This window comes from Streptomyces sp. NPDC107546 (assembly GCF_055639175.1).
On record NZ_JBVKBA010000013.1, the window covers coordinates 100,949 to 158,619 of the forward strand.

The window sequence follows — 57,671 nt, forward strand, 5'->3', positions numbered from 1 at the left end:
AGGGCTCGGTGGGCGTGCAGGGCTCGACCGGTGCGCAGGGGCCGATCGGGACTCAGGGTTCGACGGGGTCACAGGGCCCCCAGGGTTTCCAGGGCTCGGTGGGCGTGCAGGGCTCGACCGGTGCGCAGGGGCCGATCGGGACTCAGGGTTCGACGGGGTCACAGGGCCCCCAGGGTTTCCAGGGCTCCACGGGTCCACAGGGTTCTACGGGTGCTCAGGGGGCTACCGGAGCACAGGGTTCGACGGGATCGCAGGGTCCGCAGGGCTTCCAGGGGGCAATCGGCGCTCAGGGCTCTACAGGAGCGCAGGGCTCGACGGGGGTGCAGGGCGCCACGGGCGCGCAGGGTTCGACGGGGGTGCAGGGCCCGCAGGGCTTCCAGGGCTCCACCGGCGCTCAGGGCACCACCGGAGCGCAGGGCTCCACGGGAGTCCAGGGGGCCACGGGTCCACAGGGCACCGCAGGCCCGCAGGGCACGAGTGGCGCCCAGGGCTCCACGGGCGCGCAGGGTTCGACGGGGTCCCAGGGTCCTCAGGGCTTCCAGGGGGCAATCGGCGCTCAGGGCGCTACGGGGGCGCAGGGGGCTACCGGGACCCAGGGATCCACCGGTGCGCAGGGTCTGCAGGGTTTCCAGGGCTCCACCGGGGCACAGGGGTCCATCGGGACTCAGGGGACGACGGGCGCGCAGGGCCCGCAGGGAACTCAGGGAGCGCAGGGCACCCAGGGTGCCCAGGGCGCCGGTTCCACCGGGGCTCAGAGTGTCGTGGTCACCAATACGCTTGCCGGCGCGCAATCGGCCACGACGTTCAACCAGGTCAACTGCCCGGCCAACATGTACGCGACGGGCGGAGGTTCGTACAACGTCAACTCCACGAGCGGAGCCGCCGTTAACTTCCAGGGATTGGCCCGCCCGATCGGCTCACCTGCCACCGGCTGGCAGTCACAGGTGGGATCCGGCGTCACCAACACCACCAACAACATCGTGTACGTGATCTGCAGGCCATGAGGGAACGACGGGAACACACCATGTGCGGGTGGCACGAGGCGGGAGGCGGGGGCAAACCCCCGTAGAGACCGGCGCGTTGGCCGGATGGGAAGGGCGGTGGTGATCCGCGAGGCTCCCCGGTATGAAACCGACCAGCAGCACAAGAGCCGTATGGACCGCCGTGTCCGCCGCCCTTCTCTGTCTCGCCGCCCCGTTGACCGCCTCCGCCTCCGCCGGGGCCCCCTCCTTGAACTGGACCAGGTGCGAGGGCGGCGGCCTCGATCCCCGGCAGCGGTGTGCGTCCGTCGAGGTGCCGATGGACTACGCCGATCCCGGTGGCCGGAAGATCGACGTCGTCGTCTCCCGCATCCCCAGTGAGAAGCCGTCCGCCCGCCGCGGCGTACTGCTGCTGATCCCCGGCGGACCCGGCGGCTCCAGTCTCGGCGACCCCTCGGGCAAGGGGCAGAAGCTGCCGCAGGACGTGCGGGACTCCTACGACCTGGTCGGTTTCGCCCCGCGCGGGCTCGCGCCCTCCACCTCCGTCAGCTGCGGCCTCGACCATGGCGACCTCGCCCTGTCGAAGCTGCGGCCCTGGCCCGCCCCGGACGGGTCGGTCACCGGGAACGTGGCCACGGCCCGGCGGGTGGCGGACGCCTGCGCACGCAACGGCGGTGAACTGATCCGGCACATCAGCACGGTCGACGAGGCTCGCGACATCGACGGCATCCGCGCCGCGCTCGGCGAGCGCAGGCTCTCCGCGTGGGGTGTCTCGTACGGTACGTACGTCGGCGCCGTCTACAGCCAGTTGTTCCCGCAGCGCACCGACCGTGTCGTGCTCGACAGCAACGACGACCCCGACCCCGCCAGGGTCTCCCGTGCCTGGCTCGCCGCATACGAGACCGGCGTCGAGGACACCTTCCCCGAGTTCGCCAAGTGGGCCTCGGCGCCCGGCAACCCGGATCGGGTGGCCACGACGGCGGCAGCGGTGCGACCGCTGTTCCTGCGTCTGGCCGCAACGCTCGACCGTGCACCGATTCCCTGGCCCGGTGCCAACCCCGAGGAGCTGAACGGCAACGTGCTGCGCCAGACGATGCTCGACAGCCTCTACGCGCCCGGTCGTTTCCCAGCCCTGGCGAAGCTGATGCTGGCCGCCCGGAACGGGACCGTGCCGCCCGCCCCGACGGCGCAGCCCGAACCGGTGCTGCAGAACGTCACCGCCGTCAGCGCCGCGACCATGTGCAACGACGTGGCCTGGCCCAGGTCGGCGGCCGCGTACCGCAACGGTGTCGCCGTCAGCCGCCGCGATCACCCGCTGACCGCCGGCATGCCCAGGAACGTGATGGTCTGCGCCGCCTGGCCGTACCCGCCGCAGCAGGCGCCGGTACGGATCACTGCGCGGGGGCCGTCCGGCATCCTGCTCGTGCAGAACGCCCACGACGTCGCAACCCCGCTGAGCGGCGCACTGAAGCTCCGGCAGGCGTTCGGGGCGCGTGCCGTCATGGTGACCGTCGACTCCACCGGCCACGGCGCCTACCTGGCCAACGGCAACGCCTGCGGCGACCGCGTCGTCTCACGCTTCCTGGCGACCGGAGAGCGGCCAGGCCGGGACGTCCGCTGCGGCACCGCACGCCGACCGGGGGTCTGACGGCGGACGGTACGGGCCCCATGGCCAGGGGCCGTACCGCGCGGGGGGCCGTACCGATCCGTGGCCCGTACGTGTGATCTTTGACGGTCGCCACGGCGGGATTCTCCCCAACCGGCACCGCCGGGCACCCGGCAACGGAGCCCGGCGGGAACGTATCGGCCGCCTGGCACGTAACCTAGGGAGGAGTACCACCGCTCTCACGAAGGACTGAACGACACTGGGCAAGCGACAGCCCGAAGGCCCGCCGCCCGCACCCGCGGTGCAGCGCATTCGACTGCGCTACACCAAGCGCGGCCGCCTCCGGTTCACCAGCCACCGTGACTTCCAGCGCGCCTTCGAGCGTGCGTTGCGCCGTGCCGAGGTGCCGATGGCGTACTCGGCGGGGTTCACGCCGCATCCGAAGGTGTCGTACGCCAATGCCGCACCCACCGGCACGGGCAGTGAGGCGGAGTACCTGGAGATCGCGCTCACCGAGGCGCGCGACCCGGAGCGGCTGCGCGTCCTCCTCGACGAGTCGTTGCCCACCGGGCTGGACATCGTCGAGGCGGTCGAGGCCCGCACGTCGGGGCTCGCCGACCGGCTGACGGCCTCCGTCTGGGAGCTGCGGCTGGACGGTGTGGAACCGGCGGAGGCGGAGCGAGCTGTCGCGGCCTTCAACGCGGCCGAGAGTGTCGAGGTCCAGCGCCTGACCAAGAACGGCATGCGCACCTTCGACGCCCGTCCCGCCGTCGCGAGCCTGGAGCGCGTGGAAGCGCACTGTTCGCAGGCTGATGGGCCGAGCGGCCAGCCCTGTGCGATACTGCGGCTGGTTGTTCGGCACGTGACGCCTGCCGTACGACCCGACGACGTCCTGTCCGGTCTCCGCGCCGTGGCCGACCTGGCGCCGCCGGTCCCCGCAGCGGTGACCAGGCTGGCGCAGGGGCTGTTCGATGTAGAGACCGGCACGGTGACCGACCCGCTCGCGCCCGACCGCGAGGCAGTAGCGACCGAGCCGCATCCGGCCGCCGCCACTGCCGCCGCGACGGCGTCGGCGTAAGGAAGGTCCCGCGCAGGGACGTACGTCGTAGCGCCGCCCTCGTACTCGGGAGCCACCTGGGTCGGGCAGCGCACCGACCAGAAGACTTTCGCCAGGCCGTGCACAACAAGGGGTACGGAACCGGCGAGACAGGACACAGAGAGCTCCCGTGCGGCGCCCGCGCCCCGGACGGCGGCACCGCGCACAGCGCGAGCCGCGGACGTCAACGGCGATCCTTGCCGGACCAGGCGCGGCGCCCGGGAGCCTGACGGGAGAAACGCCCGCATGCTCGAACCGACCGAACCCACCGAGGGTTCCGAGAACAACACCCCCAGCGACACCCTGCCGCCGCGCCGCCGGCGCCGCGTCGCCTCGCGCCCGGCGGGCCCGCCGAGCGCCGACGCCGTGACCGGCGAGGTCACAGCGCCCGACCCCGCGAACGGGACCGGGCCGGCCATACCGGCGAAGGCGGAGTCCCCGACCGCTGGGACAGAAGAGATCGAGGAGACCGGGGCGGTGGCCGAGGCCGCCGTTTCCGGTGCCGCCCAAGCCGAGCCCGCCTCCGCGGAGGCGCCCGCTCCGGCTCGTGCGCGTCGGCGTGCCACGCGCCGTGCGTCGGCGCCCACCGGGTCGCCCTCTGCCGCGGAGGCCGTGGAGGTCGTCGTGCCCGCCGGTGGTGACACCGCCGAGTCGCCCGCGGCCCCCGCGGCCGAGGAGGAGTCGGTCGCCGCGGAGGCGCCCGCTGCGGCTCGCCCGCGTCGGCGTGCCACGCGCCGTGCGGAGGCGCCCGTCGGGTCGCCTGCGGCGGCCGAGACCGCCGAGGTCGTCGTACCCGCCGGTGGGGACGGTGGCGAGGCCACCGAGGAGACGCCTGTGCCCGCGGAGCCGGTGGCCGCGGAGGCGCCCGCTCCGGCTCGTGCGCGTCGGCGTGCCACGCGCCGTGCGTCGGCGCCCACCGGAGCGCCCGCTCCCACCGAGGCAGCGGAGCAGGAGGCGGCCCCCGAGGCCCGGACGAAGGCGGCCGAGCAGGCCCCCACCGAGGAGCCCCAGGCCCCCGCCGCCGAAGAGCCGACTCCGCGCCGCACCCGTCGCCGTGCCACTCGTCGGGTGTCCGCGTCGGCCGTCGCGCCCGAGGGCGCCGCCGATGAGGCCCCGCAGGCGGAGGTCGCCGGGACGGCCGGCGCGAGCGAGAAGGCCGAGGCCGTCGAGGAAGGCGCCCACGCCCCCGCCTCCGCGCCCACCCCCGCCGCCGCTGCCGAAGCCGAGCCGGTCGCCGAGGAGGCCGCCCCGCGTCGTCGCCGTCGCGTCGTCCGCAAGGCCGCCGGCGGTTTCTCCGAGCCCGCGCAGCCCGCCTCCACCGCCGACGAGGAGTCCGAGGCCGCACAGCGGCCCGCACGACCCGCCGTGGCCGTGTTCCAGGCGCCGGTGTTCACCGAGCCGATGTTCCAGACCCCGGAGCGGGCCGCCGCTGCCGCCGCCGAGGCGGCGGAGCAGGAGGAGGCCGCCGAGGAGGAGACCGCCGGTGCGCGCCGCCGCCGTCGCCGCCGGGGCGGTGACGAGGAGCCCGTGGCCGTGACGCCCGAGACCACCGACGAGGACGAGGTCAAGGAGGCGGAGGAGGCGGAGGAGTCCGACGAGGGCGAGGAGGCCGAGGAGACCGGTTCGCGCCGGCGCCGCCGCCGTGGTGGCCGTCGTCGTCGCCGTGGCGAGTCCGCCGACGAGGGCGAGTCCGCGGAGGGCGAGGAGACCGAGGAACTCGCCGCCGAGCAGGCCGCGCAGGACGCCGAGGACACCGCCGAGCAGGTCGAGGAGGACGACGAGGAGGCCCAGGAGCACGCCGAGGACACGGCGGCCTCCAGCAGCACCAGCCGGCGCCGTCGCCGGCGCCGCCGCCGGGCCGGTGACGTGCTCGTCGACAACGAGCCGACGTCCGGCGACCCGGAGCGCACGGTCGTCAAGGTCCGCGAGCCGCGCAAGTCCGCCGAGCCGTCCGACGAGGTGCAGTCCATCAAGGGCTCGACCCGCCTGGAGGCGAAGAAGCAGCGCCGCCGGGAGGGCCGCGAGCAGGGCCGCCGCCGCGTCCCGATCATCACCGAGGCCGAGTTCCTGGCCCGCCGAGAGGCCGTCGAGCGTGTGATGGTCGTCCGGCAGAACGGCGAGCGCACGCAGATCGGCGTCCTCGAGGACGGTGTGCTCGTCGAGCACTACGTCAACAAGGAGCAGTCGACCTCGTACGTCGGCAACGTCTACCTGGGCAAGGTCCAGAACGTGCTGCCGTCGATGGAGGCCGCCTTCATCGACATCGGCAAGGGCCGCAACGCGGTGCTCTACGCCGGTGAGGTCAACTTCGAGGCGCTGGGCATGGCCGGCGGCCCGCGCCGCATCGAGTCCGCCCTGAAGTCCGGCCAGTCGGTCCTCGTCCAGGTGACCAAGGACCCGATCGGCCACAAGGGCGCCCGCCTGACCAGCCAGGTCTCCCTGCCGGGTCGTTACCTCGTGTACGTCCCCGAGGGCTCGATGACCGGCATCAGCCGCAAGCTGCCCGACACCGAGCGGGCCCGGCTGAAGACCATCCTCAAGAAGATCGTCCCCGAGGACGCGGGCGTCATCGTGCGCACCGCCGCCGAGGGCGCGAGCGAGGACGAGCTGCGCCGGGACGTCGAGCGGCTGCAGGCGCAGTGGGAGGACATCCAGAAGAAGTCGAAGAACGGCAACGCGCCGACGCTGCTGTACGGCGAGCCGGACATGACCGTCCGCGTCGTGCGCGACATCTTCAACGAGGACTTCTCCAAGGTCATCGTCAGCGGTGACGACGCCTGGCAGACGATCCACGGATACGTCTCGCACGTCGCGCCGGACCTCGCGCCGCGCCTGCAGAGGTGGACCAGCGAGGTCGACGTCTTCGCCACGTACCGGATCGACGAGCAGCTCGCCAAGGCGCTGGACCGCAAGGTGTGGCTGCCGAGCGGCGGTTCGCTGGTGATCGACCGAACCGAGGCGATGGTCGTCATCGACGTCAACACCGGCAAGTTCACCGGTCAGGGCGGCAACCTCGAGGAAACCGTCACCAGGAACAACCTGGAGGCGGCCGAGGAGATCGTCCGCCAGCTGCGGCTGCGCGACCTCGGCGGCATCATCGTGATCGACTTCATCGACATGGTGCTGGAGTCCAACCGGGACCTGGTGCTGCGGCGCCTGCTGGAGTGCCTGGGCCGGGACCGCACGAAGCACCAGGTCGCCGAGGTGACCTCGCTGGGCCTGGTCCAGATGACCCGGAAGCGGGTCGGACAGGGCCTGCTGGAGTCGTTCTCCGAGACCTGCGTGCACTGCAACGGCCGTGGCGTGATCGTCCACATGGACCAGGCGGCCGCGGCCGGCGGCGGCAAGCGCAGGAAGCGCGGCCGGGGCGGCGCCGAGGCCGAGCCCGAGACGCACGAGGCCGTGACCGCCGAGGTCGAGGAGGCCGCCGAGGTCCCCGAGGAGGCGGAGGTCGCGGTTCCGGCGGCGCTGTCGGAGTCGGCCGTGACGGAGTCGCTGATGGACTCGGTCGCGCCGGACGAGGAGCTGTACAGCAGCGTCGCCGAGGCGGAGGCCGCCGCGTCCCGGGGCCGTTCGCGGCGCCGGGTGAGCCGGCGGGCGCCGGCTCCCGCGGGTGCCCCGCGGACCGAGGAGCGGGCGCCGAAGTCCCGTACGGACGAGCGCGCACCGAAGTCGCGGTCGGAGGCGGAGGCGGAGCCGATGGCGGCCGAGGACCCGGTCGTCGAGGCGCCCGCGCCCGTCGAGGAGGAGGCCGCGCCCAAGGGCCGTACGCGCCGTCGGGCGACCCGCAAGGTGTCGGCGCCGGCCGGTTCGCCCGCCGAGGCCGTGGTGACGGTCCCGGAGGCCGCGCCGCAGCCCGCCGAGCAGCCGGAAGCCCAGGCCCCGGCCGAGCCTGTGGCCGAGCAGGACGCCGAGCCGGCCGAGGCGCCCGTGGAGAGCGCGGCCCCGGCCCGTCCGCGCCGCCGTGCCGTCCGCAAGGCCACGGCGCCGACGTCGTCGCAGGAGACGGCGGTCGTGGTCGTCCCGGCGGCGGCGGAGGCCCCGGCGGAGCAGACCGAGGCCCCGGCGGAGGCCGAGCCCGAGACGGTGGCGCCCGCCAAGAAGGCGGCCCGCAAGACCGCCAAGAAGGCCACGGCGAAGAAGGCCGCCACCAAGAAGACGGCTGCCAAGAAGACGGCCGCGAAGAAGACCGCCGCGAAGAAGACGACCGCCAAGAAGGCGGCGGCCAAGAAGACGGCGGCCAAGAAGACGGCGGCGGCCGAGCAGTCGGCGCAGCCGACCGTTTCGGTCACCACGGAGGACTGACCCTCCGACGCGACGGCACCGTCACGACGGCGGCCCGCCCGGATCTCTCCGGGCGGGCCGCCGTCGTGTGCAGGAGTGGCGAACAGGACCCGGTTTGACCCTTCCCGACCCGGCCCCGTAACCTTGACCGTCGGCGTGTCCCCTGATGCGCCACATCCCCGTAAACCTCTTCCTCCCGGGCACGGGCCGCCAAGGCCGTCCGGGAGAGGTCGTCCCCGCGTGCAACGCAGGGCGGCTGGCCTGCGGGGGTGCCGTTTACCCGAGCGAGAGAGTGAGTTCCGCGTGTACGCCATCGTGCGCAGCGGTGGTCGCCAGCACAAGGTTGCTGTCGGCGACATCGTTGAGGTTGACAAGATTTCCACTGCCAAGGTTGGCGACACGGTCGAGCTCTCGACCCTGCTCGTGGTCGACGGCGACTCCGTGACCAGCGACCCGTGGGTGCTGGCCGGCATCAAGGTCCAGGCCGAGGTCGTGGACCACCACAAGGGCCAGAAGATCGACATTCTGCGCTACAAGAACAAGACCGGTTACCGCCGTCGCCAGGGCCACCGCCAGCAGTACACGGCGATCAAGGTCACCGAGATCCCCACGGCTGCGAAGTAAGGGACTGAGAACAGATGGCACACAAGAAGGGCGCATCGTCCACCCGGAACGGTCGCGACTCCAACGCCCAGCGGCTCGGCGTGAAGCGCTTCGGCGGTCAGGTCGTCTCCGCGGGTGAGATCCTGGTCCGTCAGCGCGGCACCCACTTCCACCCGGGCGCGGGCGTCGGCCGTGGCGGCGACGACACGCTGTTCGCGCTGCAGGCCGGTGCGGTGCAGTTCGGCACCCACCGTGGCCGCAAGGTCGTGAACATCGTTCCGGTCGCCTGAGTCTCCTGATTCACGGCTTGGACCGAACGTTTAGCGAGGCGGACCTCACTTCCCGGTCGGGAAGGCGGGTCCGCCTTTCGCTTGTTGTACAGCACACCACTCATACGTTTTCTGGAGGCACTGAACCATGACCACCTTCGTGGACCGCGTCGAACTCCATGTCGCCGCGGGTAACGGAGGCCACGGCTGTGCCTCCGTGCATCGTGAGAAGTTCAAGCCGCTCGGCGGCCCCGACGGCGGCAACGGCGGACGTGGCGGCGACGTGATCCTCACCGTCGACCAGTCGGTGACCACGCTGCTCGACTACCACCACTCCCCGCACCGCAAGGCCACCAACGGCAAGCCCGGCGAGGGCGGCTTCCGCTCCGGCAAGGACGGCCAGGACCTGGTCCTGCCCGTTCCGAACGGCACCGTCGTCCTCGACAAGGCGGGCAACGTACTGGCCGACCTGGTCGGCCACGGCACCTCGTACATCGCCGCCCAGGGCGGCCGCGGCGGCCTCGGCAACGCGGCGCTGGCCTCCGCCCGCCGCAAGGCGCCCGGCTTCGCGCTGCTCGGCGAGCCCGGCGATGTGCACGACATCGTGCTGGAGCTGAAGACCGTCGCGGACGTGGCCCTCGTCGGCTACCCGAGCGCGGGCAAGTCCTCGCTGATCTCCGTGCTGTCCGCCGCCAAGCCGAAGATCGCCGACTACCCGTTCACCACCCTCGTCCCGAACCTGGGCGTGGTCACGGCGGGCTCGACCGTCTACACCATCGCCGACGTCCCCGGGCTCATCCCGGGCGCCAGCCAGGGCAAGGGGCTGGGCCTGGAGTTCCTGCGGCACGTCGAGCGGTGCAGCGTCCTCGTGCACGTGTTGGACACGGCCACGCTGGAGTCCGACCGCGACCCCGTCTCCGACCTCGACATCATCGAGGAGGAGCTGAAGCAGTACGGCGGCCTCGACAACCGGCCCCGCATCGTCGTCCTCAACAAGATCGACGTCCCCGACGGCAAGGACCTCGCCGAGATGGTGCGGCCCGACCTCCAGGCCCGCGGCTACCGCGTCTTCGAGGTGTCCGCGGTGGCGCACACCGGGCTGAAGGAGTTGTCGTACGCCGTCGCCGACCTGGTCGCGCAGGCGCGCGCCGCCAAGCCGAAGGAGGAGGCGACCCGGATCGTCATCCGGCCGCAGGCCGTCGACGACGCGGGCTTCACCGTCACGCGCGAGGCGGACGGGCTCTTCCGCGTGCGCGGCGAGAAGCCGGAGCGCTGGGTGCGCCAGACCGAGTTCAACAACGACGAGGCCGTGGGCTACCTCGCCGACCGGCTGAACCGCCTCGGCGTCGAGGAACAGCTGATGAAGGCGGGCGCGAAGTCCGGGGACGGCGTCGCCATCGGACCCGAGGACAACGCGGTCGTCTTCGACTGGGAGCCGTCGGTGACGGCGGGCGCGGAGATGCTCGGACGGCGTGGCGAGGACCACCGGTTCGAGGGTGTACGGCCTGCCGCGCAGCGGCGCAAGGAACGGCAGGCCGAACACGACGAGGCGCAGCAGGACTTCGACGACTTCGAGCCGTTCTGACAGCCGCGGGCAGCGGGCTCGGCCCCTGACTGCCCGCGGGGCTGCCCTGCCCTTCTTCTTCGGGTCGAGGCGGGTGTGCCGGGGGTGGGCTGGCGTGACGTCTCGGTGACCCGACGCGAGCTCCGGTCACCGTCCGCTTCCTGGACCGGTGCGCGGCACCCGTGCGTCTTCGCGTAGATTGCCGGACGGGAGCGGATATAAGCGCGCGAGGGGAAGAACAGCAGGTGGCAGGCGCAAGGCAGGCCGTGGAAGAGGCCCACAGGATCGTCGTCAAGGTGGGCTCCTCCTCGCTGACCACAGCCGCGGGCGGGCTCGACGCCGACCGCGTCGACGCCCTCGTCGACGTGCTCGCCAAGCACCGAAAGCAGGGGGTGCCCCGAAGCGCCTCCGGTGAGGGCGGTGGTGGGAGACGGGCGGGCGGGGGGGAGAGGGAGGTCGTCCTTGTCTCCTCCGGCGCCATCGCCGCCGGCCTCGCGCCTCTCGGTCTGCGCCGTCGCCCCCGCGACCTGGCCCGCCAGCAGGCCGCCGCCAGCGTCGGCCAGGGCCTCCTGGTCGCCCGCTACACGGCCTCCTTCGCCCGCTACGGCATCCGCGTCGGCCAGATCCTCCTGACCGGCGACGACACCAGCCGTCGCGCCCACCACCGCAACGCCTCCCGCACCCTCGACAAGCTTCTCGCGATGGGCGCGCTGCCGGTCGTCAACGAGAACGACACCGTCGCCACCGACGAGATCCGCTTCGGCGACAACGACCGCCTCGCCGCGCTCGTCGCCCACCTCGTGCACGCCGACCTGCTGGTCCTGCTGTCGGACGTGGACGGCGTCTACGACGGGGACCCCAGCAGGCCCGGTACCTCGCGGATAGCGGAGGTGCGGGGCCCGCAGGACCTGGCGCACGTGGAGATCGGCAGCGCGGGCAAGGCCGGCGTCGGCACCGGCGGCATGGTCACCAAGGTGGAGGCGGCCCGCATCGCGGCGGCGGCCGGCATCCCCGTGGTGCTCACCTCCGCCGTGCACGCCGCCGACGCCCTCGCGGGCCGTGACACCGGCACCTTCTTCCACCCCACCGGCAAGCGCTCCGCCGACCGGCTGCTGTGGCTGCAGCACGCCTCCGCCCCGCAGGGCGCCCTCACCCTCGACGACGGAGCCGTGCGCGCCGTCGTGGAGGGCCGCAAGTCGCTGCTGCCCGCCGGCATCGCCGCGGTCGAGGGCGACTTCAGCGCGGGCGACCCCGTCGAACTGCGTGACAGCGAGGGGCGGGCGGTCGCGCGCGGGCTCGTCAACTTCGACGCCAAGGAGATCCCCCGGCTGATCGGCCGCTCGACCAGGGAACTGGCGCGCGAACTGGGCCCCGCCTACGAACGCGAGGTCATCCACCGGGACGACCTGGTCGTCCTGCACCCGTGAAGCCGTAAGCCCGCGTTCCGCGCGTCCGCGAGAGGCCGAAAGTCCCGCCCCGCGGGCCGGTCCGGTGAGGGACGTTCCGCAAAACCGCCCCACGGGCCCGCGCGGCCTGCTCCACTGGGTCTCTGGGACCGGTCGCCCGGCCGGGTCCCTGGCACCCATTCCGCACGAGCACCGCGTAAGGAGGCCGTCGTGAGACGAGTGCGCCCGGGGGCGGCGTCCCGCGGTGGTGGCACCTCCGGAGCCTCCCGGGGCGGCGGCCCGCGCAAGGCCGACGAGCAGCGCGCGCTGACCAGCGTCCCGGCCGGGGAGGCGTACCAGGAGCCCGCCGACGCTCACCAGGAGCCCGCGGAGACGCCCCGGCTGTGGCACGTCACGCTCAGCGTCTCGGGCGAGGAGGCACCGCTGAAGGAGGTGCGGCGCTCCCTCGAACAGCTGGCCAACGACCACCCCTTCCTGCTGACCAGCCGCTACGCGTGCGACCACGCCGAGATCCGCTATTGGGAGGAGGCCCGCGACCTGCACGACGCCGCCGCGGTCGCGCTGCGCCTGTGGGGCGAGCACCGGCAGAGCGCGGGGCTGCCGCCCTGGGAGATCGTCGGCCTGGAAGTCGTCGACCGCGACACCTACCACCAGCGGGTCACCGAGGGATACGGGCCGCCACCGGCCACACCGGTCGGAGTTCACCCGTTTTGAGTGTGTCTCGGTGTGTGGGACGAGCCCTGAACGGGGATGTCCGGCGCACTACCCTTCCCTCATGACCACGCTCTCGCCGTACGACTCCATGTCCCCGGTGGCCCAGGCCGCCTACCGCGCCAAGGCCGCCGCAGCCGATCTCGCGCCGCTGCCGCGCGCCGAGAAGGACGACGCGCTGCTCGCCATTGCGGACGCGCTGGAGGTCCGCACGAGCGAGATCGTCGAGGCCAACGCCAGGGACATCGCCAAGGCCCGCGAGGCCGGCACCAGCGAGGCCATCATCGACCGGCTCACGCTCACCCCCGAACGGGTCCGGGCCATCGCCTCCGACGTTCGGGACGTCGCCGCCCTGCCGGACCCGGTCGGCGAGGTCGTCCGCGGCTCCACGCTGCCCAACGGCATCGACCTGCGCCAGGTCCGCGTCCCGCTCGGCGTGGTCGGGATCATCTACGAGGCCCGGCCGAACGTGACCGTCGACGCCGCCGCCCTGTGCCTGAAGTCCGGCAACGCGGTCCTGCTGCGCGGCTCGTCCTCGGCCTACGAGTCGAACACCGCGCTCGTACGGGTGCTGCGCGACGCCGTGGGCGGGGCCGGCCTGCCCGCCGACGCCGTCCAGCTCGTGCCCGGTGAGAGCCGCGAGTCGGTGCGCGAGCTGATGCGCGCCCGCGGCCTGGTCGACGTGGTCATCCCGCGCGGCGGCGCCTCCCTGATCCGCACGGTCGTCGAGGAGTCCACCGTCCCGGTGATCGAGACGGGCACCGGCAACTGCCACGTCTACGTCGACGCCCAGGCCGACATCGACATGGCGATCGACATCCTGATCAACTCCAAGGCGCAGCGGCCGAGCGTGTGCAACGCCGCCGAGACGCTGCTGGTCCACCAGGACATCGCCCCCGAGTTCCTGCCGCGCGCCCTGGAGGCCCTCGCGGACGCCGGGGTCACCGTGCACGCCGACCAGCGCGTGATGGCTTACGCCAAGGACTCCCGGGCCACGGTGGTGGAGGCGACGCCCGACGACTGGGACACCGAGTACCTGTCGTACGACATCGCCGCCGCGGTCGTGGACTCCCTGGACGGGGCCGTGCAGCACATCCGGCTGTGGAGCTCCGGCCACACCGAGGCGATCGTCACCACCTCGCAGCAGGCCGCCCGCCGATTCACCCAACTGGTCGATTCGACGACGGTCGCGGTGAACGCCTCGACGCGCTTCACGGACGGGGGCCAGTTCGGCTTCGGCGCGGAGATCGGGATCTCCACCCAGAAGCTGCACGCCAGGGGCCCCATGGGCCTGCCGGAGCTGACCAGCACCAAGTACATCGTCACCGGCGACGGGCACGTCCGGCGCTGAGCGAGCGCTCGTTCCCCAGAGCGGTGACCGCTCCCGGCACCCGCCTGAGGACCGTCTCGCCAGGCGGATGAATTTCCATACCGTCTGCCCAAATTGACCCCCCAGGTCTACTCTGGATCCGTGCCGGAGGACGTGGGGGGCACGCCGTTCGCTGACGGCCCGGAGCCCGACGACGACCGCGACCGCGGAGCGATGGACGAAGAGTTCGCCTCCGCGGTCTTCGACGAGGCCTGGATACGGGCCGCCCTGGTCCACGAGCCGACGGCCGTGGAAAGACTCCTCGCCGCCGCCCAGGCCCGCGCCGACGCCCAGGAGGCGGAGGCGCGCCGAGCGCGTGGCAGGGCCGCACGGGGCGACGACGAGCGCTACGACGACGGATTCGGTCCCGACGACGGATTCGGCCACGGCCTGGACCCCGACGACCTGGACGACATGGCCGTCCTGGACGGCCGCTACGGCACCACGGGCCCCTTCGGCAGGGCCTACGGCAAGGGCGCCCGCTGGCACCGCCCGGTCGCCTGGATGCTCGCCCTCGTGATGGGCATCGGCATGGTCGCCCTGGCCTTCACCGCGGTGTACCGGGGCGGGTCCTCCGATCGTCAGGACCAGGTCCCGACGCCCGCCTCGACCGGTCTGGAGCAGGGCCAGGAAGCCGGCGCGGGCACCACCGGCCCCTCGGCCTCCGCCGACTACTCGCCCCCGGCGTTTTCCGCGGTGCCGCGGACCCCCTGACCCCCGAACCTGGCGTTCCGTGAGCTCACGGGCGATGCGCGCAACCGCCCTGACCCAGGGTTCGAGAATCGTTCGAAAACCTGGTGAGGACCTGTCAGAACTTGTCGTGTACCAGGGCGTTTACCCGGGCTCCCGGAGACCTACTCTGAAGATATGGGCGGGCCCGGAGACCCACCCGAGGGGCTGCCCGAGGGTGCTCCCAGCGGTGGCGAGGACGAGTACCGATCCGTCGTGTTCGACGAGTCGTTCGTTCGGGCTGCCCGCCTTCAGGAGTACTCCGCCCGGGAGCGGATGGCCGACCACGCCCCCGCCGTGCGTCGACGCCCGCTCCTGCACCGCGCACTGCCCAGACAGGCGCTGATCCTCGTCCTGCTCATAGCCGTCGCCTTCGCCACCGCGGTCTACATGAGCGTGCGCCATCCGTACCAGGCGTCCAGGGTCCAGACCGTCGAACCGCTGCGCATGACGGTGATACCGCTGGCACCGCAGTCCGCTGTACCCGGCGCCACGGACCCCGAGGCGCTGTACGCGCACAGCCCCGCCGCGCAGTTCCGCGTCGGCGCCCAGGGCATCACCTTTCCCGCCGCCCGGCGCACCGCGCACTTCTCCGAGAGTCAGGTCTACGCCGCCCTGACCAACGCGAAGAACTACCTGGTCGCGTCCTCGCTCGACCCGGCCGTCCTCACCGGCGACGCCGTGCGCCCGGTGCGCCTGCTGCTCGATCCGCAGCAGCTCGACCAGTTCGACCAGAGCTTCTCCCACCCGGCCTCGGACGGGCGGCACGCGGCCACCGGCTGGCTGGTCCGCTTCGATCCCTCCCGTGCCCGGCTGGCCGACCAGAACATCCGCGTCCGGGGCACGCTCCAGGCCACCGAGGCCGACTCCGACACGCTGGAGGTCAGCGCCGACCACACCGTGGTGTACGCGCTGAAGCCGGCCGGCTCCGACGCCAAGGCGAAGGCGTCGCTGTTCACCGTGCGCCGCGAGGTGACCTTCCGCTTCGACCGTGACGACCTGCGCCTGAACCAGGCGGAGCTCGTCGCCGCCTACGCCCAGGCCGGACCGCTCGCCTGCACCGAGGACACCGCGAGCCACCTCCGGCCGCTGCTCGCCGGTCAGACCGCCAAGGCGGGCGGCCCGGCCGGCACCGACCCCTTCGCGACGGGCAGCGCGACGGCCCTGTGCGGCACACTGTCGGCGAGCGCGGAACCGAGGGTGTAGGGCTGCCCGCCGGGCCCGTCCCCCGCACCCGGCCCGCCCGGTGGCGGAGGCCGTCAGTCCTTGCCGTAGGGGCTCTCGTCGCCCGGGTGGCTGTCGTCCGGGTGGCTGTCGCCCGGGTGGCTGTCGTCCGTGTGGCTGTCGTCGGGACGGCTGTCGTCCGGCTCGCGCGGCGCGTCCTTGGGGCCGCCCGCGAAGCCCGCGAAGCCGCGCCGCACCCGGTCGCCGAGGCCACCGGCGCCGTCCGCGAGGTCGTTGACCAGCTTCATCAGCGGGTCCTTGGACTGCCTGACCTCGTTCGCGTAGCTCGCCGCCGACTGCCGGAACGAGTCCGACACCGAGGTGTCCCCGTCCTCGCTGCGCCGCGCGTAGTGACCGTCCATGATCCGCTGGTGGTCGCGGGAGGCGGCCCACTTCTTCAGCTCGGCCGCGCGGACCGTGGTGAAGGGGTGCGTACGCGGCAGCACGTTGAGGATCTTGAGCACGGAGTCGCGCAGATCGCCCCCGGCCTCGTACTCCTCGGCCTGCTCGAGGAACGCGTCCACGTTCATCTCGTGCAGATGGTTGCCACCCGCCATCTTCATCAGCCCGCGCATCGAGGCCTGCAGATCCTGCCCGACCAGCAGACCGGCCCGGTCGGCCGACAGCTCCGACTTGCGGAACCACTCCCGCAGCGCCGTCACGATCGCCATGACCGCGAGGTTGCCCAGCGGGATCCAGGCGACCCGCAGCGCCAGGTTGGTCAGGAACAGCAGGACGGTCCGGTAGACCGAGTGACCCGAGAGCGCGTGCCCCACCTCATGACCGACGACCGCCCGCATCTCCTCCTCGTCCAGCAGCTCCACCAGCCCGGTCGTCAGGACGATGATCGGCTCGTCGAGGCCGATGCACATCGCGTTCGGCCGGGGGTCCTGGGTGACGTACATCGGCGGCACCTTCTCCAGGTCCAGGATGTAGCAGGCGTCCCGCAGCATGTCGTTGAGGTGGGCGAACTGCGCGTCCGAGACCCGCACCGAGTCGGAGAGGAACAGCAGCCTGAGACTGCGCTCGGGCAGCAGACCGCTCAGGGCCTTGAAGACCGTGTCGAAGCCGCTCAGCTTGCGCAGGGCCACCAGGGCCGAACGGTCCGCCGGGTGTTCGTACGCGCGTGAGGAGATCCCCGGAAAACGCCTGCGCTGCCTGCTCGGCACCCGCTCGTGACCGTTCTGGCCCTGACCGGCGTCGGACATGCGTTCCCCCATGTGTCTGATGGCTCGCTGTGCGCGGCCCGCGTGACGTGCCCCCGAAGCGGTCTCCAGCCTAGGCGGAGATACCGTGACAGGGCAGCACACCGTAAGGAGCGATCTCATGGAGCACATCAGCGCCGCCTGGCTCACCGAGGCAGCGACGGCCGCCAGCCGACAGGGCCCGGGCAACCTGCTCCGAGTCGTCCTGATCGTGATGGTCCTCGGCTGTGTCCTGACCGGCTGGTTCCTGCTGCGGGGCTACAAGCGCAAGGACTGACCCGGGCGCCGCGCGGCGGCGCCCGGCGGGCCGGAACCGCCGGTCCGGGCCCGCCCGGTGCTCGCGGTCCGCGTTCAACGGCGGAGTCGCCGTGATGCCCGGGAACGCGCCCGCATACCATGAGCCGACGTCTTTATCCCGCCCACACCGGATAGGTACTGCCGAAGATGAGCTTCCACAGCACCGCTGCCCAGTTGGCCACCCTCGCCGAGGGCGAAGGCGAGCGCCACGCGAGCATCAGCCCCTTCATGACGGGCGGAGGCGCCCTCGTCATCCTCCTCCTGCTGCTGTGGATCACCACCCGCTTCAACCGCGACCGCTGAGCCGGGGCCAAGAGCCCGTCCCGGCCGCTCGCGAGGGCCTCTGGGCCGGTGCCCGACGGCCGGGCCGGTAGGGTCTGCACGCATGGGAGAGCAGCACACACCCACCGGTCCGGCGAAGGGCACGGGACCCGGCCCCGGCAGTGGGCCGTCGAACCCGGGCAAGCGCCGCCTCGGCGTCATGGGCGGAACGTTCGATCCGATCCATCACGGTCACCTGGTCGCGGCCAGCGAGGTCGCCGCCCAGTTCCACCTCGACGAGGTGGTCTTCGTGCCCACCGGCCAGCCGTGGCAGAAGACCGACCGCAAGGTCAGCCCCGCCGAGGACCGCTATCTGATGACGGTCATCGCGACCGCCGAGAACCCCCAGTTCTCGGTGAGCCGCATCGACATCGACCGCGGCGGTCCCACCTACACCACGGACACACTCCGTGATCTCAAGGCGCTCAACCCCGACACCGACCTCTTCTTCATCACCGGCGCCGACGCGCTCGGCCAGATCCTCACCTGGCGTTACACGGACGAGTTGTTCTCCCTGGCCCACTTCATCGGCGTCACCCGCCCCGGTCACACCCTCGCCGACCCGGGTCTCCCCGAGGGCGGCGTCTCGCTCGTCGAAGTTCCCGCGCTCGCCATCTCGTCCACAGACTGCCGTGCGAGAGTCGTCAAGGGCGAACCCGTCTGGTACCTGGTGCCGGACGGCGTGGTGCGCTACATCGACAAACGGCAGCTGTACCGCGGCGAGTGAGCCGAGAGGGGCACCGGTGAACGACCGATACGACGGATACGCGGGCGGCGACCAGTACGAGCTCGTCGGCTACGACGAGTTCGGGCAGCCTGTGTACCGACAGGTGCCCGCGCAGCGGACCCCGCAGGGCTACGACCCGTACGGCACACAGCCCGACCAGCAGCACCAGGGCTACGACTACGACCCGTACGCGACCGGCACCCAGCAGTCAGTGGGGCCTTACCACACCGGTCGGCAGCAGCCCGTGTCCTCCCATGACACCGGCCAGCAGCAGCATCCCGCCGCCCCTTACGGCCCTTACGCCCCGTACGGCACCACGACCGCCGCCGGCCACGACCCCTACGGCCAGGCGGCGACCAGTGGTCAGCAGCCGCCCGTCACCGAGCAGACCGCCTACATCCCGCACCAGGCCGGCCCGGCCGACAGCGCCCCGGGTCACGCGCCCGGGACCGGCTTCGCCGACGACGGCACGCCCGCGGGCGGCGAGACCGCCGAGAAGGATCCGCACGGCGACCGCGACTACCACACCGAGCAGTTCGCCTTCGTCGAGGAGCCCGACGGCGACTCCGAGGACGTCATCGACTGGCTGAAGTTCACCGAGAACCGCACCGAGCGCCGCGAGGAGGCCCGCCGCCGCGCCCGCAGCCGGATCGTCGCCCTGGCCGTCGTGCTCGCCCTGGTGGCGGTCGGTGGCGTCGGCTACCTCTGGTACGCGGGCAAGCTGCCCGGCCTCTCCTCCGGCGGCAAGTCCGGCACGACGACGACGGCCGCGACCGCCCAGAACCGCGACGTGATCGTCGTCCACCTGCACAACACCAAGGGCGGCGGCACCTCGACCGCGCTGCTCGTCGACAACACCACCACCAAGCAGGGCGCCACCGTGCTGCTGCCCAACTCCCTTGCGCTGACCTCGGACGACGGCAGCACGACCACCCTCGCAAAGTCGGTCGCCGACGACGGCTCCTCCGGCACCAGCGACGCCATCGCCTCGGTCCTCGGCACCAGGATCGAGGGCACCTGGCGCCTCGACACCCCCTACCTGCAGAACCTCGTCGAACTCGTCGGCAACATCGAGGTCGACACCAACGCCGACGTCCCCGACCCCGGCGCCAAGAAGAAGGGCGGCGCGCCCCTCGTGCACAAGGGGCAGGGCCAGACGCTCAGCGGCACGATGGCCGTCGCCTACGCCACCTACCGCGCCACCGGGGAGCCCCAGGACGCCCAGCTCGAGCGGTTCGGCCAGGTGATGCAGGGGGTGCTGCGCAAGATGTCCTCCGAGCCGCAGGCCGCGACGACCACCGTGCAGACGCTCGCCCAGATCCTCGACCCCTCCCTGACCGACCACGACCTCGGCACCTTCCTGGCCAAGCTCGCGGACCACGCCAAAGACGGCGACTACAAGACCGCACTGCTGCCGGTCCAGTCCGACGGCACCATCGGCCAGAAGGCCACCGACACCGTGGTCAGGACGCTGCTCGGTGGCACCGTGAAGAGCCCCCAGTCCGGTGACGCCGTCCGGGTCGGCCTCAAGAACGCCACCGGTTCCCGGGCCGCCGCCGAGCAGGCCCGTGTCGTCCTCGTCAACGGCGGCTACACCTCCGTCGACGCCGGCACCGGCCCGGCCGAGGCCACCTCCCGGGTGACCTACGCCGACGACGGCGACAAGCAGAACGCCATCGAGGTCGCCAAGACCCTCGGCCTTCCCACCAGCGCCGTCAAGAAGGGCACGGGCGCTTCGAACGCGAACGTCTCGGTCGTGCTCGGCAGGGACTTCAAGCCGTCCTCGTGACGTGGAGCACACAACCCGGCCGCCGGGGCGTGCTCCATTAATCACATGGGGTGCCCTCGGCGGTCCGTGAGACCCTTGAGGTATCACTGACCGCCGACGGAAAGCCTTGTAGTGACCGCCACGGACCGCTCTCTCGAACTCATCAACACCGCCGCCCAGGCGGCCGCCGACAAGCTCGCGCACGACATCGTCGCCTATGACGTCAGCGACGTGCTGTCGATCACGGACGCCTTTCTTCTGGCATCGGCCCCCAACGACCGCCAGGTCAAGTCGATCGTCGACGAGATCGAGGAGCGGCTGCTGAAGGAACTCGGCGCCAAGCCGGTACGCCGCGAGGGCGACCGCGAGGCCCGCTGGGTGCTCTTGGACTACGTCGACATCGTGGTGCACGTCCAGCACAGCGAGGAGCGTGTCTTCTACGCCCTGGAGCGGCTGTGGAAGGACTGCCCCGAGCTGGACCTGCCGTCCGACGCCAAGGCCACCCGCGGCAAGGCCGAGGAGCACGCCAGGCTGCAGGCCGCCCAGGACGCCGCCGAGCTGGACGCGGAGCTGGGCGGGGAGCTGCGGTGACGGCAGCGGGCACCGACACGGGGAAGATGGGCCGGGGGCGCCGGATCATCCTGTGGCGCCACGGCCAGACCGCCTGGAACGTGGAGCGCCGCTTCCAGGGCTCCACGGACGTCGAACTGACCGAGACGGGCATCGGCCAGGCCCGCCGCTCCGCGCGCCTGCTCGCCTCGCTGAAGCCGGACGCCATCGTCGCCTCCGACCTCAGGCGCGCCGCCGCCACGGCCGCCGAGCTGGCCACGCTCACCGGCCTGGAGATCACCCTCGACGAGGCCCTCCGCGAGACGTACGCGGGCGTCTGGCAGGGGCTGACCCACGAGGAGATCATCGCCCGGCACGGAGAGGAGTACGCCGCCTGGAAACGCGGCGAGCCCGTCCGCCGCGGCGGTGGCGAGCTGGAGACCGAAGTCGCCGACCGGGCCGCCCCCGTGGTGCTCCGCCATGCCGAGAAGCTTCCTGTGGACGGCACGCTCGTGGTGGTCAGCCACGGCGGCACGATCCGCACCACCATCGGCCGCCTGCTCGGCCTGGAGGCCCACCACTGGGAGAGCCTCGGCGGTCTCTCCAACTGCTGCTGGTCCGTCCTCGGTGAAGGCACCCGCGGCTGGCGCCTCCTCGAACACAACGCGGGCACCCTTCCGGAACCGGTCCTCGGCGACGACGACTGAGCGGCCGCGCGGGTGACCCGGACCCGGATTTCGCTTTCTGGCAGGTCGCAGGCTAAAGTTCTTCTTGTTCGCCCCGCCGAGCGGGGCGAAACACCATGCGGCTCGGCCGCGTGGCAGGAGGGGCTATAGCTCAGTTGGTAGAGCGCCTGCATGGCATGCAGGAGGTCAGGAGTTCAATTCTCCTTAGCTCCACGGATCGGCACTCTATTGAGTTGTCAAAGATCGATGATCAGGATCCCGTCCCGTCAAGGGGCGGGATTTTCTGTGTCCCCCACGCGGACTACCTCCGCGGCCGCCTCGTCCGACGACGGCCACAGGCGCTGCCTCCGCGCCCTGAGCAGTGCGACCTTCTCGCGAGCCTCCTCGTTCTCCGGCGTGTACGCCACGACCCTGCACTCCGGCATTCCGTCGATCGACAGCGACAGCGAGGTCATCCTCAGCTCTCCCACCGCCTTGTGACGGAAGGTTTTCACCCGCGGCCCGGGCGGGATCACCTCGCCGCTCGTCCACAGCTCCGCGAAGTACGCACTGGCCGCCGACAGCTTGCGTATGAAGTCCTCCCACGCCGGCTCGCCCACATGTCTGCCGTACGCGGAGCGAAGGGTGGCCACCATCACCGGCAGCTCCCTGTCCCGGTGCACCACCGGGCAGACCTCTTCTGGCACCGTGAACAGCGTCCACAGCGCGTTCGCCGCGCCGATGTCCGGCGTCCTCGGAATCCGGAACAGGTCGCCGTAGGCGGCGTTCGTGGCGAGGACGTCGTAACGCGAGTTGTAGACCACCGACGGACGCGGGTCCAGGGCCTCGATGACGTCCTGCACGTCCTGGCCGACCCGCTGGGGCAGCCCCTCCCTGCCCCCGTCGTAGGGCACCTCCGCCAGGTGGTACAGGTGCTCGCGCTCCGGCTGGTCCAGGCGCAGCGTGCGCGCCACCGCGTCCAGGACCTGTGGCTAGGCGTTGATCGGGCGGCCCTGCTCGAGCCATGTGTACCAGGTCACGCCCACCCCGGAGAGCTGCGCCACCTCCTCGCGGCGCAGGCCCGGTGTCCGGCGCCGCAGTCCCGGCGGCATGCCCACGTCGGCCGGTGTCACCCGGGCCCGCCTGCTGCGCAGGAAGGCGGCCAGCTCCGGCCTGCGGCGCCGTGTCGTCGTCATGGTCCCCCCATCCCCCGTCTCCATCGTCGGGACCGGAGCCGGCCGCTGCCAGGTGCCGTCGGTACCAGCATCGGCGGGCTCTCGTCGCCCGTGTCCGCTCGTCGTCAGGCTCACAGGCATGACGACGACAACCTCACCGGGTCCCGGATCCACCCCCGGAACCCGACCTGCGACCAGTAAAACCCCCACCACTGACAATCGCCCCGGCCGGCTGCTCGCGGTCGTGCTCACCGCCCAGTTCATGGCCCTGCTCGATGTCTTCATCGTCAACGTCGCCGTACCCACGATCGGTTCGGATCTCCGCGCGAGCGGCGCCGGGCTGCAGCTGGTGGTCGCCGGGTACTCGATCGCGTACGCCGTGCTGCTGATCACCGGTGCGCGCCTCGGCGACCTGCTCGGCCAGCGCCGGGTCCACCTCGCCGGGATCGCCGTGTTCACGGCCGCCTCGCTGGCGTGCGGACTGGCCCGGGGAACGGGGGAGTTGATCACCTTCCGGCTGGTGCAGGGCGCCGGGTCGGCCGTGATGATCCCGCAGGTGCTCAGCCTGATCCAGCGTCACTTCACCGGGGAGGCGCGGGCGAAGGCGCTCGGGGCCTACTCCGCCGTCCTGGCCACCGGTGCAGCCGCCGGGCAGGTGCTCGGCGGTGTCCTGGTCAGCGCCGACCTGTTCGGCGCGGGCTGGCGGCCGGTGTTCCTCGTGAACGTGCCCGTCGGCGCCGTACTGCTGGCCGTCGGCAGCCGAGTCCTGCCGCGGGACGACGCACACGCCAGGCAACGCTCGCGCGGCCTCGACCTGCCCGGCCTGGTGCTGCTCGGCGGTGCCGTCTCGCTGCTGACCGTGCCGCTCGTGCTCGGCCAGGAGGAGCACTGGCCGCTGTGGTCCTGGCTGTCCCTGGCCGCGGCCGCACTGGCCCTCGCCCTGTTCCACGGATACGAGTCCCGGCTCGCCCGGCGCGGCGGGGCGCCGCTGATCGCGCCGAGGGTGCTGCGCCATCCCGGTATCGGCCTCGCGGTCTTCCGGCTGCTGGCCGTGATGGCGGTCAACGCCGGATTCCTCTTCTCGCTGACCCTGCACATCCAGGGCGGCCTCGGCTACAGCGCCCTGCGGGCCGGGCTGACCTTCGCGCCGACCGCCGTGGTGTTCGGGCTGGCCGGTCTGACCTGGCGGAAGTGGCCGGCCTCCTGGCAACGCCACCTGATCCCGGCAGGGTTCGTGCTCACCGGCCCGTCCGTGACCGGAGTCGGCCTCGCGCTGCACGGCGGGGGCCACGGCGGAGCCGGGCTGTACGCGGCCTTCGCGGGCGTCGGGGTGGGCCTTGCGCTCGCCTTCAGCCCCACCCTGACCAGGGCCCTGGCCACCGTGCGGCCCGAGGACGCGGCCGACGCCAGCGGCCTGCTCGCCACGGTCACCCAGCTCGGTCAGCTGATCGGTGTGGCGGCCTTCGGCGCACTCTTCCTGAACCGGCTTGAGTCACTGGGGGCACCTGGGGCGTATACCTCTTCGGACGCGCTCCTCGTGTGCATGTACGCGCTGGCCGCGACGGCCACGCTGGGTGCTGTGTCCGGACTGGTACGAAGGCGTCGCTGACCGTATTGGTCCGGCCGTGGCAGAATCAAACGGCCGGAAGGGGGCGCGGCCCGACGGGAGGGAGTAGCGATGCCAGCGAGCATCCGCGGGGAGGTCCACGATCTTCTCGCAGGGGCGGTGACACGTCGGAATGCCACCCTCCTCGACTGCCCCTCCTGCGGCTCGTCCCACGTCGCCCAGGTGCTCGGCGACAACGGCGGCATCTCCTACGTGTGCACGGCCTGCGGCCACAGCTGGAGCTGATCGATGGGTGCACACAGGCGGAAGTGCGACTGGTGCGGCAGTGGCACGCCGATCGTCCGCGACATGGAGCCGGTCAACCCGGACTACCAGTACTGGTGCGAGGAATGCGCACGGGCGCTGATCATAAAAGGCGACCCGATCGAGACCTACCGGGAGCTGGAGGGGGAGCCGATCTACGGCCGTCTCCTGGACGAGCACTGCACGCTCAAACGCTTCTACTCGTTCGCCACGGCCTGACGCGGGGGACGCGGGAAACGATTTGGTGTTCCACCCGGTGGACCGTGTAATGTTGGCGTCGCCGCCGGGGAAACCGGGCGACAAGGGCGATACGCGGTTCCGCCGCGTGGCCGCAAGGGGCTATAGCTCAGTTGGTAGAGCGCCTGCATGGCATGCAGGAGGTCAGGAGTTCAATTCTCCTTAGCTCCACAGAAGTTGAAGGCGGTTCATCCGAGGGATGGGCCGCCTTCGTCGTGCGTTCGGCGTGGACGGCCGTGGACACCCCTGCGAGCGGGGAGGACGGCTGCGCACGCCGGGTGGGCAGTCCGCGTACGCAGGTGCGAGCAAACGAAACGGCGGGCCACCCGGTGAGGATGGCCCGCCGTCCGTGTGGTCAGCGTCGAGGGGTCGGTCAGCGTCCGAGGGCCCGGCGTCCGCGGCCCTGTGACAGCACGGGGAGGTTGCTGCGCGACGGCGGGCCGGACCGGGTGTCCTCCTCGATCCGCAGCGCGAGCGCCGGGCAGCGGCGCACGGCCCGCAGGGCCTTCGCCTCCGCGTACAGCGGCACCGGCGCCTGGGCGACCGTGGGGAAGCCGTCGGCGCCCAGTTCGAAGACCTCCGGGAGGATGTCCGCGCACAGTCCGTGGCCGCGGCACAGCGTCCAGTCCACGTAGATCTTCTGCCGGCTGGCCCCCGCCTCCGGCTCGGCCTGTCCGCCGCCCGGAATGCCCGTCGGGGCCCTGCCGCCCTCGAACAGCGGCAGCACGCCCTCCACGGGCCTGCCGCAGCCGTTGCCGAGGACGTGCGCGGCCAGGTCGTCCGTGAACGCCTTGATGGTCGATTCCAGGAACATCGCCGAGCCGTCCGGGTGCGAGCACGCACCGCGCCTCTTCACGGCCTTGGCGACCTGCTTGAGGGCCTCCAGGGCGGCCGGACCGCCGCCGTTGAGGATGTCCTCCATGCCGCGCGCCGCGGCGGGCAGCCCCAGGTAGCAGGGGCCGCACTGGCCCGCGCTCTCCTCGGCCAGCCACTTCGCCACCTGCAGGGACTCGCCGAGCGGGCAGGTCTCCTGGCTGATCGGCAGGACCGCGCCGGCGCCGAGCGAGCCGCCGACGGCGTCCAGGGAGTTGCGGGAGACGACCGCCTCGTTGACGGTCGTCGCGTCGATCCACTTGCCGTGGTAGCCGCCGGTCAGCACGCCCTGCGGGACCGGCGGGGCGCCGGCCAGCTGGAGCACGTACCGCAGCGGGACGCCCGTGGGGACCTCGATCACCATGGGGCGGTTGACCGCTCCGGAGACGGTGAGCATGACGGTGCCGGGCTCGTCGTACAGACCGGTGTTGCAGTAGCGCTCGGCGCCGATGCGCGCGGCGATCGCCAGCTGGGCGAACGTCTCGGCGTTCGACAGCAGCGTGGGCGCGCCGCCGACCCCGCTCTGCGAGGCGCTGGTCTTGCGCCCCGGCGGGATCGCCGGACCGCCGTCGATCGAGCGGATCAGCGACGCGGCGGCTCCGGTGACCATGCGCACCGGATTGCGCTGCACGCGCGCGCGGATGGGCGCGCCGCGCCGGTCGCTCAGCCCGCGTTCGGCCAGCGCCTGCTCCATCGACCGTTCGGTCGAGGCACGTGTCACCCCGACGACGAGCGTGCGGGCGCCCAGGGCCTCCGCGACCAGTAGGGCGCCGTCCAGGATGAGGTGCGGGGCACGGTTGATCAGCACCGTGTCCTTGCGGCAGGCGGGCTCGTCCTCGCTTCCGTTGACGACCACGACCGGCCGGATGCCGCGCCGGATCGCGGACTCGGCGACCGAGCGCAGCTTCTTGTGGAAGGGGAAGCCGGCGCCGCCGCGCCCCTTGAGGTTGATCTGCTCGGCGAGCTGCGCGAGCTGCTCTCCGCCCATCGGCTCGAGCGGGCCGTGCACCTTGAGGTGCATCGGCAGGTCGAGTCTCTCGACAAGGTCGAAGCCCGACGTGAGCTGCGGAAGCCCGACCACCCGGACTTCTGGGACGTCGGGCAGGGCCTCGTTCACTTAAAGCCTCCGGAAGGCGCGTTCCAGGGTTCGCCGGCTCCCGGCGTGTCGAAGGCGCCGGGGAGCGTTTCCGCTGCGGGACCGCTGTTGTACGTGTTGTTCGAGTTGTACGTGCCGAACGGTACGTTCGTCTCACCGGTGTCGTACATCTCACTCGCGCCGTACGCGTTGTATCCCGGATTGCCATAGGTCGGGATGGTGTATCCGGTGTCCTGGAGCGGGTCGTACGCAGAGGGAGGCGCCTCCCCGACGGGCGGCGGTGACGGGATCGGCCAGCTGCCCGAGGTGCTGCCGCCGGCGTCGACGCGCGGGAAGGCCTCGGTGGCCTGAGTGTCGAACGGAAGATCCATGCGCTGGGTCGGGTCCGGCGTCATGGGTGTCATCGGCATCTGTGCGCGCGGGGTGGCCGACGTGGCCCGGTAGGCGGCCGCGAAGCCGTTGCCGGGCTCCGGGGTCATGCTGCGGGCCGCGGGAGCCTCGTACAGGGGCGTGGAGGGCTGCGGGGGAATCAGACCCTCCCGGCCGGTGTCGCGGTCCGCGGAACGGCTCGAGAAGCCCGCCAGAGCGGCCGCCGCCTCCGCGTTGCGGGCACGGCTGGTGTCCAGTCCTTCGCGCCCCGCCATGTCACCGCCGCCGACGATCGCGAAGACCCTGTCGGCCACCTTGCGCTTGAACGGGCGCGGCGCGGCGCGCAGGGCCAGCGCCCCCATGACCCCGAGCAGGCACAGCTCGTAGGACACCATGAAGAACGGCTTCGCCGCGCGTCCTGCGTACAGGCCGTGCACCAGCGCGGCGCACCAGGACGGGTAGGCCAGCATGTGCATCGCCCGCCAGCGCGCCGCGACGGGCGCCGGGGTCGCGAAGTTGCTGCGCAGCGCGCCGGTGATACCCACGAAGATCATGAGGAGGCCGGCCATGGAGCCGAGGCCGATGAGACCGGCCGATCCGCTGACGCCGAGGCTGAAGGGGATCAGTGCCGCGATCAACACCGTGTGTTCGAGCGCGATCTTGACCGTGACGTGCACCAGGAGGAACGCGATCGAGGCGACCGCGGTCGTCCGGTGGACGGCCTGCGCCACGATCCGCTGGCGGGTGTTGAGGAAGATCCGGTCCTGGGCGACGAGCCCCCAGATCACGGAGCAGCTGAGGGAGACGAGCGAGAGCACGCCCGCTCCGAAGTTGAGGAAGTCCCGGACTGCGTTCCCGCCGGACAGCACGATGACGGGTATGAGCAGCAGCACCACAGCCGACGCCACGCCGTAGGCCGAGCGGCCCGGCCTGGGGAGGGAGCTGTTACTACGTGGAGGGTTCATGGGGGCAACTCCGAACAGTTTCGGGAAGGCGGTCCCGCTGCCGCACTCTAGGTGGCTCCAAACCGAGCGGTACGTGGTTTCAGTTATTGCGCTGTTATCAAAGGGCGACGGCGTGGTTGCGATGTCCGATTAGCTACTGTTACGCGAAGTAATATTTGAACTCGATTCAGCCTTTCGTGACGTTCGCCACCTGACCGTCGATATCTGAGTACGGCTGCGATCGGTGTTGGGTTCATCCGGTTCGCTCCGAGTCCGTTCCGGTCCGAGTCCGATCCGGGTCGGCCCGGGTCGACTCCCGGTCGGCCCCGGGTCCGCTGCCGGGGAGCCTGCGGTGGCCCGTCGCGGTGCGCTCGGGCGCTGCGGTACCCTGACGCCATGCGTGCCGTACGCCTTCTGCTTAGCGAGCCGCGCTGATCAGTCCCGACCACTGGCCCATCAGGTGGTCGGAATCGGCGCGGCGACCCCTCCTGTGCGAGGGGCTTTTTCATTTCCGCTGGCAGAGACGATCTATGGAGCTTTGAGGATCATGAGCGAGACGAACCCCGCTGCCGCCGCCGTGTCGGCGGAGGCAGCGCCGCACCGCTACACGGCCGCTCTGGCGGCCGAGATCGAGGCACGCTGGCAGGACTTCTGGGACGCCGAGGGCACCTATGAGGCGCCGAACCCGAGCGGGGACCTCGCAGGCGATCCCGAGCTGGCCGCCAGGCCCAAGAAGTTCATCATGGACATGTTCCCCTACCCCTCGGGTGCCGGCCTGCACGTCGGCCACCCCCTGGGGTACATCGCCACCGACGTCTTCGCCCGGTTCCAGCGCATGACCGGCCACAACGTCCTGCACACCCTGGGCTTCGACGCCTTCGGCCTGCCCGCCGAGCAGTACGCCGTGCAGACCGGCACGCACCCGCGCGTGTCCACCGAGGCCAACATCGAGAACATGAAGTCCCAGCTGCGCCGGCTGGGCCTGGGCCACGACAGGCGCCGGTCGTTCGCCACGATCGACCCGGACTACTACAAGTGGACCCAGTGGATCTTCCTGCAGATCTTCAACTCCTGGTACGACGAGGAGGCCCGCAAGGCCCGCCCGATCTCCCAGCTGATCGCCCAGTTCGAGTCGGGTGAGCGCGCGATTCCGGGCACCACGCGCGCGTGGAACGAGCTGACCTCCGCAGAGCGCGCCGACGTCCTGGGCGAGTACCGACTGGCCTACGCCTCCGACGCGCCCGTCAACTGGTGCCCCGGCCTGGGCACGGTCCTGGCCAACGAGGAGGTCACCGCCGACGGCCGCTCCGAGCGCGGCAACTTCCCCGTCTTCAAGGCCAAGCTGCGCCAGTGGAACATGCGCATCACCGCCTACGCCGACCGGCTGCTGGAGGACCTGGAGGAGCTGGACTGGCCCGAGGCGATCAAGCTGCAGCAGCGCAACTGGATCGGCCGCTCCGAGGGTGCGCGCGTCGACTTCCCGATCGACGGCGAGACGATCACGATCTTCACCACGCGCCAGGACACCCTGTTCGGCGCGACCTACATGGTGCTGGCGCCCGAGCACCCGCTGGTCGAGAAGTTCACCCCCGAGGCGTGGCCCGAGGGCACGCACGAGGTGTGGACCGGCGGCCACGCCACGCCCGCCGAGGCCGTCGCCGCCTACCGCGCCCAGGCCGCCTCCAAGTCCGACGTCGAGCGGCAGGCCGAGGCCAAGGACAAGACCGGCGTCTTCACGGGCGCGTACGCCACCAACCCGGTCAACGGCGAGAAGATCCCCGTCTTCATCGCCGACTACGTGCTGATGGGCTACGGCACCGGCGCGATCATGGCCGTCCCGGCGCACGACAGCCGCGACTTCGCCTTCGCGCGCGCTTTCGAGCTGCCGATCCGCTGCGTCGTGGAGCCCACCGACGGCCGCGGCACCGACCCCTCGGCGTGGGAGGACGCCTTCGTCTCCTACGACGCGAAGATCGTCAACTCCTCCGGTGACTCGGTGAAGCTGGACGGTCTGGGCGTCACCGACGCCAAGGCGCGCATCACCGAGTGGCTGGAACGCAAGGGCATCGGCGAGGGCACGGTCAACTTCCGCCTGCGCGACTGGCTGTTCAGCCGCCAGCGCTACTGGGGCGAGCCCTTCCCGATCGTCTACGACGACGACGGCGTCGCCCACGCACTGCCCGAGTCGATGCTGCCGCTGGAGCTGCCCGAGGTCGAGGACTACTCGCCGCGCACCTTCGACCCGGACGACGCCGACACCCGGCCCGAGACCCCGCTGTCGCGCAACGAGAAGTGGGTCAACGTCACCCTGGACCTGGGCGACGGCCCGAAGAAGTACCGCCGCGAGACCAACACCATGCCCAACTGGGCCGGTTCCTGCTGGTACGAGCTGCGCTACCTGGACCCGCACAACAGCGAGAAGCTGGTCGACCCGGCCATCGAGCAGTACTGGATGGGCCCGCGCGAGGGCATGCCGCACGGTGGCGTCGACCTGTACGTCGGCGGCGCCGAGCACGCCGTGCTGCACCTGCTGTACGCGCGCTTCTGGTCCAAGGTGCTGTACGACCTGGGGTACGTCTCCTCCGAGGAGCCGTTCCACAAGCTGTTCAACCAGGGCATGATCCAGGCCTACGTCTACCGCGACAGCCGCGGTATCGCGGTGCCGGCCGCCGAGGTGGAGGAGCGCGACGGCGCGTACTACTACCAGGGCGAGAAGGTCACCCGCCTGCTGGGCAAGATGGGCAAGTCCCTGAAGAACGCGGTGACCCCGGACGAGATCGCCGCCGAGTACGGCGCCGACACCCTGCGCCTGTACGAGATGGCGATGGGCCCGCTGGACGTGTCCAGGCCGTGGGACACGCGCGCGGTGGTCGGCCAGTTCCGGCTGCTGCAGCGGCTGTGGCGCAATGTCGTCGACGAGACCACCGGTGAGGTCACCGTCGTCGACGCCGAGCCGGAGGAGGACACCCTGCGTGCCCTGCACAAGGCCATCGGCGGCGTGCGCCAGGACCTGGAGGGCCTGCGGTTCAACACGGCCATCGCCAAGATCACCGAGCTGAACAACCACCTGACGAAGGCAGGAAGCTCCGTGCCGCGCTCGGTCGCCGAGTCGCTGGTGCTGCTGATCGCTCCGCTGGCCCCGCACATCGCCGAGGAGCTGTGGCGCAGGCTGGGCCACACCGACTCCGTCGTCCACCAGGACTTCCCGGTCGCCGACCCCGCCTACGTCGTGGACGAGACCGTGACCTGCGTGGTCCAGGTCAAGGGCAAGGTCAAGGCTCGCCTGGAGGTTCCGCCCTCGATCTCCGAGGAGGAACTGGAGAAGGTGGCGCTGGCCGACGAGAAGGTGGTCGCGGCGCTGGGCGGCGCCGGGATCCGCAAGGTGATCGTGCGCGCGCCGAAGCTGGTGAACATCGTCACGGCATAGCGGCCGTCGCCGTCGGGCGGTCGGTGCCGCTCTTGTCGGGGTAGTCCCCTACGGGCAGGTTCGGGGTTCTTCCGGAACCCTGGACCTGCCCGTTGCGTTTACCGTGGAAGAGCGGTGAGCAGCCGCCCGGCCGACCGGAGGAGGAGCGTTGTGGAAGCCGTTCTGACCGTCATCGCGCTCCTGTTCGTGCTGTGCCTCGTCCTCGGCGTGTATGCGACGGTGAAGGCGGTCGGCGCGGCGAAGCGCGGCGTGGACCGTACGATCGCGCAGGCCCGCCGCACGGTGGAGGACACCACCCTGCGTGCCAGGACCCTCACCCAGCCCGGTCCGGCGGGTGAACTCGCCGAGCTGCGGCTGAGGCTGCGCACGTCGATGCGTGCAACTCAGGACGCCCTCCACGCGGGCGTCACCGAGGACGAGTCGCTGAAGGAGGCGCTGGGCCTCTTCAAGCGCCTCAGCGCGCACGGACACGAACTGGACGCCGAGCTGCGGCGCCTGGAGACGGAGCCGGACCGCCAGGCGCTGGTCTCCCGGCTGCCCGAGCTGCGCGAACGAACCGAGCGCGTCACCCGGTCGGCGGACTCGCTGCGCTGGGCCGCCCATGACAGGGCACGCCGGTTCGCGGACGACGACCTGGACGCGCTCAGCGCGCAGATCGACGTGGAGGCGGGCGCCCTGCGCCACTGGACCAGAGAGCAGCCGACGGGGTCCGCCCGGGCCTGGCCCGAGGCTCCGGCGCCGGAGGACGCGGCCTCCTCCCAGACCTGGCCGGAGACACCCGGGTCGCGTGGGGCGCGGGAGCAGACCCGGCCGGCGCTCGGCCCGCGCACCCAGCGTCCCGTGTACCCCTGGCAGAGGAAGCCCCGCCCCGAGAGCACTCGATGATCGCTCCAAGGACCGTCCAGGTCGGCGGGGTCGGTCTGCCACCGGCGCGTTCCGGCAGGTAACCTCCAGCTCATGTCCCGCCATGTCGCGATCGTCACCGATTCAACGGCCTACCTGCCGCCGCGGACGATGGAGCGCCACGGCATCACCGCGGTGCCCCTGACCGTGGTCCTCGGCGACCAGGCACTGGAAGAGGGCACCGAGATCTCCGCCCGCTCCCTGGCCCAGGCCTTGCAGAAACGACGGCCCGTCACCACGTCCCGGCCCAGCCCCGCGCAGTTCGCGGACACCTACCGCAAGGTCGCCGCGACGGGCGCGACCGACATCGTCTCGCTGCACCTGTCCTCGGAGTTCTCCGGCACGTACGACGCCGCGGTGCTCGCCGGGCGCCAGGCTCCCGTGCCGGTGCGCGTGGTCGACACCGGGATGGTCGCGATGGCTCTCGGCTTCTGCGCGCTGGCCGCCGCTCAGGCCGCGGAGGCGGGCGGCACGGTCGACGACGCCGTCACGGCGGCGGAGAAGCGGGCCGCGGACACCTCCGCGTACTTCTACGTCGACACCCTGGACTATCTGCGGCGCGGCGGCCGGATCGGCGCCGCGCAGGCGCTGCTCGGCTCGGCGCTCGCGGTGAAGCCGCTGTTGCAGCTGAACGGCGGCCGTATCGAGTTGCTGGAGAAGGTGCGTACGGCGTCCAAGGCCATCGCCCGCCTGGAGGAGATCGTCGCCGAGCGCGCCGGCAACGGGCAGGTCGACATCGCGGTCCACCATCTCGCCGCTCCGGAACGGGCGTCGGCGCTCGCCGACCGCCTGCGCGCACGGGTGCCCGGGCTGGCCGACCTGCATGTGAGCGAGGTCGGGGCGGTGATCGGGGCGCACACGGGACCGGGTCTGCTGGGGGCCGTGGTGTCGCCTCGGTGACGGGGTCACGCCGGTATCCGTGTGACGGGGTCACACCGGCACCCGGGGCGATGGTGACTCATGTGGGTGACGGAGTTATCCACAACTGGGCAGTAATCCACGGGAATTGACCAAGATCATCGCGAGGTCGGTGTTCTGCCCGATCCTCGGCGCATGGCACTTCGATCACGTTCACACACCACCGCCGCCACAAGCGGTCCCGGCCGCGGCCCCGGCTCCGACGGCCGTGCCCACCACCGCCCGCGTCATCCGCGGGCGCACGCCCGACGACACCAGCCCTCGGCCGCTGACGCGCTGCGCCTGCGCGCGGAGGCACTCTTCGCCGAACGCGTGCAGGCACGCTTCGCCGAAGGGACAACGGAACGACAGGCGTGGGGAAACGGGCCACCGGGGGCGGACCGGGACGTCGGGGAGTCACGGGCGGGCGCGTCGGCGGGGAGCGGGATTTCCCGTCCGAGCGGGCCGGCCGCCGTCGGCGACATGGACGCACCCGAGCCCGCCGCGACGGGCGGCGCCTGGCGGCAGCGGGTCGTCCCTGCACTGCGCGAGCGGATGCCGTTGTGGCTGCAGGCCAGGTGCGGGCTGGAGCGGAGGAGTGTGGCCGCGCTGGGCGTACTCCTGCTGGTCGCCGTGGTTTTCGCCGCGCAGCACTTCTGGACGGGCCGGACCGAGCCGGTACGGGCGCCCGAGGTGGTGCGGGCGGCGGCGCCCTACGGGAGGACGGGAACCGAACGGTCGGTGGAGTCGGGCACCTCGACGGGACCGCATGCGGCGGGACCGCAGGCGACAGGCGGCACCGGAGCGGGGACGGGGGCCGCCGTGGTGGTGGACGTCGGCGGCAAGGTGCGCAACCCCGGGCTGCAGAGGCTGCCGACCGGGTCACGGGTGGCGGACGCCCTGCGGGCGGCGGGCGGAGTACGCCCGGGCACCGACATCGACGGCCTCAACCGCGCCCGCCTCCTGGTGGACGGCGAGCAGATCGTGGTGGGCGGTCCGGCCCCGGCACCGGGCGGCGGCCCGGCCCTCCCGGCGGCCGGCGGATCGGCCGCTCCCGGCACCCCGGTCTCCCTCAACACCGCGACGGTGGACCAGCTCGACGCGCTGCCCGGGGTGGGGCCCGTGCTGGCCCAGCACATCGTCGACTACCGGTCCCAGCACGGCGGTTTCCGCTCGGTCGACGAACTCCGGGAGGTCAACGGCATCGGTGAACGCCGTTTCGCCGACCTACGGAACCTCGTACGGCCATGAGGCCGCCGAAGCAACCCGGCGCGGACGGGCCGAAGGCCCCACCGGGGGATGTCCGCAGTCCGCTGGGTGATCCCCACCCCAGGCAGGACGGCCCGGCGGATCTCCGGCTGGTGGGGCCCGCGTTGGGGGCCTGGGGCACGGCCGCGTGGGCTCTGGACGCGCCGGCCGCCTGGGTCGTCGGTGTGGCCGTCGGCTGTCTTGCGGCGGCCGGTGGACTGTTGGTGCTGCGGTGGGGAGGCGCCGGCGGCGGGGTTCGGGCCGGAGGAGGCCCGCGGTCGGCGGTGTCGGTCGCCGCCGTGCTGCTCTGTGTCGCCGCTGCCGCCGCCTCCGCCGGGCTCCATGGCGCGGATCTGCGACGGGGGCCGGTTCCCGCTCTGGCACGCCGGTATGCCGAGGTGACAGCGGAGGTCGAGGTCACCTCCGATCCACGACTCACCCGGCCCAGGATCAAGGGTGATCACGCCACGGCTACCGCCGTCCTGCTCGACGCCGAGATGCGGCGCCTGACGAAGGCCGACGGGACCGCGGTCGCCACACGGACGCCCGTGCTACTGGTCGTCGATCCGCACACCCACGGGGTGGAGCCCGGGCGGTCACCGTGGCTTGCGCTGCTGCCCTCGACGCGGGTGCGCGTGCCGGGCAGGCTGGCACCCCCGCTGACCGGAGGTGACCGCGTCGCCGCCGTGGTGCGCGTCCGGGACGGGGGACCACCCGACGTCGTGGGCGAGCCGTCGACGGCGCAGCGATGGGCGGGACGGTTGCGCGCGGGGCTGCGGGAGGCGACCGACGGACTCGGCCCGGACGCGCGGGCGCTGCTGCCGGGGCTGGTCGTGGGCGACACCTCACGAGTCACCCCGGAGCTGGACGACGCCTTCAAGGAGACGGATCTCGCGCATCTGCTCGCCGTGAGCGGAGGCAACTTCACGCTTCTTCTGGCCCTGTTCATCGGCCCCGCCGGACTGGCACAGCGCACCGAGCGCCGAGGACTCGCACCGCTGCTCGGCATCCCGCTGCGGGGTACGGCGCTGCTGGGCGGCGTGCTCACCCTCGGCTTCGTGGTCGTGTGCCGGCCCGACCCGAGCGTGCTGCGGGCCGCGGCCTGCGGGACGATCGCACTGCTCGCACTCGCCACCGGGCGCCGCAGATCTCTGCTTCCCGCACTGGCCGCGGCGGTCCTGCTGCTGGTGCTGTACGACCCCTGGCTCGCGCGGGGCTACGGCTTCCTGCTGTCCGTGCTGGCCACCGGGGCGCTGCTGACGGTCGCCCCGCGCTGGAGCGCGGAGTTGCGGCGCCACCGGGTGCCGCCAGGGCTCGCCGAGGCGCTGGCCGCCGCGGCCGCCGCCCAGGCACTGTGCGCACCGGTCGTCGCGGTGCTGTCGGCGCGGGTGAGCTTGGTCGCGGTGCCGTGCAACCTGCTCGCGGAGTTCGCGGTGGCGCCGGCCACGGTGCTCGGTTTCGCGGCACTGGCGGTGGCTCCGGTGGCTCTGCCGGTCGCCAAGGCACTGGCGTGGTGCGCGGGTTGGCCGGCCGGGTGGATCGCCGGCATCGCGCGCACCGGGGCGTCGTTGCCGGGCGGCGCGGTGGACTGGCCCGGTAGCTGGACGGGGGCGCTGCTGCTGGCAGCCGTGACGGCGATGGTCCTGCTTGTCTGCCGGCGGCTGCTGAGCCACCCCTGGCTGACCGGTGCCTGTGCCGTGGTGCTGCTGCTCGTGGTGGTGCAGCCGCCCCCTCTGACCCGGGTGATCACCGGTTGGCCGCCGCCGGGATGGCGGTTCGCGATGTGCGACGTGGGGCAGGGTGACGCGACCGTGCTGGCGGCGGGCGAGGGCACGGCGGTGGTCGTGGACGCGGGGCCCGATCCGGTGCTGGTCGACCGGTGTCTGACCGTGCTCGGCGTCACCCGGGTCACGCTGCTCGTGCTGACCCACTTCCACGCCGACCATGTGGCGGGGCTTCCGGGAGTGCTGCGCGGGCGTGCGGTGGGGGCGATCGAGACGACCGGCTTCGACGAGCCACCGGACCAGGCCGCGTTCGTGCGCGCTCAGGCGGCCGCCCGGCACATTCCGGTGACGCGCGCCGTCGCCGGGGAGGCCCGGCGTACCGGGCAGCTCGACTGGCGGGTGCTGTGGCCTCCCCCGGACTCTCGGCTTCGCTCGAACAGGGAGGTACCCCCATCGGATCCCGCCCCGTTCCCCGGTGGACCGAACGATGCGAGCGTGGCGCTCTTCGTGCGGTCGGCGGGGCTGACCCTGCTTCTCCTCGGGGATCTCGAACCGCCGGCCCAGCAGGCGCTGCTGAGATCACCCGCCGGGGCGGAGCTGGGACCCGTGGACGTCCTCAAGGTCGCCCATCACGGGTCGGCCTACCAGGACCCGGAGCTCATACGCAGGGTGGCACCGCGGCTCGCGCTGATCTCGTGCGGCAGGGGCAACCCCTATGGTCATCCGGCGCCGAGCACGGTCGCGGCGCTGCGGGACGAGGGCGCGCTGGTGCTGCGCACGGACCAGGACGGCGCGATCGCCGTCGCCGGGGCGGACGGGGGGCTGAGTGTGGCGAGAGACTGAGGGCATGGACTCCGCACAGGTTGACGCCTACCTCCGCAGGATCGGGGCGCAGCACCCCGCCTGGCCCACCGGCGATGTGCTGCGCGAGCTGCATCTGCGCCATCTGAGGACCGTGCCGTTCGAGAACCTGTCGATCCACCTCGGCGAGCAGATAGTGCTGGAGGAGGAGCGCCTGCTGGACAAGATCGTGGGGGCGCGCAGGGGCGGCTTCTGCTACGAACTCAACGGCGCGTTCGGGGCGTTGCTGGCCGCGCTCGGCTTCGACGTCACGCTGCTCGCCGGGCGGGTCTACGACGACGAGGGGCGGCTCGGGATTCCGTACGACCATCTCGCGCTGCGGGTACGGACGGTGGACGGCGGCGACTGGTTGGCGGACGTCGGGTTCGGTGCGCACAGCCACCTTCCGCTGGCGTTGCGGGAGCGGGGTGAGCAGCGGGACCCGGCCGGGGTGTTCCGGGTGGTCGAGGCCCGGGCGGGGGCGCGGGGAGGCGGCGGTTCGGCCGAGTTCGAGGACCTGGACGTGATGCGGGAGGGCAGGCCGCAGTACCGGCTGGAGGTGCGGCCGCGGGCGCTCGGGGACTTCAGGGCCGGGGTCTGGTGGCACAGCACGTCGCCCGAGTCGCACTTCGTGCGGTCGCTGGTGTGCTCGCGGGTCACGGAGGACGGAGGGCGGATCACGCTCAGTGGCAGCCGACTGACGGTGACGACCCCGGCAGGGCGGAAGGAGGGGACGGAACTGGCGGATGAGAAGGAGGTGCTGGAGGCGTACCGGGAGCGGTTCGGGATCGAGCTCGACCGGGCGCCCACGCTGCGAAAGACGGGCCGAAGCGGCTGATCGGTGTTACTCGTCGCGTAGTTCCGGCATATGTCCTGGATTCCCGCTGTGCGGTCCTGTGGTGAACAGTCGTGTGGTGCCGGTCTCACCAGTGGTGGAGCGCAACTTCGCTCGAGTTCTCCAGCGAGCGGTTCTGGGCTTGGGCGTCGCTCGCGTCCCGGTGCCAGAGAATGGCTTCGTGAGCGATGTGAGACATGTGCTGGTGCTGCCGGACCGCGATGCCGCTCAGGAGGCGGCGGAGGCGCTCGCGGAGCGGTTCCGGCTGGACGAGGAGCCGCGGATCGTCCGGGACGCGCTGGCGGGGGAGGACGATGCCGAGGACGCGCAGTGGCTGGTGGTCCTGCGGGACGAGCAGCAGCTCCTCGACCCGGAAGAGCTGGACACCTTCGCGGGGGAGTGGGACGGCTGGCGGGAGGAGCCGTAACCTCCGGGCGGCGGCCGCGGGCATCCGTTGTCAGTGGCGCGTGGGATGCTGTCCGTGATGGCCAAGAAGACCGCGAATGACGACCCTCTCGCCCCCGTCACCCTTGCCGTGGGCCAGGAGGACCTCCTGCTCGACCGTGCCGTGCGGGAGGTGGTGGCCGCCGCCCGGGCCGCCGACGCCGACACGGACGTACGGGACCTGACCCCGGACCAGTTGCAGCCCGGCACGCTGGCCGAGCTGACGAGCCCGTCGCTCTTCGCCGAGCGCAAGGTCGTGGTCGTACGCGACGCACAGGATCTTCCGGCCGACACGATCAAGGAACTCAAGGGGTACTTCACCTCGCCCGCCGAGGAGATCACCCTGGTGCTGCTGCACGCGGGCGGCGCCAAGGGCAAGGGCCTGCTCGACGCCGCGCGCAAGGCGGGCGCCCGGGAGGTGGCGTGCCCGAAGATGACGAAGCCGGCGGACCGGCTGGCGTTCGTGCGGGGCGAGTTCCGCACGCTGGGGCGTTCGGCGACGCCCGAGGCGTGTCAGGCGCTGGTCGACGCGATCGGCAGTGACCTGCGGGAGCTGGCGTCCGCGGTGGCGCAGCTCACCGCGGACGTCGAGGGCACGATCGACGAGGTGGTGGTCGGGCGGTACTACACCGGGCGGGCCGAGGCCTCCAGCTTCACGGTCGCGGACCGGGCGGTCGAGGGGCGGGCGGCGGAGGCGCTGGAGGCGCTGAGGTGGTCGCTGGCGACAGGCGTGGCGCCGGTGATGATCACGAGCGCGCTGGCGCAGGGTGTGCGGGCGATCGGCAAGCTCTCCTCGGCCCGGGGCGGGCGTCCGGCGGACCTCGCCCGGGAGTTGGGCATGCCGCCGTGGAAGATCGACCGGGTCCGGCAGCAGATGCGGGGCTGGACACCGGAGGGGGTCGCGGTCGCGCTGCGCGCGGTGGCCGAGGCGGACGCGGGCGTGAAGGGCGGCGGGGACGACCCGGAGTACGCGCTGGAGAAGGCCGTGGTGACGATCGCCCGAGCGGCGCGGTCCCGGGGGCGCGGATAACGAAGAGCACGGCCCGCCCACCCGCGGCCGCCCATGCCGTGGCCGACCCTGCCGACTGACGTGGCTTCCCGTGCCGACATCGCTTCCCGTGCCGACGTGGCTTCCCGTGCCGACATCGCTTCCCGTGCCGACGTGGCTTCCCGTGCCGACGTGGCTTCCCGTGCCGACGTGGCTTCCCGTGCCGACATCGCTTCACGTGTCGACATCGCCTCACGTGCCGCGTGGTTCCCCACACCGAAGGCCCCGCGCACTCCGTCCTGGGGAAGGGCGGGCGGCGGGGCCTTCGGTTCAAGCAGTTGAGTCCGTACCCGCGTGGCGAACGCAGGCCGCGTACGAACTCGGGGTGCCGGTCGGGAGCGGATGAGAGAGGGCCCGCTCTGGGTCCTTCCGGCGGTTGGATCAGTTCAGATCAAAAGGAGGGGGTCAGCCCTTGAGGGTCGTGACCTTGGTGGCCAGCGCCGACTTCTTGTTGGCGGCCTGGTTCTTGTGGATGACGCCCTTGGAGACGGCCTTGTCGAGCGCACGCGCGGCGGCGCGCTGGAGCTCGGTGGCCTTCTCGACGTCGCCCGCGGCAGCGGCCTCGCGAGCCTTGCGGATCGCGGTCTTGAGCGAGGACTTGACGGCCTTGTTGCGCAGGCGCGCCTTCTCGTTCGTCTTGTTCCGCTTGATCTGGGACTTGATGTTCGCCACGAATGAGCCTTTACAGGTTCAGGCACGCGAGACTGAACGTCTCACGCGCCGGTGATTTCTTGAAGTCGTGTCTCGCGCTGAGAGGGCATGAGACACAGCCACCCAGGCTACCAGCCGCCCTCTGGCCCGCCCAAACCGGCCGCGAGGCCTGCCCTGGCCACCCGTTCCACCGCCTCCAGCACGGCCCAAAACCGGTCGTAGCCCCGCGCGCGTGGGACCATGGAGGCTACGTATCGATCCGACCCGAGACCGCAGACACTGCGGACGCCTCAAGAATCAGGACCCTGCGTGCCCGCGATCCCTAGCCATGTGCCCGAGCCGAGCCGTACCGACCCGGCTCTGATCCGCAACTTCTGCATCATCGCGCACATCGACCACGGCAAGTCCACGCTCGCCGACCGGATGCTCCAGTTGACCGGCGTCGTCGAGCAGCGGCAGATGCGCGCTCAGTACCTCGACCGCATGGACATCGAGCGCGAGCGCGGCATCACGATCAAGTCCCAGGCCGTGCGGCTGCCCTGGGCCCCCACTCACGATCCGGGCAACACGCACATCCTGAACATGATCGACACCCCGGGGCACGTCGACTTCACCTACGAGGTCTCGCGGTCCCTCGCCGCCTGCGAGGGGACCGTCCTCCTCGTCGACGCCGCCCAGGGCATCGAGGCGCAGACCCTCGCCAACCTCTACCTGGCGATGGAGAACGACCTCACGATCATCCCCGTCCTCAACAAGATCGACCTGCCGGCCGCGCAGCCGGAGAAGTTCGCCGAGGAGCTCGCCAACCTCATCGGCTGCGATCCCGGCGACGTGCTGAAGGTCTCCGCCAAGACCGGCCTCGGCGTCGAAGCGCTGCTGGACAAGGTCGTCGAGCAGGTCCCGGCCCCGGTCGGCGTGGCCGACGCGCCCGCGCGCGCGATGATCTTCGACTCCGTCTACGACTCCTACCGCGGCGTCGTCACCTACGTCCGTGTCGTCGACGGCCAGCTCAACAAGCGCGAGCGCATCCGGATGATGTCCACCGGCGCCACGCACGAGCTGCTGGAGATCGGTGTCAACTCGCCCGAGATGCTCGGTGCCGACGGCCTCGGGGTCGGTGAGGTGGGTTACCTCATCACCGGGGTGAAGGACGTCCGCCAGTCCAAGGTCGGTGACACCATCACCAGCCAGGTCAAGGGCGCCGAGAAGCCGCTGGGCGGCTACAAGGACCCGAAGCCCATGGTCTTCTCGGGTCTGTATCCGCTCGACGGCTCCGACTATCCCGACCTGCGCGAGGCCCTCGACAAGCTCCAGCTCAACGACGCCGCCCTCGTCTACGAGCCGGAGACCTCCGCCGCCCTGGGCTTCGGCTTCCGGGTCGGCTTCCTCGGACTGCTGCACCTCGACGTGATCCGCGAGCGGCTCGAGCGCGAGTTCGGGCTCGACCTGATCGCCACCGCGCCGAACGTGGTCTACCGCGTGATCATGGAGGACGGCGAAGAGATCACGGTCACCAATCCGAGCGAGTTCCCCGAGGGGAAGATCGCCGAGGTGTACGAGCCGGTCGTACGGGCGACGATCCTCGCGCCCACCGAGTTCATCGGCGCGATCATGGAGCTGTGCCAGACCCGCCGCGGCGCTCTCCTCGGCATGGACTACCTCTCCGAGGACCGCGTCGAGATCCGCTACACGCTGCCGCTCGCCGAGATCGTCTTCGACTTCTTCGACCAGCTGAAGTCCAAGACGCGCGGGTACGCCTCCCTGGACTACGAGCCCACGGGCGAGCAGAGCAGCTCACTTGTCAAGGTGGACATCCTGCTGCACGGCGACAAGGTCGACGCCTTCTCGGCGATCACCCACAAGGACCAGGCGTACGCGTACGGCGTCCGGCTCGTCGCCAAGCTGAAGGAACTGATCCCGCGGCAGAACTTCGAGGTGCCGGTGCAGGCCGCCATCGGCTCCCGCGTGATCGCCCGCGAGACCATCCGCGCCATCCGCAAGGACGTCCTCGCCAAGTGCTACGGCGGTGACATCTCCCGTAAGCGGAAGCTGCTGGAGAAGCAGAAGGAGGGCAAGAAGCGGATGAAGATGGTGGGTTCCGTGGAGGTTCCGCAGGAAGCCTTCATCGCGGTGCTCTCCAGTGATGACAGCGCGGGGTCGGGCAAGGGCAAGAAGTAACCCGGGTCTCCCACGATGACCCCGGCAAACCGGGCGGTACGGGGCCCGTCGTGTGAAAGCGCGGCGGGCCCCTGTGCGTGCGCCCGGTCGCTCTGTGTACGAAACGACAGGCCACCGCCCCTTACGAACCGGCCGGTCGGGCTCTACCCTGATGCCTGCTCGAGGTTACTCGTGAGTTAAACAAAAGGTCTCGAGTGACCGCAGCCGCAACGATCCAGCAGCAATGAGCCAGCCAGCCGCACCGCCGCGGGCCCCGGAGGATGTCGTGAGCGACACACAGACTTTGATCGAGAACCGTCCGCCCTCCGTGGCGGCGCTCTTCCTGGAGCGCGTGGCGGCCACGCCGGACGCCGAGGCCTACCGCTACCCCGTACCCCCGGCCTCCGGCGAGGGCCCCGACGACTGGAAGTCGCTGAGCTGGGCCGAGGCCGCCGAGCGGGTCCACGCGATCGCGGCCGGGCTCATCGAACTGGGCGTCCAGCCCGAGCAGCGCGTCGCCCTCGCCTCCTCCACCCGGGTCGAGTGGATCCTCGCCGACCTCGGCATCCTGTGCGCCGGTGCCGCCACGACCACCATCTACCCGCAGACCAACGCCGAGGAGTCGGCCTTCATCCTCTCCGACTCCCAGAGCAAGGTCCTCGTCGCGGAGAACGCCGAGCAGCTCGCCAAGGCACAGCAGAAGCGCGACGAGCTGCCCGCCCTGACCCACGTCGTGGTGATCGACCCGGCGGGCGCCGAGACCGGCGACGGGGTGCTCACCCTGGCCGAACTGGAGCAGCGCGGGGCCGCCTACCTGGAGAAGCACCCCGAGCTGATCAAGGAACGGGTCGGCGCGATCACCAAGGACCAGCTCGCCACGCTCATCTACACCTCCGGTACCACCGGCCGCCCCAAGGGCGTGCGTCTGCCGCACGACAACTGGGCGTACATGGCGAAGGCGATCGCCGCGACCGGGCTGCTCGGTCCCGAGGACGTGCAGTACCTGTGGCTGCCGCTCGCCCACGTCTTCGGCAAGGTGCTCACCTCCGGTCAGATCGAGGTCGGGCACGTCACCGCCGTCGACGGCCGTGTCGACAAGATCATCGAGAATCTGCCGGTGGTGCAGCCGACGTACATGGCCGCCGTGCCGCGCATCTTCGAGAAGGTCTACAACGGCGTCGCGGCCAAGGCCCGGGCGGGCGGCCCGGCCAAGTACAAGATCTTCCAGTGGGCGGCCGAGGTCGCCCGCGAGTACGCCAAGGTCTCGCAGGACAACTTCCGCCGCACCGGCACCCACGCCGTGCCGTTCGGCCTCGGCGCCAAGCACAAGGTCGCGGACACCCTCGTCTACGCCAAGATCCGCGAGGCGTTCGGCGGCCGGCTGCGCGCCTGCGTCTCCGGCTCGGCCGCCCTCGCGCCCGAGATCGGGTACTTCTTCGCGGGCGCCGGTATCCACGTCCTGGAGGGCTACGGCCTCACCGAGTCCTCCGCGGCCTCCTTCGTCAACCCGGGCGAGGCCTACCGCACGGGCACGGTCGGCAAGCCGCTGCCCGGCACGGAGGTGCGCATCGCGGACGACGGCGAGATCCTGCTGCGCGGCCCCGGCATCATGGAGGGCTACCACGGGCTGCCCGAGAAGACCGCCGAGGTGCTGGAGCCGGACGGCTGGTTCCACACCGGTGACATCGGCGAGCTGTCGCCCGACGGGTATCTGCGCATCACCGACCGCAAGAAGGACCTCATCAAGACCTCCGGCGGCAAGTACATCGCGCCCGCCGAGGTCGAGGGACAGTTCAAGGCGGTGTGCCCGTACGTCTCCAACATCCTCGTGCACGGCGCCGACCGTAACTTCTGCACCGCGCTCATCGCGCTCGACGAGGCCGCGATCCTGGAGTGGGCGAAGGAGAACGGCCTGGAGGGCAAGTCCTACGCCGAGGTCGTGGCCGCCCCGCAGACGGTCGAGATGGTCGACGGCTACGTCAAGCAGCTCAACGAGGGCCTCCAGCGCTGGCAGACCATCAAGAAGTTCCGGCTGCTGCCGCGCGACCTCGATGTGGAGCACGGGGAGATCACGCCCAGCCTGAAGCTGAAGCGGCCGGTGGTCGAACGGGAGTACAAGGACCTGATCGACGAGATGTACGCGGGGACGCGCGAAGCGTAGGGGGTGTCAGGGCGCCTGCCCCCCGGCCGCCCACTGCTGTAACTCCCGGACCCGGCGCTGTAGTTCCGCCGGGTCCGGGAGTTCGTCCGCCGACAGGCGTTCCTCCAGCTCGGCCAGGCCCTCCCGCAGCCGCTCCAACCGCCTGTTCCTGCGGTACAGATCGAGGAACACCGTCACCTTGGCCCGCAGCACCCACGGATCGAACGGTTTCGTCAGATAGTCCGCGGCCCCCGTCGCGTACCCCCGGAAGGCATACCCGGCCTCCGCGTCCGAGCCGGTCAGGAAGACGATCGGGACGTCCTTGGTCCGGTCCAGGCGTTTGATGTGCGCGGCCGTCTCGAAACCGTCCATGCCCGGCATGCGGATGTCCAGCAGGACCACCGCGAACCGGCGCTCCAGCAGCGCCTTCATCGCCTCCTCGCCCGAACGCGCGCGCACCAGCGGCTCGTTGAGCGAGCGCAGCACGGCCTCCAGCGCGGTCAGGTTGTCCTCCATGTCGTCGACGAGGAGGATCCCCGCGCTGTCGTCGGACGTCTTCTCAGGAGTCATGCCCTGCTCGAATCTGTCCGTCTTCGACCACATGGGTAGCACGGTTCTCACTCATGGCGGGCCACTTCGGTAACTCGGTGCGTATGGGCGGGGCCAGTCTGTCACCCTGTCCGCATCGCCACAGGCTCATTCGACCGAACTGCCCGGGGAGCTGTCCATGGGGCCCATTCCCACCCAACGGGAGACCGCCTCCCGCGCCCCCGACGTGCTCGAGTCAGCAGGTCTGCGCACGTTGGTGCGGGTGACGTTGTCCGGCAGCCCGCTCGCCGCCGGCAACGCCCGCCGCCTCCTGCGCGGCGCCCTCAGCGAGTGGCACCGGGCCGCCGGGGCCGACTCCGTCACCGATCGGCCGGCCGACGACGCCCTGCTCGTCGTCAGCGAACTCGTCACCAACGCCGTCGTGCACGCCGGCACGGATGTCGAGCTGGTCTGCCGCCTCATGGACGCGCAGGACGAGCCGCCCGGGATCTTCGTCGAGGTCTCCGACCACCACCCCTCCCGCGCCGTACGCGACGACGGCTCCGACCGCCCGTACGGCATACCGGAGTACGGCCGCGGACTGCGCCTCGTCTCCTCCCTCTCCACGGCCTGGGGGATCACCTACCGCACCGGTGCCAAGACCGTCTGGGCGCTGGTTCCCCTGCACGCCGCACTGGACGCCCAGGACGGGATCGAGGTGTACGCCGGAGACAGCGCCCTGGGACGCGGGCTGAGCCCGGCCGAGATACTGGGGCCCGAACTCTCCGCCTTCGCCGAACCCGGGCGCGGCCAGCACGACCGGGAGTGGCGGGGCCGCGGTGCGCTGTCCTTCCTGGCCGAGGCGTCCGACCTGCTCGCCGGGCAGCTCGACGAGGACCTGGTCGCCGCGCTCACCGGGCAGCTGATCGTGCCCCGGCTCGCCGACTGGTGCGCCGTGTGGCTGGAGGACGAGGCGACCGGCTGGCGCGGCCCTTCGGCGCCGGTCGCGGCCGGGCCACGGCTCGCCCGTGTCTGGCACGGCAGCGAGAACCGCATCGAGGAGCTGCGCCGGGCCCTGGAGAAGGACCCGCCCCGGCTGCCCGAGTCGGTGCGTTCCCGGGCGGTGCCCGTACCCTGGCCCGGCGAGGCGCTGGGCCCGCGGGGCGCGACCGGCGCGGCGCTCGCCTACCGGCTGATCGCGGGCGGGCGGCCGCTCGGGACGCTCGTCATCGGGCGGGCCGGGTTGCTGCGCTTCCCCGACGAGATCACCGGACTCGTCGAGGACCTCAGCCGCCGGGTGGCGCTGGCCATCGGGGCGGCCCGGCAGTACGCGCGCCAGGCCACCATCAGCCGGGTGCTCCAGCGCGGCCTGCTGCCGGGCGCGGTCGCCGAGATCCCCGGGGTGAGCAGCGCACTCGTGTACGAGCCGTGCGACATGGGCGGACCGAGCGGTGACTTCTACGACATCTTCCCCGCCGGCCACGGACGGTGGTGCTTCGCGCTCGGCGACGTCCAGGGCAAGGGACCGGAGGCCGCGGTCGTGATCGGGCTCGCCCGGCCCTGGCTGCGGCTGCTGGCACGCGAGGGCTACGACGTCCCCGACGTCCTGGACCGCCTCAACCAGCTCCTGCTCGACGACGCCACGGAGGCGTCCGACGCGGCGGCGCGGGCGCTGGTCGCGGCGGGCACACCGATGCCGGTCGCCGACGAGGGTCCCCACGCCCGCTTCCTCTCCCTTCTCTACGGGGAACTGGTCCCCTTCGACGGCGGAGTGCGCTGCACGCTCGCGTCGGCCGGGCATCCGCTGCCGCTGCTGCTCGGCCCGGACGGTGACGTACGGGCCGTGGCCCAGCCGCAGACGCTGCTGGGGGTCGTCGAGGACGAGACGTACACGTGCGAGACCTTCGAGCTGCGCTCCGGCGACACGCTGCTGTGCGTCACCGACGGGGTGACCGAGCGGCGCAGCGGGTCCCGCCAGTTCGACGACGGCGACGGGCTCGCGGCGGCCCTGGCGGGCTGCGCCGGGATGAACGCCGAGCTGGTCGCCGAGCGGATCAGGACGCTGGTGCACGAGTTCGGGGGAAGGCCACCGGAGGACGATCTGGCGCTGCTGGTGCTGCAGGCGGAATGAGGACCTCCGGCGGAATGAGGACTTCTGGCAGTACGGGACAATGGAGGACATGCCTTCCGCACTCCCCGACGGCGAACCGGTCCCCGACGACGGCGCGCTGCCCGCGCACGCGCTCGCCGGGTCCGCCGAGCGCCCCCTCGGGTTCTACCTCCATGTGCCGTACTGCGCGACGCGCTGCGGCTACTGCGACTTCAACACGTACACGGCGACGGAGCTGCGGGGCACGGGAGGCGTCCTCGCCTCCCGGGACAACTACGCGTCGACCCTGATCGACGAGGTCCGCCTGGCCCGCAAGGTGCTGGGCGACGACCCGCGCGAGGTGCGCACGGTCTTCGTCGGGGGCGGTACCCCGACGCTGCTGGCGGCGGAGGACCTCGTACGGATGCTGGGGGCGATCCGCGACGAGTTCGGCCTCGCGGAGGACGCGGAGGTGACGACGGAGGCGAACCCGGAGTCGGTCGACCCGGCGTATCTGACCACCCTCCGCGACGGCGGCTTCACCCGGATCTCCTTCGGCATGCAGAGCGCCCGCCCGCACGTCCTGAAGATCCTGGACCGCACCCACACCCCGGGCCGTCCCGAGGCCTGCGTCGCGGAGGCGCGGGCGGCGGGCTTCGAACACGTGAACCTCGACCTGATCTACGGCACACCGGGGGAGTCGGACGACGACTGGCGGGCCTCCCTGGAAGCGGCGCTGGAGGCGGCTCCGGACCACATCTCGGCGTACGCGCTGATCGTGGAGGAGGGCACGCAGCTCGCGCGCCGCATCCGCCGCGGGGAGATCCCGACGACGGACGACGACGTGCACGCGGACCGGTACCTGATCGCGGACGAGGTGCTGGGGTCGGCGGGCTACGACTGGTACGAGGTCTCGAACTGGGCCACGTCGACCGCCGGTCGCTGCCTGCACAACGAGCTGTACTGGCGAGGCGCGGACTGGTGGGGCGCGGGTCCGGGGGCGCACAGCCACGTGGGGGGCGTCCGCTGGTGGAACGTGAAGCATCCGGGGGCGTACGCGGCGGCACTGGCGGCCGGGCGGTCGCCGGGAGCCGGGCGGGAGGTCCTGTCGGAGGAGGACCGCCGGGTGGAGCGGGTCCTGCTGGAGCTGCGGCTTCGGGAGGGGGTGCCGTTGGCGCTGCTGCGGGAGGAGGGGCTCGCGGCTTCGCGGCGGGCGCTGGGGGAGGGGCTGCTGGAGGCCGGTCCGTACGAGGAGGGGCGGGCCGTACTCACACTGCGGGGGCGGCTGCTGGCGGATGCGGTGGTGCGGGACCTGGTGGACTGATCACTCCGGGGGTGAATCCCAGTGGAACGGGGTTCGGTCCCCAACCTCGTTCGTAGGCTGCCGCAAAAAGGACGCGGCGGATGTGGAGGCCACGGAGAGCTGTGGACGAACGTGGAGTCGCAGAGTTCCTCGAGGGGTTCGAGCCGCCCGACGGACTCAAGGTGGAGCCTCTGCCGGGGGAAATCATGATGATGGCCAGCCCGAACCCGGCGCGCAACGTCAAACCCCACCGCTACCCGTGACGAAGTCGATCAACTCCTCCACCCTCCCCAACAACTCCGGCTCCAGGTCCTTGTAAGACCCCACCCGCTTCAGGATCGCCTGCCACACCGCGCCGGTGTTGTCCGACGGCCACCCCAGCGCTCGGCACACCCCCGTCTTCCAGTCCTGGCCGCGCGGAATCCGCGGCCATGCCTCGATCCCCAATGCCGCAGGCTTCACCGCCTCCCAGATGTCGATGTACGGGTGTCCGACCACCAGCGCGTGCTCGCTCGTCACCGACTGCGCGATGCGCCATTCCTTCGTGCCCGGCACCAGGTGGTCCACCAGGACCCCGAGGCGGGCGTCCGGGCCCGGGGCGAAGGACGCGACGATGGACGGCAGGTCGTCGACGCCCTCCAGGTACTCCACCACCACGCCCTCGATGCGCAGGTCGTCGCCCCAGACCTTCTCGACCAGCTCCGCGTCGTGGCGGCCCTCCACATAGATCCGGCCGGCGCGGGCCACCCTCGCGCGCGCCCCCGGGACGGCCACCGAGCCCGACGCCGTGCGCGTGGGGCGCTGCACCGAGGGCTTGGGACGGACCAGGGTCACCGTCCGGCCCTCCAGCAGGAAGCCCCCCGGCTCCAGCGGGAACACCCGGTGCTTGCCGAAGCGGTCCTCCAGCGTCACCGTGCCGGCCTCGCAGCGGATCACCGCCCCGCAGAACCCCGTGCGCGGCTCCTCCACCACCAGGCCGGGTTCCGCCGGGACCTCCGGGACGGGCTTGGGCTTCTTCCACGGCGGGGTCAGGTCCGGAGAGTACTGGCGCATTCGGATGACGATAGGAGAAGGCGACCGGGAGGTCCCACGACACGCCGGGAATCGCTACGACACGCCGAATCGGGCCGCCAGTTCGTCCCGCTGGGCCCGTACGAACCCCGCATCCACCACCGCCCCGTGCCCCGGCACGTACACCGCGTCCTTCCCGCCCAGCTCCAGCAGCCGGTCCAGCGCCGCCGGCCAGTGCGAGGGGATCGCGTCCGGGCCCGCCTGCGGTTCGCCGGACTCCTCCACCAGGTCCCCGCAGAACACCACTTCCGACTCCCCGGGTTCCCCGGGGACGAACACCACCAGGTCGTGGGCCGTGTGGCCCGGCCCCACGTTCGCCAGCAGCACCTGCACCCCGCCCAGGTCCAGCGTCCACTCGCCGGAGACCTGGTGGTGCGGGCGGACCAGTGCGTCAGCCGCCTCGGCCGCCTCCGCCGGATCCAGGCCGTTGCGCACCGCGTCCGTGACCAGTTCCCCCCGCCCGTATGCGAGCACCCCGTCGACGCCCACCGCCCCGAACACCTGCGCGCCCGCGAACGCCGTCGCCCCGAAGACATGGTCGAAGTGCGGATGGGTGAGCGCGAGATGCGTCACACGCCGGTCTCCGCCGAGCGGCGCGAGCAGCCGCTCCGCCGCGTCGCGCAACCGCTCGCCCTCGGCCAGGCTCGACCCGGCGTCCACCAGCAGCGCCGCGTCGTCGCCCACCACCAGCCCGGCCGTGCAGTCCCAGACCGGAAGCCTGGCCCGCCCCACGCGCGCACTGAGCGCCTCCCACCCGGACCCTTCCCACAGCACCGTCATACGGCGACGCTATCCGCAGCCGCCCGACCCGGCAGGACAGGCCGGTACAGGTCGGTACACCTCGGCACGGCACCGGCGCCCGCCCTTGCCGGGTGTGTACCCGACAGCCGTACACTGGGCCGGGGAATGCTGGCACTCACAAGCGCAGAGTGCCAGGGGAAAGCGTCAAGGGGACATGACCGCTGGAGGTGTGCGCGATGCTCAGTGAACGCAGGCTCGAGGTGCTGCGCGCCATCGTCCAGGACTACGTGGGCACCGAAGAGCCGGTGGGTTCCAAGGCCCTCACCGAGCGGCACAACCTCGGCGTCTCCCCGGCCACCGTCCGCAACGACATGGCCGCGCTGGAGGAGGAGGGGTACATCGCCCAGCCGCACACCAGCGCCGGACGCATTCCCACGGACAAGGGCTACCGCCTCTTCGTCGACAAGCTCGCGGCCGTCAAGCCGATGAGCCCGCCCGAGCGCCGCGCCATCCAGAACTTCCTGGAGGGCGCCGTCGACCTCGACGACGTGGTGGCGCGCACGGTGCGGCTGCTCGCACAGCTCACCCGGCAGGTCGCCGTGGTGCAGTACCCGTCGCTGACACGCTCGACCGTGCGCCACGTGGAGTTGCTGTCGATGGCACCCGCGCGTGTGATGCTCGTGCTGATCACGGACACCGGCCGGGTCGAGCAGCGCATGATCGACTGCCCGGCGCCGTTCGGCGAGACGTCGCTCGCGGACCTGCGCGCGCGGCTCAACAGCCGGGTCGCCGGCCGCCGCTTCGCGGACGTCCCGCAGCTCGTGCAGGATCTGCCCGAGGCGTTCGAGGAGCCGGAGGACCGCGGCACGGTCTCGACGGTGCTCTCCACCCTCCTCGAGACGCTCGTGGAGGAGACCGAGGAGCGGCTGATGATCGGCGGCACTGCGAACCTGACCCGCTTCGCGCATGACTTCCCTCTCACCATCCGGCCCGTCCTGGAGGCACTGGAGGAGCAGGTCGTGCTCCTCAAACTGCTGGGTGAGGCGAAGGATCCGGCCATGCGGGTACGTATCGGCCATGAGAACGCGCACGAAGGACTCAACTCCACGTCCATCGTCTCCGTGGGCTACGGTTCGGGCGGCGAGGCAGTAGCGAAACTCGGCGTGGTCGGACCGACCCGCATGGATTACCCGGGAACGATGGGAGCGGTACGAGCGGTGGCACGGTACGTCGGACAGATCCTGGCGGAGTCGTAAGTGGCCACGGACTACTACGCCGTACTCGGCGTGCGCCGCGACGCGTCGCAGGAAGAGATCAAGAAGGCGTTCCGCCGGCTCGCCCGCGAGCTGCACCCGGACGTCAACCCCGATCCGAAGACGCAGGAGCGGTTCAAGGAGATCAACGCCGCGTACGAGGTGCTCTCGGACCCGCAGAAGAAGCAGGTCTACGACCTCGGCGGCGACCCGCTGTCCCAGTCGGGCGGCGCCGGCGCGGGTGGCTTCGGCGCGGGCGGCTTCGGGAACTTCTCCGACATCATGGACGCGTTCTTCGGCACGGCGTCGCAGCGTGGTCCGCGCTCGCGCACCCGCCGGGGCCAGGACGCGATGATCCGGCTCGAGGTCGAGCTGGACGAGGCGGCCTTCGGCACGACGAAGGACATCCAGGTCGACACGGCCGTCGTCTGCAACACCTGCAACGGCGAGGGCGCCGCGCCCGGTACGTCCGCGCAGACCTGTGACATGTGCCGTGGTCGCGGTGAGGTCTCGCAGGTCACCCGGTCCTTCCTGGGCCAGGTCATGACCTCCCGGCCGTGCCCGCAGTGCCAGGGCTTCGGCACGATCGTCCCGAACCCGTGCCCGGAGTGTGCCGGTGACGGGCGCGTGCGCTCGCGCCGGACGCTCACCGTGAAGATCCCGGCCGGTGTCGACAACGGCACCCGGATCCAGCTCGCGGGCGAGGGCGAGGTCGGCCCCGGCGGCGGTCCGGCCGGCGACCTGTACGTCGAGATCCACGAGCTGCCGCACACGACCTTCCAGCGCCGCGGCGACGACCTGCACTGCACGGTCACCATCCCGATGACGGCGGCGGCCCTCGGCACCAAGGTGCCGCTGGAGACGCTGGACGGCCTGGAGGAGGTCGACATCCGTCCCGGTACGCAGTCCGGGCAGTCGATCCCGCTGCACAACCGCGGTGTCACGCACCTGCGCGGCGGTGGCCGGGGCGACCTGATCGTCCACGTCGAGGTCCAGACGCCCACCAAGATGGATCCGGAGCAGGAGCGACTCCTGCGCGAGCTGGCGAAGCTGCGCGGCGAGGAGCGGCCGCAGGGTCAGTTCCAGCCCGGGCAGCAGGGGCTGTTCTCGCGGTTGAAGGACGCGTTCAACGGGCGCTGACGTGTTGGCACCCGGCGCTGGAGGGGCATCCGGCGCCGGGTGGCCGTTCCCGGGGGCTGCGCCCCCGGACCCCGCTTCGACCTGAACGGCCTCGTCCTCAATCTCCCCAACCCTCGTGGAGCAGGCGGAACCCCGGACGGGCTGATTTTCGCCGCTCCAGGCCGGCTTCATACGTTCTCTTTCCTCCGGCGTATGCCACGGTACCGGTGGATTCGGACTCGTTCGAAAGACGTGACAACATGCCGTCATGTCCTCCCTGACCGATCTCTTCCCGCACCCGATCGTGCAGGCCCCCATGGCCGGCGGCGCCTCCGTGCCGCAGCTCGCCGCCGCCGTGTCCGAGGCCGGTGGCCTGGGGTTCCTCGCGGCCGGGTACAAGACCGCCGACGGGATGTACCAGGAGATCAAGCAGCTCCGCGGGCTGACCCACCGCCCCTTCGGCGTGAACGTCTTCATGCCGCAGCCTGAGTACGCGGACCCGGCCGCCGTCGAGGTCTATGCCAATCAGCTCGCCGGCGAGGCCACCTGGTACGAGACCGAGCTCGGCGACCGCGACAGCGGCCGTGACGACGGCTACGACGCCAAACTCGCCGTCCTCCTGGACGACCCGGTCCCGGTGGTCTCCTTCCACTTCGGGGTCCCGGCCCCGGAGGTCCTGGACTCCCTGCGTCGCCTGGGCACCCTCACCCTGGTCACCGCGACCACCGCCGACGAGGCCCTGGCCGTGCAGGAGGCCGGCGCCGACGCGGTGATCGCGCAGGGCGTCGAGGCCGGCGGCCACCAGGGCACCCACCGGGACAGTCACGAGAACGACGGCGCCGGCATCGGGCTGCTCCCGCTCCTCGCCCAGGTCCGCGAGACCGTGAGCATTCCGGTCGTCGCCGCCGGAGGCATCATGCGCGGCAGCCAGATCGCCGCCGTCCTCGCCGCGGGCGCGAGCGCCGCCCAGCTCGGCACCGCGTTCCTCGCCACGCCCGAGTCCGGTGCGCACCCCGCGCACAAGCAGGCGCTGACCGACCCCCACTTCGTCCGGACCGAGCTGACCCGGGCGTTCTCCGGACGCCCGGCCCGCGGTCTGGTCAACCGGTTCATGCGCGAACACGGCCCCTACGCGCCCGCCGCGTACCCCGAGGTCCACCACCTCACCTCCCCCCTGCGCAAGGCGGCCGCCAAGGCCGGTGACGCGCAGGGCATGGCGCTGTGGGCGGGCCAGGGCCACCGCCTGGCGCGGGACCTGCCCGCCGGACGGCTGGTGGAGGTGCTGGTCGCGGAGGTTCAGGAGGCGGCGACAGCGTTGTCGGCGGGAGGTGCCGGGCGATGACGGCGCCGGTGTTCGTGGTGGAGGACTTCCGCGCCGGTCCCGCAGGCCGGTACGTCCTCGACGGCCCCGAGGGACGCCATGCGGTGTCCGTGAAGCGGCTGCGCCCGGGGGAGACCGTCGTGCTGACCGACGGCGCCGGGCGGTGGACGGAGTGCGAGGTCGTCGACACCGAGGGCAAGGACCGGTTGGTCGTGCACATGCACGGGGTGAACGAGGAGCCCGTGGAGTCTCCCCGTATCACCGTCGTCCAGGCCCTCCCCAAGGGCGACCGCGGTGAGCTGGCCGTGGAGACCATGACCGAGGTCGGCGTCGATGCGATCGTCCCCTGGCAGGCCTCCCGGTGCATCACCCAGTGGAAGGGCGACCGCGGGCTGAAGGCGCTCGGCAAGTGGCGGGCCACCGCCCGCGAGGCGGGCAAGCAGTCGCGCCGGGTGCGCTTCCCGGAGGTCGCGGACGCGGCGACCACCAAGCAGGTTGCCGCACTTCTCGCCAAGGCCGACTTCGCCGCCGTGCTCCACTCGGACTTCGAGTACGGCAGCGAGCCGCTCGCCACCGCCCAACTGCCCACCAAGGGTGAGATCGTGCTGGTCGTCGGGCCCGAAGGAGGCATCTCCTCCGAGGAGTTGGCAATGTTCCGGGAAGCCGGTGCGAAGGCGTACGTCCTCGGGCGTAGCGTCCTTCGTACATCGACCGCCGGCACCGCGGCGGCCGCGCTGCTGCTCGGCCGCACGGGCCGCTGGTCCTGACGCACGGATCTTCAACGAATCCATCGAGCCACCAAGGGAACGCCATGGAACTCGCCCAAGTGCGGCTGCTGGTCACGGACTTCCCGGCCTGCTACCGCTTCTACGCCGACGTCCTCGGTCTCAAGCCGCAGTCGGGCGCGGCCGACGGGCCGTACGAGAAGTTCAGCCCGGCCACCGGATCCGCGGGCATCGCGCTGCAGGACCGGGTGCTGATGGCCCAGGTCCTCGGCGAACTGGGCGACGAGGCCACGGGCCACCGCTCGCTGGTGGTACTGCGCGTGGACGACCTGGACGCGTACTGCGCCGAGATCACCTCCCGCGGCGCGACCCTGCTGCACGGCCCGGCCCCGATGACGGACCGTATGCGCGTCGCCCACCTCAAGGACCCGGAGGGCAATCTGGTGGAGCTTCAGCAGTGGCTGCTGCTGCGCGGTTGACGGCGCGGGGAGGCTGACGGCGGGGCGCTCACGTGACCGTATGCGCTCTACCGTCGCCGCCGCGGGAGTGGCACGCTGCCCTTCATGGGGGCATTGCGGCGCATTGGGCGACGGCCCGGGTCACGGCGGCTCGCCGCGGTCACCGGCCTCGCGATGGTGACCGTGGGCGGAGCCGTGGCCTGTCAGCCCGGTGATCTCAGCTCCGCGTCGGTGGCGTACACCACGGACCAGACCGCCACCAAGGAGCTGGAGCGGCAGCATGTGAAGGTGCGCTGGCTGAGCTGCTCGGGCGACTACGGCAGCGGCGGGACCGGTACGTCGGGCACGCCCGGCTCGGCGCCCTCGGCGAGCGAGACCGCAGTCGTCACCGTCGACTGCAAGGGGCAGACGGACGACGGCAAGGACATCACCGTCAAGGGCCGGGTCACCCGCGCCGTCGACGGCAGGTGTGTCCGCGGGGACCTCAGGGCCACCGTGGGCGGCAGGGAGGTGTTCCACGTCAGCGGCCTCGGCAACTGCCAGGGCGGCACGCCCAGCCCGCCCGCCGGCCGCCCGACCGGCCCCGGGCAGCCCGGGCCCACGGTCACGGTCACCGTCACCAGGACCATCTGGTGCCAGGGCGACCCCACCTGCTGGCCGGTTCAGGGCAAGTGAGGGACGCGAGCGGTGCGGGCATGGCACAGGTAAGTGGGAAAACCCCCTGTTCGGGTCTGCGCTCGCTGCTTAGGGTGACCTGGTGACTCAGTCCGCAGCGCCCGCGTATCTCCGTTTCCCGCATCTGCACGGCGAGTTGGTCGCCTTCACCGCCGAGGACGACGTCTGGGTCGCCCCACTCGACGGCGGCCGCGCCTGGCGGGTCAGCGCCGACAACATACCCGTGAACCACCCCCGCATCTCCCCGGACGGCACGACCGTCGCCTGGACCTCCACCCGCGACGGCGCCCCCGAGGTGCACATCGCGCCGATCGACGGCGGACCCGCCAAGCGCCTCACCCACTGGGGAAGCGTGAAGACCCAGGTGCGCGGCTGGACCCCCGACGGGGACGTGCTCGCGCTCAGCGCGGTCGGCCAGGCCTCCTTCCGCCGCACCTGGGCGCACGCCGTACCGCTCGACGGGGGACCGGCGACCACGCTGCCGTACGGGCCCGTCGGCGAGGTCGCGTACGGGCCGCACACCGTGCTGCTGTCCGCCGGGGCACGCGAAGCCGCCCTCTGGAAGCGGTACCGGGGCGGCACGGCCGGCAAGCTGTGGATCGACCGTGAGGGCAACGGCGAGTTCGTACGGCTGCACGAGGACCTGGACGGGAACATCGAGTACCCGTCGTGGGTGGGGGACCGTATCGTCTTCCTCTGTGACCACGAGGGCGTCGGGGCGCTGTACTCCTCGCTCGCCGACGGCTCCGACCTGCGGCGGCACACGCCCGGTGGGGGCACCTCCCGCTCGAGCGAGGTCGAGAGCGGGGGAGGCTTCTACGCCCGGCACGCGGCCACCGACGGCACCCGGGTCGTGTACTCCTCCGCCGGCCGGCTGTGGATCCTCGACGACCTCGACGGCGCCGAGCCCAGGCCGCTCGACATCCGGCTCGGCGGGCAGCGCGTGGATCTCCAGCCGTATCCGGTCGACGCCTCCCGCTGGTTCGGGGCCGCCTCGCCCGACCACACCGGGCGCGGCAGCGCCGTCTCGGTGCGCGGGGCCGTCCACTGGGTGACCCACCGCTCGGGGCCCGCCCGCGCGCTCGCCGCCGAGCACGGCGTGCGCGCCCGGCTGCCGCACACCTTCCGCGCGGACGGCGAGGAGTGTGTGGTGTGGGTGACGGACGCGGAGGGCGACGACGCGCTGGAGTTCGCGCCCGCCACCGGCCTCGCCCCCGGCGCGGTCCCGCGACGGCTCGCCGCCGGGCAGCTCGGGCGGGTGCTGGGGCTCGCGGTGTCGCCCGACGGCAGCAGGGTGGCCGTCGCCGCGCACGACGGGCGGGTGCTGCTCGTCGAACGGGACAGCGGCGAGGTGCGCGAGGTCGACCGCAGCGAGGACGGCGAGGTCAGCGGGCTCGTCTTCGCACCCGACTCGGCGTGGCTGGCCTGGTCGCACCCCGGGCCGCGCCCGCTGCGGCAGCTCAAACTCGCCAACACGGCCGACCTCTCGGTGACCGAGGCGACCCCGCTGCGGTTCCGGGACTACGCGCCCGCGTTCACCCTCGACGGCAAGCATCTCGCGTTCCTCTCGGCGCGCTCCTTCGACCCGGTGTACGACGACCACGTCTTCGACCTCGCCTTCGTGGGCGGCTCCCGGCCGCACCTGATCACGCTCGCCGCGACCACCCCGTCCCCGTTCGGGCCGCAGCGGCACGGCCGCCCCTTCGAGACGCCCGACAAGGACGAGACACCCGACAGCGAGGGCGCGCCGACCACCCGCGTCGACCTGGAGGGCCTCGCCGACCGGATCGTGCCGTTCCCGGTGGAGGCCGCGCGCTACTCGGGGCTGCGCGCCGCCAAGGACGGGGTGCTGTGGCTGCGGCACCCGGTGCGCGGCGTCCTGGGCGCCTCCCGCGCCACGCCCGACGATCCCGACCCCAGGAGTGAGCTGGAGCGGTACGACCTGATCCAGCAGCGCATCGAGCACCTCGCCTCGGACGCCGACCACTTCTCGGTCACCGGCGACGGCAAGCGGGTGCTGCTGTGGACCGACGGCAAGCTCAAGGTCGTCCCCAGCGACCGGCGCGCCCCGAACGACGACGACTCCGACGCGAACATCACCGTCGACCTGTCGCGCATCCGGCAGACCGTCGATCCG

Annotated in this window: 48 protein-coding genes, 2 tRNA genes and 1 pseudogene (1 of these 51 cut by a window edge); 43 read left to right on the plus strand and 8 right to left on the minus strand. The window is 71.8% G+C overall.

The features are described 5' to 3' along the window. The first annotated feature begins 320 nt into the window (after positions 1-320). From ACZ7L1_RS20630 to ACZ7L1_RS20685, 12 genes are all read left to right on the plus strand, one after another. Complete coding sequence (locus tag ACZ7L1_RS20630; protein WP_471439029.1) at positions 321-1,004, plus strand: hypothetical protein; 684 nt, start codon at positions 321-323, stop codon at positions 1,002-1,004. Positions 1,005-1,125: 121 nt separating this feature from the next. Then, on the plus strand, positions 1,126-2,628 hold the full coding sequence (locus ACZ7L1_RS20635) for an alpha/beta hydrolase (RefSeq protein WP_471439031.1): 1,503 nt from the start codon (positions 1,126-1,128) through the stop codon (positions 2,626-2,628). Between the two features lie 259 nt (positions 2,629-2,887). Next, the gene (locus tag ACZ7L1_RS20640) at positions 2,888-3,664 is read left to right on the plus strand and encodes a TIGR03936 family radical SAM-associated protein (protein ID WP_471439033.1); all 777 of its coding nucleotides are present in this window, start codon (positions 2,888-2,890) and stop codon (positions 3,662-3,664) included. A 264-nt stretch (positions 3,665-3,928) separates the two neighbouring features. Next, positions 3,929-7,987 carry an Rne/Rng family ribonuclease gene (locus ACZ7L1_RS20645; RefSeq protein ID WP_471439035.1) on the plus strand — a complete coding sequence of 1,353 codons (4,059 nt, stop codon included), beginning with the start codon at positions 3,929-3,931 and terminating at the stop codon, positions 7,985-7,987. Positions 7,988-8,269: 282 nt separating this feature from the next. After that, positions 8,270-8,590 (plus strand): 50S ribosomal protein L21, encoded by a 321-nt coding sequence (gene rplU, locus ACZ7L1_RS20650; RefSeq protein ID WP_004001309.1) that lies wholly within the window; start codon positions 8,270-8,272, stop codon positions 8,588-8,590. A gap of 14 nt (positions 8,591-8,604) precedes the next feature. Continuing rightward, complete coding sequence (gene rpmA / locus ACZ7L1_RS20655; protein WP_471439037.1) at positions 8,605-8,859, plus strand: 50S ribosomal protein L27; 255 nt, start codon at positions 8,605-8,607, stop codon at positions 8,857-8,859. Positions 8,860-8,986: 127 nt separating this feature from the next. Beyond that, positions 8,987-10,423, plus strand: a complete 1,437-nt coding sequence (gene obgE, locus ACZ7L1_RS20660) for a GTPase ObgE (protein WP_471439039.1) — start codon at positions 8,987-8,989, stop codon at positions 10,421-10,423. Positions 10,424-10,647: 224 nt separating this feature from the next. Beyond that, positions 10,648-11,829 (plus strand): glutamate 5-kinase, encoded by a 1,182-nt coding sequence (gene proB, locus ACZ7L1_RS20665; RefSeq protein WP_471439041.1) that lies wholly within the window; start codon positions 10,648-10,650, stop codon positions 11,827-11,829. Positions 11,830-12,018: 189 nt separating this feature from the next. Continuing rightward, positions 12,019-12,522, plus strand: coding sequence for a hypothetical protein (locus tag ACZ7L1_RS20670; protein WP_471439043.1), 504 nt, complete (start codon positions 12,019-12,021; stop codon positions 12,520-12,522). A 61-nt stretch (positions 12,523-12,583) separates the two neighbouring features. Next, a complete protein-coding gene (locus ACZ7L1_RS20675) occupies positions 12,584-13,870 on the plus strand; it encodes a glutamate-5-semialdehyde dehydrogenase (protein ID WP_471439045.1) in 1,287 nt (428 codons plus the stop codon). A 120-nt stretch (positions 13,871-13,990) separates the two neighbouring features. Continuing rightward, positions 13,991-14,602 (plus strand): SCO2584 family spore wall biosynthesis protein, encoded by a 612-nt coding sequence (locus ACZ7L1_RS20680; RefSeq protein WP_471439047.1) that lies wholly within the window; start codon positions 13,991-13,993, stop codon positions 14,600-14,602. Positions 14,603-14,755: 153 nt separating this feature from the next. Next, entirely contained in the window at positions 14,756-15,823 is a 1,068-nt protein-coding gene (locus tag ACZ7L1_RS20685) for an SCO2583 family membrane protein (RefSeq protein ID WP_471439049.1), read from the plus strand. A gap of 53 nt (positions 15,824-15,876) precedes the next feature. Here ACZ7L1_RS20685 and ACZ7L1_RS20690 read toward each other — a convergent pair whose 3' ends face one another. Then, on the minus strand, positions 15,877-17,049 hold the full coding sequence (locus ACZ7L1_RS20690) for a M48 family metallopeptidase (RefSeq protein WP_471439051.1): 1,173 nt from the start codon (positions 17,047-17,049) through the stop codon (positions 15,877-15,879). Between the two features lie 118 nt (positions 17,050-17,167). On the opposite strand from ACZ7L1_RS20690, the gene ACZ7L1_RS20695 reads away from it, so the two are divergent. From ACZ7L1_RS20695 to ACZ7L1_RS20725, 7 genes are all read left to right on the plus strand, one after another. After that, positions 17,168-17,323, plus strand: a complete 156-nt coding sequence (locus ACZ7L1_RS20695; RefSeq protein WP_200417350.1) for a hypothetical protein — start codon at positions 17,168-17,170, stop codon at positions 17,321-17,323. Between the two features lie 167 nt (positions 17,324-17,490). Then, complete coding sequence (locus ACZ7L1_RS20700; protein ID WP_181923042.1) at positions 17,491-17,646, plus strand: hypothetical protein; 156 nt, start codon at positions 17,491-17,493, stop codon at positions 17,644-17,646. 82 nt (positions 17,647-17,728) lie between these two features. Beyond that, positions 17,729-18,391, plus strand: a complete 663-nt coding sequence (nadD, locus tag ACZ7L1_RS20705) for a nicotinate-nucleotide adenylyltransferase (protein WP_471439052.1) — start codon at positions 17,729-17,731, stop codon at positions 18,389-18,391. Between the two features lie 16 nt (positions 18,392-18,407). Beyond that, the gene (locus ACZ7L1_RS20710) at positions 18,408-20,180 is read left to right on the plus strand and encodes an LCP family protein (protein WP_471439054.1); all 1,773 of its coding nucleotides are present in this window, start codon (positions 18,408-18,410) and stop codon (positions 20,178-20,180) included. Between the two features lie 111 nt (positions 20,181-20,291). Further along, positions 20,292-20,750 carry a ribosome silencing factor gene (rsfS, locus tag ACZ7L1_RS20715; RefSeq protein WP_103844811.1) on the plus strand — a complete coding sequence of 153 codons (459 nt, stop codon included), beginning with the start codon at positions 20,292-20,294 and terminating at the stop codon, positions 20,748-20,750. A gap of 26 nt (positions 20,751-20,776) precedes the next feature. Next, positions 20,777-21,415 carry a histidine phosphatase family protein gene (locus ACZ7L1_RS20720; RefSeq protein ID WP_471439181.1) on the plus strand — a complete coding sequence of 213 codons (639 nt, stop codon included), beginning with the start codon at positions 20,777-20,779 and terminating at the stop codon, positions 21,413-21,415. Between the two features lie 119 nt (positions 21,416-21,534). Beyond that, a tRNA-Ala gene (locus ACZ7L1_RS20725) sits at positions 21,535-21,607 on the plus strand. Positions 21,608-21,660: 53 nt separating this feature from the next. Here ACZ7L1_RS20725 and ACZ7L1_RS20730 read toward each other — a convergent pair. Continuing rightward, a pseudogene (locus ACZ7L1_RS20730) lies at positions 21,661-22,569 on the minus strand (helix-turn-helix transcriptional regulator). A 118-nt stretch (positions 22,570-22,687) separates the two neighbouring features. On the opposite strand from ACZ7L1_RS20730, the gene ACZ7L1_RS20735 reads away from it, so the two are divergent. The 4 genes from ACZ7L1_RS20735 (at position 22,688) to ACZ7L1_RS20750 (ending at position 24,826) form a co-directional block, all read left to right on the plus strand. Then, positions 22,688-24,157: an MFS transporter gene (locus ACZ7L1_RS20735; RefSeq protein ID WP_471439055.1), complete on the plus strand. Its 1,470-nt coding sequence runs from the start codon at positions 22,688-22,690 to the stop codon at positions 24,155-24,157. A 69-nt stretch (positions 24,158-24,226) separates the two neighbouring features. After that, positions 24,227-24,400, plus strand: a complete 174-nt coding sequence (locus ACZ7L1_RS20740; RefSeq protein WP_471439057.1) for a hypothetical protein — start codon at positions 24,227-24,229, stop codon at positions 24,398-24,400. A gap of 3 nt (positions 24,401-24,403) precedes the next feature. Further along, positions 24,404-24,637: a hypothetical protein gene (locus ACZ7L1_RS20745; RefSeq protein WP_016643127.1), complete on the plus strand. Its 234-nt coding sequence runs from the start codon at positions 24,404-24,406 to the stop codon at positions 24,635-24,637. Positions 24,638-24,753: 116 nt separating this feature from the next. Beyond that, positions 24,754-24,826: transfer RNA gene (locus ACZ7L1_RS20750), tRNA-Ala, on the plus strand. Between the two features lie 202 nt (positions 24,827-25,028). Here ACZ7L1_RS20750 and ACZ7L1_RS20755 read toward each other — a convergent pair. Beyond that, positions 25,029-26,645 carry an NADH-ubiquinone oxidoreductase-F iron-sulfur binding region domain-containing protein gene (locus tag ACZ7L1_RS20755; RefSeq protein WP_471439058.1) on the minus strand — a complete coding sequence of 539 codons (1,617 nt, stop codon included), beginning with the start codon at positions 26,643-26,645 and terminating at the stop codon, positions 25,029-25,031. Further along, on the minus strand, positions 26,642-27,958 hold the full coding sequence (locus ACZ7L1_RS20760; RefSeq protein WP_471439059.1) for a cytochrome b/b6 domain-containing protein: 1,317 nt from the start codon (positions 27,956-27,958) through the stop codon (positions 26,642-26,644). The genes ACZ7L1_RS20755 and ACZ7L1_RS20760 overlap by 4 nt, the downstream gene beginning before the upstream one ends. Positions 27,959-28,484: 526 nt before the next feature. Between ACZ7L1_RS20760 and leuS the strand changes: the two genes are divergently transcribed. The 8 genes from leuS to holA all read left to right on the plus strand — a co-directional run bounded on the left by leuS (position 28,485) and on the right by holA (position 39,285). Then, positions 28,485-31,364, plus strand: a complete 2,880-nt coding sequence (gene leuS / locus ACZ7L1_RS20765; RefSeq protein ID WP_471439061.1) for a leucine--tRNA ligase — start codon at positions 28,485-28,487, stop codon at positions 31,362-31,364. Positions 31,365-31,514: 150 nt separating this feature from the next. After that, positions 31,515-32,249 carry a hypothetical protein gene (locus ACZ7L1_RS20770; RefSeq protein ID WP_471439063.1) on the plus strand — a complete coding sequence of 245 codons (735 nt, stop codon included), beginning with the start codon at positions 31,515-31,517 and terminating at the stop codon, positions 32,247-32,249. Positions 32,250-32,321: 72 nt separating this feature from the next. Further along, complete coding sequence (locus ACZ7L1_RS20775; RefSeq protein ID WP_471439065.1) at positions 32,322-33,167, plus strand: DegV family protein; 846 nt, start codon at positions 32,322-32,324, stop codon at positions 33,165-33,167. Positions 33,168-33,320: 153 nt separating this feature from the next. Beyond that, positions 33,321-34,415: a ComEA family DNA-binding protein gene (locus ACZ7L1_RS20780; RefSeq protein WP_471439067.1), complete on the plus strand. Its 1,095-nt coding sequence runs from the start codon at positions 33,321-33,323 to the stop codon at positions 34,413-34,415. Continuing rightward, a complete protein-coding gene (locus ACZ7L1_RS20785; protein WP_471439069.1) occupies positions 34,412-36,979 on the plus strand; it encodes a ComEC/Rec2 family competence protein in 2,568 nt (855 codons plus the stop codon). The genes ACZ7L1_RS20780 and ACZ7L1_RS20785 overlap by 4 nt, the downstream gene beginning before the upstream one ends. Positions 36,980-36,983: 4 nt before the next feature. Then, positions 36,984-37,814, plus strand: a complete 831-nt coding sequence (locus tag ACZ7L1_RS20790; protein ID WP_471439071.1) for an arylamine N-acetyltransferase family protein — start codon at positions 36,984-36,986, stop codon at positions 37,812-37,814. A gap of 178 nt (positions 37,815-37,992) precedes the next feature. Continuing rightward, positions 37,993-38,238 (plus strand): hypothetical protein, encoded by a 246-nt coding sequence (locus ACZ7L1_RS20795; protein WP_471439072.1) that lies wholly within the window; start codon positions 37,993-37,995, stop codon positions 38,236-38,238. A gap of 57 nt (positions 38,239-38,295) precedes the next feature. Then, the gene (holA, locus tag ACZ7L1_RS20800; RefSeq protein WP_471439074.1) at positions 38,296-39,285 is read left to right on the plus strand and encodes a DNA polymerase III subunit delta; all 990 of its coding nucleotides are present in this window, start codon (positions 38,296-38,298) and stop codon (positions 39,283-39,285) included. Between the two features lie 423 nt (positions 39,286-39,708). On the opposite strand, the gene rpsT is transcribed toward holA, so the two are convergent. Then, the gene (rpsT, locus tag ACZ7L1_RS20805) at positions 39,709-39,975 is read right to left on the minus strand and encodes a 30S ribosomal protein S20 (RefSeq protein WP_263229852.1); all 267 of its coding nucleotides are present in this window, start codon (positions 39,973-39,975) and stop codon (positions 39,709-39,711) included. A 288-nt stretch (positions 39,976-40,263) separates the two neighbouring features. On the opposite strand from rpsT, the gene lepA reads away from it, so the two are divergent. Both lepA and ACZ7L1_RS20815 read left to right on the plus strand, forming a co-directional pair. Further along, entirely contained in the window at positions 40,264-42,132 is a 1,869-nt protein-coding gene (gene lepA, locus ACZ7L1_RS20810) for a translation elongation factor 4 (RefSeq protein WP_471439075.1), read from the plus strand. Between the two features lie 265 nt (positions 42,133-42,397). Continuing rightward, complete coding sequence (locus ACZ7L1_RS20815; RefSeq protein WP_471439077.1) at positions 42,398-44,272, plus strand: AMP-dependent synthetase/ligase; 1,875 nt, start codon at positions 42,398-42,400, stop codon at positions 44,270-44,272. A gap of 6 nt (positions 44,273-44,278) precedes the next feature. Here the strand turns inward: ACZ7L1_RS20815 and ACZ7L1_RS20820 are convergent, their stop codons facing one another. Continuing rightward, the gene (locus ACZ7L1_RS20820) at positions 44,279-44,821 is read right to left on the minus strand and encodes a response regulator (protein ID WP_471439182.1); all 543 of its coding nucleotides are present in this window, start codon (positions 44,819-44,821) and stop codon (positions 44,279-44,281) included. Between the two features lie 157 nt (positions 44,822-44,978). On the opposite strand from ACZ7L1_RS20820, the gene ACZ7L1_RS20825 reads away from it, so the two are divergent. From ACZ7L1_RS20825 to ACZ7L1_RS20835, 3 genes are all read left to right on the plus strand, one after another. Next, complete coding sequence (locus tag ACZ7L1_RS20825) at positions 44,979-46,910, plus strand: SpoIIE family protein phosphatase (RefSeq protein WP_471439079.1); 1,932 nt, start codon at positions 44,979-44,981, stop codon at positions 46,908-46,910. Positions 46,911-46,959: 49 nt separating this feature from the next. After that, the gene (gene hemW, locus ACZ7L1_RS20830) at positions 46,960-48,192 is read left to right on the plus strand and encodes a radical SAM family heme chaperone HemW (protein WP_471439081.1); all 1,233 of its coding nucleotides are present in this window, start codon (positions 46,960-46,962) and stop codon (positions 48,190-48,192) included. Between the two features lie 101 nt (positions 48,193-48,293). Continuing rightward, positions 48,294-48,434, plus strand: coding sequence for a hypothetical protein (locus ACZ7L1_RS20835; protein ID WP_471439082.1), 141 nt, complete (start codon positions 48,294-48,296; stop codon positions 48,432-48,434). Here the strand turns inward: ACZ7L1_RS20835 and ACZ7L1_RS20840 are convergent. Further along, positions 48,412-49,224 carry a DUF3097 domain-containing protein gene (locus ACZ7L1_RS20840; protein ID WP_471439083.1) on the minus strand — a complete coding sequence of 271 codons (813 nt, stop codon included), beginning with the start codon at positions 49,222-49,224 and terminating at the stop codon, positions 48,412-48,414. The genes ACZ7L1_RS20835 and ACZ7L1_RS20840 overlap by 23 nt on opposite strands. A gap of 54 nt (positions 49,225-49,278) precedes the next feature. Continuing rightward, positions 49,279-50,022, minus strand: coding sequence for an MBL fold metallo-hydrolase (locus ACZ7L1_RS20845; protein ID WP_471439084.1), 744 nt, complete (start codon positions 50,020-50,022; stop codon positions 49,279-49,281). A 197-nt stretch (positions 50,023-50,219) separates the two neighbouring features. Here ACZ7L1_RS20845 and hrcA point away from each other — a divergent pair, with 197 nt between their 5' ends. From hrcA to ACZ7L1_RS20880, 7 genes are all read left to right on the plus strand, one after another. Further along, the gene (hrcA, locus tag ACZ7L1_RS20850; protein WP_388986386.1) at positions 50,220-51,239 is read left to right on the plus strand and encodes a heat-inducible transcriptional repressor HrcA; all 1,020 of its coding nucleotides are present in this window, start codon (positions 50,220-50,222) and stop codon (positions 51,237-51,239) included. Next, positions 51,240-52,376, plus strand: a complete 1,137-nt coding sequence (gene dnaJ, locus ACZ7L1_RS20855) for a molecular chaperone DnaJ (RefSeq protein ID WP_471439087.1) — start codon at positions 51,240-51,242, stop codon at positions 52,374-52,376. A 247-nt stretch (positions 52,377-52,623) separates the two neighbouring features. Next, positions 52,624-53,697, plus strand: coding sequence for a nitronate monooxygenase (locus tag ACZ7L1_RS20860; RefSeq protein WP_471439088.1), 1,074 nt, complete (start codon positions 52,624-52,626; stop codon positions 53,695-53,697). After that, positions 53,694-54,443, plus strand: coding sequence for a 16S rRNA (uracil(1498)-N(3))-methyltransferase (locus ACZ7L1_RS20865; RefSeq protein WP_471439089.1), 750 nt, complete (start codon positions 53,694-53,696; stop codon positions 54,441-54,443). The genes ACZ7L1_RS20860 and ACZ7L1_RS20865 overlap by 4 nt, the downstream gene beginning before the upstream one ends. Positions 54,444-54,487: 44 nt before the next feature. Next, on the plus strand, positions 54,488-54,880 hold the full coding sequence (locus ACZ7L1_RS20870; protein ID WP_471439091.1) for a VOC family protein: 393 nt from the start codon (positions 54,488-54,490) through the stop codon (positions 54,878-54,880). Positions 54,881-54,964: 84 nt separating this feature from the next. Then, positions 54,965-55,534: a hypothetical protein gene (locus ACZ7L1_RS20875; protein ID WP_471439092.1), complete on the plus strand. Its 570-nt coding sequence runs from the start codon at positions 54,965-54,967 to the stop codon at positions 55,532-55,534. An 82-nt stretch (positions 55,535-55,616) separates the two neighbouring features. After that, on the plus strand, positions 55,617-57,671 hold the 5' portion of the coding sequence (locus tag ACZ7L1_RS20880) for a S41 family peptidase (RefSeq protein WP_471439093.1). Its footprint extends 1,185 nt past the window's final position; only the first 2,055 of its 3,240 coding nucleotides appear in the window; the start codon lies at positions 55,617-55,619; its stop codon lies off the right edge, out of view.

Excerpts from the sequence above, each read along its gene's own strand:
- ACZ7L1_RS20690 (WP_471439051.1), bottom strand. The coding sequence starts at position 17,049 with ATGTCCGACGCCGGTCAGGGCCAGAACGGTCACGAGCGGGTGCCGAGC.
- rpmA (WP_471439037.1), top strand. The coding sequence starts at position 8,605 with ATGGCACACAAGAAGGGCGCATCGTCCACCCGGAACGGTCGCGACTCC.
- holA (WP_471439074.1), top strand. The coding sequence starts at position 38,296 with ATGGCCAAGAAGACCGCGAATGACGACCCTCTCGCCCCCGTCACCCTT.
- hrcA (WP_388986386.1), top strand. The coding sequence starts at position 50,220 with ATGCTCAGTGAACGCAGGCTCGAGGTGCTGCGCGCCATCGTCCAGGAC.
- ACZ7L1_RS20700 (WP_181923042.1), top strand. The coding sequence starts at position 17,491 with ATGAGCTTCCACAGCACCGCTGCCCAGTTGGCCACCCTCGCCGAGGGC.
- obgE (WP_471439039.1), top strand. The coding sequence starts at position 8,987 with ATGACCACCTTCGTGGACCGCGTCGAACTCCATGTCGCCGCGGGTAAC.
- ACZ7L1_RS20760 (WP_471439059.1), bottom strand. The coding sequence starts at position 27,958 with ATGAACCCTCCACGTAGTAACAGCTCCCTCCCCAGGCCGGGCCGCTCG.
- hemW (WP_471439081.1), top strand. The coding sequence starts at position 46,960 with ATGCCTTCCGCACTCCCCGACGGCGAACCGGTCCCCGACGACGGCGCG.
- ACZ7L1_RS20745 (WP_016643127.1), top strand. The coding sequence starts at position 24,404 with ATGGGTGCACACAGGCGGAAGTGCGACTGGTGCGGCAGTGGCACGCCG.
- ACZ7L1_RS20860 (WP_471439088.1), top strand. The coding sequence starts at position 52,624 with ATGTCCTCCCTGACCGATCTCTTCCCGCACCCGATCGTGCAGGCCCCC.
- ACZ7L1_RS20785 (WP_471439069.1), top strand. The coding sequence starts at position 34,412 with ATGAGGCCGCCGAAGCAACCCGGCGCGGACGGGCCGAAGGCCCCACCG.
- leuS (WP_471439061.1), top strand. The coding sequence starts at position 28,485 with ATGAGCGAGACGAACCCCGCTGCCGCCGCCGTGTCGGCGGAGGCAGCG.
- ACZ7L1_RS20775 (WP_471439065.1), top strand. The coding sequence starts at position 32,322 with ATGTCCCGCCATGTCGCGATCGTCACCGATTCAACGGCCTACCTGCCG.
- ACZ7L1_RS20865 (WP_471439089.1), top strand. The coding sequence starts at position 53,694 with ATGACGGCGCCGGTGTTCGTGGTGGAGGACTTCCGCGCCGGTCCCGCA.
- ACZ7L1_RS20870 (WP_471439091.1), top strand. The coding sequence starts at position 54,488 with ATGGAACTCGCCCAAGTGCGGCTGCTGGTCACGGACTTCCCGGCCTGC.
- nadD (WP_471439052.1), top strand. The coding sequence starts at position 17,729 with ATGGGAGAGCAGCACACACCCACCGGTCCGGCGAAGGGCACGGGACCC.
- ACZ7L1_RS20685 (WP_471439049.1), top strand. The coding sequence starts at position 14,756 with ATGGGCGGGCCCGGAGACCCACCCGAGGGGCTGCCCGAGGGTGCTCCC.
- ACZ7L1_RS20635 (WP_471439031.1), top strand. The coding sequence starts at position 1,126 with ATGAAACCGACCAGCAGCACAAGAGCCGTATGGACCGCCGTGTCCGCC.
- ACZ7L1_RS20845 (WP_471439084.1), bottom strand. The coding sequence starts at position 50,022 with ATGACGGTGCTGTGGGAAGGGTCCGGGTGGGAGGCGCTCAGTGCGCGC.
- ACZ7L1_RS20735 (WP_471439055.1), top strand. The coding sequence starts at position 22,688 with ATGACGACGACAACCTCACCGGGTCCCGGATCCACCCCCGGAACCCGA.
- ACZ7L1_RS20875 (WP_471439092.1), top strand. The coding sequence starts at position 54,965 with ATGGGGGCATTGCGGCGCATTGGGCGACGGCCCGGGTCACGGCGGCTC.
- ACZ7L1_RS20695 (WP_200417350.1), top strand. The coding sequence starts at position 17,168 with ATGGAGCACATCAGCGCCGCCTGGCTCACCGAGGCAGCGACGGCCGCC.
- ACZ7L1_RS20720 (WP_471439181.1), top strand. The coding sequence starts at position 20,777 with ATGGGCCGGGGGCGCCGGATCATCCTGTGGCGCCACGGCCAGACCGCC.
- ACZ7L1_RS20820 (WP_471439182.1), bottom strand. The coding sequence starts at position 44,821 with ATGACTCCTGAGAAGACGTCCGACGACAGCGCGGGGATCCTCCTCGTC.
- ACZ7L1_RS20825 (WP_471439079.1), top strand. The coding sequence starts at position 44,979 with ATGGGGCCCATTCCCACCCAACGGGAGACCGCCTCCCGCGCCCCCGAC.
- ACZ7L1_RS20780 (WP_471439067.1), top strand. The coding sequence starts at position 33,321 with ATGGCACTTCGATCACGTTCACACACCACCGCCGCCACAAGCGGTCCC.
- ACZ7L1_RS20790 (WP_471439071.1), top strand. The coding sequence starts at position 36,984 with ATGGACTCCGCACAGGTTGACGCCTACCTCCGCAGGATCGGGGCGCAG.
- ACZ7L1_RS20645 (WP_471439035.1), top strand. The coding sequence starts at position 3,929 with ATGCTCGAACCGACCGAACCCACCGAGGGTTCCGAGAACAACACCCCC.
- ACZ7L1_RS20840 (WP_471439083.1), bottom strand. The coding sequence starts at position 49,224 with ATGCGCCAGTACTCTCCGGACCTGACCCCGCCGTGGAAGAAGCCCAAG.
- ACZ7L1_RS20740 (WP_471439057.1), top strand. The coding sequence starts at position 24,227 with ATGCCAGCGAGCATCCGCGGGGAGGTCCACGATCTTCTCGCAGGGGCG.
- ACZ7L1_RS20675 (WP_471439045.1), top strand. The coding sequence starts at position 12,584 with ATGACCACGCTCTCGCCGTACGACTCCATGTCCCCGGTGGCCCAGGCC.